Genomic DNA, 56917 nt, shown 5'->3' with positions numbered 1-56917 from the left:
AGTTCAGCGCCGCCGATCCGGCCCTGAGGGTCGGGTGTACAGGGATGCGCAGAGGCGGAGTAGGGGGCTCCAACGGCCGGGACTCGAACAGTCGTTGCATGCGGGGCCGAGGTTTGGCAGTTTCGCCCGTCTTTCGGCGGGCGCAGACTCGATTGCGCCGTCGTGGCGGGAAAACAAACGGAGACGGACGCCGCGGGGTGGAGCACTTTCACCTCCGGGTCGGCCTCCGCGCAGTCTTTGAAGGGGCGCTTCGACCATGGACTACATCATGCTGGCGATCTTGGCCGGCCTCCTTGCGGTGCTTTACGGCGTCGTCCAGACGGCCTCGCTCATGCGGGCCTCGCCTGGGAATGCACGAATGCAGGAGATCGCCGCGGCGATCCAGGAAGGCGCTCAGGCCTATCTGAACCGGCAGTATACGGCGATCGGCATCGTTGGCGCCGTGATCTTCCTGGCGCTTTTCCCGCTTCTCGGAAGCCTGGCGGCCTTCGGCTTTCTGATCGGCGCCGTCCTTTCCGGTGTGGCCGGGTTCGTGGGCATGCTGATCTCGGTCCGCGCCAACGTCCGGACCGCCCAAGCGGCCTCCGAAGGTCTGGCGCAAGGCCTGTCGATGGCTTTCCGATCGGGCGCCATCACCGGAATGCTGGTGGCGGGCTTCGCCCTGCTGGGCGTGGCGGGCTACTTCTATGCCCTGACCGGCCCGATGGGCCTGGCGCACAATGACCGCCATGTCATCGACGCCCTGGTGGCCCTGGGCTTCGGCGCCTCTCTGATCTCCATCTTCGCGCGTCTCGGCGGCGGCATCTTCACCAAGGGCGCCGACGTGGGCGGCGACATGGTGGGAAAGGTCGAGGCCGGCATCCCAGAAGATGACCCGCGCAACGCCGCCACCATCGCGGACAATGTGGGCGACAATGTCGGTGACTGTGCGGGCATGGCCGCCGACCTGTTCGAGACCTACGCCGTCACCACTGTGGCGACGATGGTGCTGGCCGCCATCTTCTTCGGGGCCGGCGCTCTGAACCTGATGCTCCTGCCGCTGGTCATCTGCGCGGTCTGCATCGTGACCTCGATCCTGGGGACCTTTGCCGTCCGCCTCGGGCGTTCGCAGAACATCATGGGCGCCCTCTACCAGGGACTGATCGTTACTGGCATCCTGTCCATCGGGGCCATTTGGTGGGCGGTCCACGCTCTGGTCCCGGCTCCGGTCACCACCAACAGCGGGTTGGTCATCGACGCCCAATCGCTGTTTCTCTGCGGCCTGGTCGGCCTCGCCGTCACCGCCCTTATCGTGGTGATCACCGAGTACTACACGGGAACGGGCTTCCGGCCGGTGAAGTCGGTGGCCAAGGCCTCGGTGTCCGGTCACGGCACCAACGTGATCCAGGGCTTGGCCATGAGCCTTGAGGCGACGGCGGCTCCGGCCATCGTCATCATCGCCGGCATCATGATCACCTATGGCCTGGCGGGTCTCTACGGCATCGCCATCGCGACGACCGCCATGCTGTCCCTCGCCGGCTTCATCGTCGCCCTGGACGCCTTCGGCCCCGTCACCGACAACGCCGGCGGCATCGCCGAGATGGCCGGTCTTCCCCCGGAAGTCCGTGTGACAACCGACGCCCTCGACGCGGTCGGCAACACCACCAAGGCGGTCACCAAGGGCTATGCGATCGGCTCGGCCGGTCTTGGCGCCCTGGTGCTTTTCGCGGCCTACACCGAGGACCTCAAGTACTTCTCGGCCGAGGCCAAGCCCGGCTCCTTCTTCGAGGGCCTGGGAACGGTCGCCTTTGACCTGTCCAACCCCTACGTCGTGGTCGGCCTGCTGTTTGGCGGACTCCTGCCCTTCCTGTTCGGCGGCATGTCCATGACCGCCGTCGGCCGGGCGGCGGAATCGGTCGTGGAGGAAGTCCGTCGCCAGTTCCGCGAGAACCCGGGCATCATGACCGGTGAGGTCAAGCCCGAGTACGGCCGTGCGGTCAGCATCCTGACCAATGCGGCCATCCGCGAGATGATCGTACCCTCGCTCCTGCCGGTGGTGTCACCGGTCGCCCTGTTCTTCGTCATCACCGCCGTGGCGGGCAAGGCCAACGGCTTCGCCTCCCTCGGCGCCATGCTGATGGGCGTGATCGTGACCGGCCTCTTCGTGGCCATCTCGATGACCTCCGGGGGCGGCGCCTGGGACAACGCCAAGAAGCTGATCGAGGAAGGTCACTACGGCGGCAAGGGTTCCGAGGCCCACAAGGCCGCTGTGACGGGTGATACCGTCGGCGATCCCTACAAGGACACGGCGGGTCCCGCCGTGAACCCGATGATCAAGATCACCAACATCGTGGCCCTGCTGCTGCTGGCCATCCTCTACTCGGCGGGTTGAGGCCCCGGCGGGTCGCAGGACCCGCCGCTCTGCCGCACAAAGGACGACGCCCCGGGATCACTCCCGGGGCGTTTTTCATTTTGGCGAAGCCTCGAGCGCCCGAAGGTGAGGCGCTGAGCAGCGCTCGTCAGCGACGGTCGCCCGGCCGGGACCCCGGGACGCCTTCTTCGTCGCGAGGCAGCACGCCTCCGGCGCCGATCGAGCCGATCAGCTGCTCCAGGACCGTGAGCTCGCGACCGCGGGTTGGGGTCTCCCGGCCGTTGAACGCGATGACCTTTCCATCCGCCAGGGTCAGATTGTCGACTGTCTTCACCGCCTCGGTCTCCTGGTCGAAGGTGATGACGGTGATGTCGCGGCGGGTGACGACCGGGCGCATGAAGGCCACAGTTTCCTTGATCTGGTTCATGTAGATCCAGACGTTGGTGTCGAAGGCGGACACGGCTGAGGGTGAGCCGAGGCGCCCGCGAACGGTGGCCTTGCTATCCTCGCCAGGCTTCACGTCCCTGGGATTGGCCTCGATGGCCTGGAATCCCGAGTAGGAGGAGATCGGCGCACAGGCGCCCGTCATGGCGGCTCCCGCGAGAAGGATGGCGAAGGCGGCGCGTTTCAGCATCGGGTTTGCGTTTCCTGTGTCCGGGCTTTGACCTAACGCTCGCCGCCCCTTACTGCAATGCCGCCATTAGCCGCGCGTCGCGGCGAAATCGAGGCCATGATGCGACTCTTCCGTAAACGACCTGCAGCTGAAGCCGGCCGCAGGCTGTACGCCGCCTGCGTCAGTCAGGCGCGGACGCCTTCGCTTTACGCGGAACTGGCGACCCCCGACACGGTCGAAGGGCGGTTCGAGCACTACAGCCTGCATGTCATCCTCGTGATGGACCGGCTTGTCCGGCAGGGTGAAGAGGCCGCTGAGGTCTCGCAGGGTCTCTTCGACGCCTATGTCCGGGCCCTGGACGATGCGCTTCGGGAAATGGGCGTTGGCGACCTCTCCGTCGGGAAGAAGATGCGCCGGATCGGCGAGGCCCTCTATGGCCGGCTCCGGAACTATGAAGCGGCCTTCACGGCGGAGGAGGGGTCGGACACTCTCGAGACCATCCTCGCCAGGACGGTCTATGACGGGGTCGAGGATCCACCCCTGGCCGAGATGGCGGCCTATGTCCTCAGACAAAGGGCCCATCTCGCCGACCTGAAACTGCAGGACCTGCTGGGCGGGACGATCACATGGGCGGCGGAATGACGGTCGATGGAACCATCCGCCTCGGCGATCTTGCTGCGGGGCCGGTCCGGCGGCGCCTCAAGCCAGACGCCCAGACCCGCGCCGCCCTCGCCGCAAGGTTGGGCCTTGAGGCCCTGCCGGAGCTGGAGGCCGACCTGGAGGTCCGGCCCTGGATGGATGGATGCGAAGTCGTCGGAGGCTTCGACGGGAAGGTCACCCAGGTCTGCGGGGTGAGCCTGGAGCCCTTCACGCAGACTGTTTCCGGAGACATCGACCTGCGTCTTGCGCCTGAGGGTAGCCCTCATCTCCCTGCGGACCTTACCGTCGGTGGAGAAATTGAGGTTTCCCTCGATACGCCGGATCCGCCGGAGCCTCTCGAGGGAGACACGATCGACCTTATGGTCATCCTCGGCGAACACCTCGCCCTTGCGATCGATCCCTTTCCAAAGCGTCCCGACGCGGTGTTTGAGTGGTCTCCTGAAACAGAGGACGCCTCGCCCTTTGCGGCGCTGCGCGCCCTGAAGAAGTCTCCGGAATGAGACTGGGCGCGCCACTCATTTGCATGCGGGGCGGCGGCCTGTATCCTTACACCTTGCGAAGGTAGGGGCGGGTTGAGTCTTTTGGCGGCTTCCAGTGTCATTGCGATCGACGCCATGGGCGGTGATCTCGGCGTTTCCGCCACGGTGCCGGGGCTGGCCCTCGCCCTGAAGCATCTGCCCGGGGGCGTTCAGTTTCTTCTTCACGGGGATCAGGCCGTAATCGGCCCGGAGCTGGCGCGGTCCCCGGAGCTGGCCCGCCGCAGCGAGGTGCGGCACACCGACAAGGTGATCGCCTCGGAGGAGAAGCCCGCTTCCGCCGTCCGGAGGGGAAAGGGCGCCTCCATGTGGAACGCCCTGGAGTCGGTGAAGTCCGGCGAGGCCGCCGCCGCAGTCTCCTGCGGCAGCACCGGGAGTCTGATGGCGATCGCCCGCCTCGTGCTGCGAATGAGCGTGCCGATGGACCGTCCGCCCCTGGTGGTGCCCTGGCCTGGCCTCAAGGGTGTGACGACCTTCCTTGACGCCGGCGCCAACATCGATTGCGACGCAGAGCGCCTCGTGGAGTTCGCCATTCTCGGCGAGGCCTATCACCGGGTGGCCTACGGAGTGGAGAAGCCGAGGGTCGGAATTCTCAATGTCGGCTCCGAGGACATGAAGGGCCACGATGCCGTCCAGCAGGCCCACGCCTTGCTGCGCAGCGGCCGGCTGGACATCGCCTATCACGGCTTCGTCGAGGGCGATGATCTGTCAACCAATCTTGTGGACGTCGTGGTCACGGACGGGTTCACCGGAAACGTGGCCCTCAAGACCGGCGAGGGCGCCGCCCGGTACATCACAGAGGAGCTCCGTGCGGCCCTGTCCTCCAGCATCGCCGCCAAGATCGCAGCCGTACTGGCCCGACCCGCCCTGCGTCGCTTCAAGGCCCGCATCACCCCGACCCCCGCCGCGCCGCTGCTGGGGCTCAACGGGCTTGTCATCAAGTGCCACGGCGGCGCGGACGCCAAGGACTTCGGTCGCTCGGTGGGTCTGGCCGTAGATCTTGCCGCGAGCGACTATATGAGCCAGATCCAGCGCAACATGTCCCGGCTCGGTGAGGCGGCGATGGGAGACCCGGCGTGATCCGCAGCGTTGTGACCGGGGTCGGCGGGTATCTCCCCGAGGAGATCCTGACCAACGCGGACCTGGCGCGTTTTGTCGACACCTCCGATGAGTGGATCCGGGAGCGGACCGGCATTCGCCAGCGACACCGCGCCGCGCCGGATCAGGCGGCATCCGACCTGGCGGTCGAGGCGGCGAGGAAGGCCCTTGAGGCGGCGGGTCGATCCGCTGCAGAGGTCGACCTGATCATCGTGGCCACCACCACGCCGGACCTCACCTTTCCGGCCGTCGCCACCATCGTGCAGCGCAAACTTGGCTGTCCTGTAGGCGTAGCCTTCGACGTGCAGGCGGTATGCTCGGGCTTCGTCTACGCCCTGTCCACGGCGGACGGGTTCGTTGCCCGGGGGCGTTCGAAGTGCGCCCTGGTGATCGGCGCCGAGACCATGACCCGGCTGATGGACTGGAGCGACCGCGGCACTTGCGTGCTGTTCGGAGACGGCGCCGGGGCCGTCGTCATAGAGCCCGGCGAGGGCAGGGGAGACGCCTCTGATCGCGGCCTGCTGGGCTTCGCCCTGCGCGCCGATGGCACAAAGCAGGACCTTCTGTATGTCGACGGCGGGGTTTCGACTAACGGCCAGATCGGGCATCTGCGCATGCAGGGCAATCAGGTGTTCAGGCATGCCGTGATCAACATTTCCGAGGCCGTCACGGCGGCGGCTGAAGACGCAGGCGTCGGAATCCCCGACGTGGACTGGTTCATTCCGCACCAGGCCAACCAGAGAATCCTTAATGGCGTCGCGAGCCGCCTGGGCCTGGACGAGTCCAAGGTCATTTCGACCGTCGCCGAGCACGCCAACACTTCTGCGGCCTCCATCCCCCTGGCTCTCGCCCAGGGCATCGCCGATGGTCGGGTTCGGCGCGGGCAGCTCCTGTTGCTGGAGGCCATGGGCGGAGGCCTGACCTGGGGCGCCTGCGCCCTCCGCCTCTGAGCGAGGCGCAACCTTCAAGATCAGGCTTGATGGGTCTGACTTTAAAGGCTTATCTGTTCATGAGCCGTATCCGTGCGGCTCGGCGGCTTATCTCTGGCAGGGACCTGGCTCATGGTTGGATTCACAGTGACCCGGGCGGATCTTGCCGAGGCTGTCCACGAAGAGGTGGGACTGACCCGTCAGGACTGTTCGGAACTGGTCGAACGGACACTCGAACTCACCGCCCAGGCCCTCGAGCGTGGGGAGCAGGTGAAGCTTTCGGGCTTTGGCGTCTTCCAGGTGCGGGCCAAGCGGGCCCGCATGGGCCGGAACCCCAAGACCGGCGAGCCGGCGGCCATCGAGCCCCGTCGGGTGATCGGCTTCAGGGCCAGCCAGGTGATGAAGGCGCGCATCGATCGCGCTCTCTCGAAGTAGGCCGTGGCCAAGGGTCCCGAAGCCTTCCGGACGATTTCCGAGGCCGCAGAAGAAGTCGGAGTGGCGCCGCACGTCCTGCGCTTCTGGGAGACGCGCTTCTCCGTTATCCGCCCCATGAAGAGGGCAGGCGGGCGCAGGTTCTACCGGCCCCAGGATGTCGCGCTGCTGCGCACCCTCAGGGTCCTGCTTCATGACCAGGGGCGGTCCATCAAGGATGTCCAGCGACTGAGCCGGTCCGAGGGTGTCCGGGCGCTTAACGACCTGGCGACCGCCTCGGTCCCGGTCTACGGGGTCGAATCCGTTTCGGGCGACCTGGCTGCGCGCCCGGCTGTTGAGCCCCGTGACAGACCAGATGAGGCTGGCCGGCGGAGGCTGGCGGCGGCCCGAGACGATCTTCTGGCGATCAAGCGACGGCTCGACGCCCTGCTTTCCGGCTGACGTCGAAATCGCTTGCCCGTCAGGCGCAAGCCGCTAGAAGAACCGCTCGCCGATGTCGGAGCGTAGCGCAGCCTGGTAGCGCACTTGACTGGGGGTCAAGGGGTCGTGGGTTCGAATCCCGCCGCTCCGACCATCGGCCTATCTGCCCCGGTTCATCCACGCGATGACCGGAAGGAGAGGTAGCCCCCAGGCCAGACCCGCCACGGCGAAAAAAACCATCTTGATTGCGTCGTTGTCCGGGAGACGGTCGGCGACGTGTGTCGCCGCGACGATATAGACGGCCATGAAGATCAGGATGGCCATGGAGCCGACAAAGCTGCGGAGACGGGGTTGCATGGGGCCAATATAGGACTCATCTCGCGTCCTGCCATCGAGAGATGGACGACGGCGTCAGACACGGCTAGCAGGACGGCATGAACGTCTCGACACCTCCAGACCGTTCCCGGCCTGTGGCGATCTGGCTCTTCTGCGTGGCCGCCCTGGTTCTGACCATGGTCATCGTCGGCGGCGCGACGCGGCTGACCGGCTCGGGCCTGTCCATCACCGAATGGCGCCCGGTCACCGGCGCCATCCCGCCCTTGAGCCAAGCTCAGTGGATGGAGGAGTTCGAGAAGTATCGGACGATCCCCCAGTACCAGCAGGTCAACCGCGGCATGTCCATGGAGGCCTTCCAGTTCATCTACTGGTGGGAGTGGGGCCACCGTTTCCTCGGTCGGCTCGTGGGGCTCGCTTTCGCCTTACCCTTCGCGGTGTTCCAGTTCCGGCGGCAGATCCCCCAGAGGCTTGTCGGGCGCTGCTGGGCCCTGTTCGCCCTGGGTGGGCTTCAGGGTCTGATCGGCTGGTGGATGGTGGCCAGCGGCCTCAGCGAACGGGTCTCGGTTGCGCCTGAGCGGCTGATGACGCACCTGGGACTGGCCTTCTTTCTTCTGGCCGCTCTTTTGTGGACGGGCCTTGAGGCCTGGAACGGACCTTCCCGAAGGCCGGCGCGCGGCCCCTGGTCTTTGGCGGCGCTGGGCCTTTCGATCATGGTCTACGTCCAGATTCTCCTCGGCGCCCTCGTGGCCGGAAACGACGCCGGCTATGTCCTCACGGACTGGCCGCTCATGGAGGGGAGGTGGTTCCCGGAGGGCTATGCATCTTCGGGGCTATGGACGACGATCGCCCATTCCATTCCTGCCGTTCAGTTCAATCACCGCTTCGGGGCCTATGTGCTGTGCGCTTGCGCCGCGGTGCTGATCGTTGCCTGCCTAAGGGACCGGGAGGCGCCGCTCGGCCTGCGTCGCATGGGCCTGGCCCTGGGCCTCGGCATCTTCAGCCAGGCGGCCTTGGGCGTTTGGACGCTGATGTCGGCGACTCCCCTGTCCCTCGGTCTTGCCCATCAGGCTGCGGCGGCGGGCGTCCTGGGTCTCGCGACGGGGTTCCTGTGGACCGCACGTCGCGCGTGAATGCGGTATTATAATACCGTCCTTTAATTCGTGCGTGTTTTCAGTAGGTTAGAGGTTTATTGGGGGCTCCCTGTTGACAGCCCTCCTGCGCCTGTCGTATCCGCGCCCCTCACCCCGGGCTACGGCCCGTGTTTAACCGAATGGACCCGTTCCCATGCTGAAGACGACGGCTTCGCTGAAGCCCGCCGACGTCGAGAAGAAGTGGATCGTGATCGACGCCGAGAACGCCGTGGTCGGCCGCCTCGCGTCCTTCATCGCCAACCGTCTCCGCGGCAAGCATCGCCCCGACTACACCCCGCACGTCGACTGCGGCGACTTCGTCGTTGTGGTCAACGCCGACAAGGTGAAGCTGACGGGGCGCAAGCTCCAGCAGAAGACCTACTACTGGCATACCGGCCACCCGGGCGGGATCAAGGAACGCACCGCGGACAAGATCCTCGGCGGCCGCTTCCCCGAGCGGGTGCTCGAGAAGGCCGTTGAACGCATGCTGCCGAAGGAAAGCCCGCTGGCCCGCAAGCAAATGACGCACCTGCGCATCTATGCGGGTGCGGATCATCCCCACGTCGCCCAGAACCCGGAGACCGTGGTCTTCGGCGACATGAACGCCAAGAACGTCCGGACCCAGTAAGCCCATGACCGACGCTCCCGCTCCCACGGGCTTCGACGCCCTGCAAAGCCTCTCCACCCAGGCCGCCGTCCAGCCGGTCGTTCATGAGCGCAAGCTCGACGCCCAGGGCCGCGCCTACGCGACCGGTAAGCGTAAGAACGCCGTCGCCCGCGTATGGATCAAGCCCGGCAAGGGCCAGATCACGATCAACGGTCGCGACCAGCAGGTCTATTTCGCCCGTCCGGTGCTGCGCATGATGATCGCCCAGCCGCTTGAGGTGTCCAACCGCGCCGGTCAGTTCGACGTGGTGGTCTCTGTGGCGGGTTCCGGCCTGTCCGGACAGGCGGGCGCCATCCGGCACGGCATCTCCAAGGCCCTGACCTACTTTGAGCCCGAGCTCCGTTCGGTTCTCAAGCCGCACGGATTCCTGACGCGTGACAGCCGCGTGGTCGAACGCAAGAAGTACGGCAAGGCCAAGGCCCGCCGCAGCTTCCAGTTCTCGAAGCGCTAGAGATCGGTTCATTCCGAAACCTGGGGCGCTTCGGTCATGCCGGAGCGCCCTTTTTCGTACCGCCAATCCAGGACAGGGCATCATGGAGTCGCAGCCTCTTCCCAGGGTCTTCATCGATGGCGAGGCCGGAACCACGGGCCTTCAGATCCGCGAGCGGCTGGAGCGCCGCAGGGACTTGTCCCTGCTGTCGATCGACCCGGAGCGGCGGAAGGATCCCGACGCCCGTCGCGAGCTTCTGAACGCCGCCGACCTGGTCGTGCTGTGCCTGCCGGATGATGCGTCCCGGGAGGCGGTGTCCATGATTGCAGCGCCTGAGGTGAAGGTGATCGACGCCTCGACAGCCTTCCGGACGGCGCCCGGCTGGACCTATGGCTTCGCGGAGATGGCGCCTGGCCAGCGGGCCGCCATCCAGCAGGCGCATCGTGTCAGCAATCCCGGCTGCTATCCCACGGGCTTTATCAGCCTGATCCGCCCGCTGGTCGACGCCGGGCTCCTGCCGGCCGCCTTTCCGGTCACCGTCAATGCGGTCTCGGGCTATTCCGGGGGCGGGAAGGGGCTGATTGCGGAGTTTGACGGGCCGGCGCCCTCCGGGACAGGGGACGTCTTCCGGGCCTATGGCCTGTCGCTCGCCCACAAGCACCTCCCGGAGATGCAGATTCACGGGCGGCTCGACCACCCTCCGGTTTTTGCGCCTTCGGTGGGCCGGTACGCCCAGGGCATGCTGGTGGAGGTTCCGCTCGCCCTTCACGCTCTGCCAGGAACGCCCTCGCCCGCCGTAATCCGGTCGATCCTTGAGGAAGCCTATGCCGGCGAGCGGTTCGTCCAGGTGGCTTCGGCGGACACCTGTGCGGAGCTCCAGAGAACCCGGGCAGGTGCGGCGGGCTATGTGGCGGATGTCGATCCGGAGTCCTTGAACGGCACCAATCAGCTCAGGCTCTTCGTCTTCGGATCGCCGGACGGTGGTCAGGCGCGGCTGATGGCGATCCTGGACAACCTGGGCAAGGGGGCCTCCGGAGCATGTGTCCAGAACCTGAACCTCATGCTCGGGCTTGAAGAAGATGCCGGTCTCTGACGCCCACTCCAATCGCCGGAGCCTCCTTCTGGGGGCAGCGGCCATCCTTGGGGCGCCTCCGGCCCTGGCCGCGTCGGATCCTTACGTCGGATCGCCCTTTCGTCGCCTCACCGAGGCGGAATGGCGCCGGCGTCTGCCACCTGTCGCCTTCGCCATCCTTCGGCAGGAGGACACCGAGAGGCCGGGATCAAGCCCGCTGCTGCACGAGAAACGGAGTGGGACCTACCACTGCCTGGGCTGTGACCTGCCGCTGTTCCGCTCGGCCTGGAAGTACGACAGCCGGACCGGCTGGCCCAGCTTCTACACGGCCATTCCCGGCGCCCTGGGGTTCAAGACCGACTGGCTGATCGGGGTTGCCCGCACCGAGTATCATTGCGCCCGCTGCCTGGGACACCACGGGCATAGATTCAACGACGGTCCCCGGCCGACTGGTCTGCGATACTGCAGCAACGGGTTCGCCCTCAGGTTCCAGCCGGCATGATCCGTCTGGTCGTCTTGCTTCTCGCCCTGCTCCTCGCAGGGTGTGCGGCCCCGAGGGCGGAGCTGGACGCCGACCGGATGGGAAGGCTCTTCATCGACGCCGTGCAGCGCGGCGACTGGCCCGCAATTGACCGCGGCCTCGCGCCCGCCCTGATGGCGTCGCCTGATTACGCTCAGCGGATCGAGGGCGTGCGCGCCGCCTTTCCAGCAGATCCGCCCTGGTCCATCCGCCTGCTGTCCTCAAGGCAGGTCCGGTCTGAAGCCGAGACGCCCGGTGAGCGCGCGGAGTTGCAGTATCTCTACACCTTTGCGGACCGCAGGGCGGTGATCGACCTGGCGGTTGTCCCTGTGGGCTGGCGTACAGTTGTCCCGGCCACGGCGCGCTCCCCCCGCAGGGAGTCGCCGATCCTGAGCGAGAAACCGGAAGCCCCCGCGCCCGGAGCCGGCGGATACGAGGTGGTCCGTGTCTACAAGGCTCTGTCCATGTCTTACACGGAGGTCACCGACGAGGACTCCGCGGCGCAGGCCTTCTGGGCGCCCGGACGGACGCCCGGACAGTGGCTGTTCCTTGCCCTGGCGGCGGCGACGCCCCTCTTCATGCTCTGGACCGCCGTGCGCGTCTTTCAGGCGCCCGCGCTTGAGGGACGGCTCTTGTGGGCGCTTCTTTGCCTTGGGGGCGTCGGGACGGCATGGATGGACTGGACCTCCGGAGTCACGGGGTTCATGCCCCTGAGCCTCAGGCTCATGGGCTTTGGCCTTGAGAAGGGACCCTCTCCGTTGGCGCCGTGGATGGTCAGCCTCACAATCCCGGCCGGCGCCCTGGCGGCCAGCCTGAGGCTGGCCCTTCTCCGGTTCAGGACTTCACCTTGACATAGCTTCCCGGCGCGTCCTCGAGCGGGGGCAGGGGACCGGCGGCGGGATCCCGCGCCGGGACCATGGGGCCGGAGCGCGTCCGGAGCCAGTCCGCCCAGTGGGGCCACCAGGATCCGGGGCTCTCCTCGGCGTCGGCCTGCCAGGCCTCAAGCGTCTCCGGCAAGGCGGGGTTGGTCCAGTGTTGGTATTTCTTCGCGACCGGCGCGTTGATCACCCCGGCGATGTGTCCGGACCCGGCGAGGGTGAAGGTCGTGGGCCCGCCAAAGAGACGTGCGCCGCGATAGACCGATCGGGCCGGGGCGATGTGATCTTCCTTCGAGGACTGGACATAGATCGGGGTCTTCACTGCGCCGAGGTTGAGCTTCACTCCGTCCAGCTCAAGCTCGCCCCTGGCGAGGGCGTTATCGCCGTAGAAGCGGCGCAGGTAGTACAGGTGCAGGGTCCGGGGCATCCGCGTCTGGTCGGAGTTCCAGAACAGCAGGTCGAAGGGCTTGGGTTCCTTTCCCAGCAGGTAGTTGCTGACGAAGAAGGACCAGATCAGGTCGTTGGAGCGCAGCATGTTGAAGGTGTCGGCCATGGTCTGGCCGGCCAGGACACCACCGCCGCTCTCCATCTGCTTCTCAAGGTCCGACAGCCACTCCTCGCTGGTGAAGAGCAGGAGGTCGCCCGCCTCGGAGAAGTCCTGCTGGGCGGCGAAGAAGGTCGCCGAGGCGATCCGCTTGTCTCCCTTCGCCGCCATGTGGGCCAGGGTCGCGGACAAAAGCGTGCCGCCGATGCAGTAGCCCACGGTGTTCACACGATCGACCCCGGCCTGTTTCATGGCCGCCGCCGTGCCCTCGTAGATCCCGAGGCGCATGTAGTCCTCGAAGGTCTTGTCAGCGAGCCGACCGTCCGGATTCACCCAGGAAGCGACGAAAACCGTGAAGCCCTGGCTAGTCAGCCAGCGGATCATCGAGTTCTCGGGTCGCAGGTCCAGAATGTAGAACTTGTTGATCCAGGGCGGGAAGATCACCAAGGGGATCTCATGCACCTGCTCGGTGCTGGGCGAGAACTGGATGAGCTGGATGATCTCGTTCTGGAAAACCACCTTTCCGGGTGCCGTGGCGACGTTCACCCCGATCTCGAACTGATCATAGTCCGTCTGGCTGATCGCCAGCTGCCCACCGCCCCGAGCCAGGTCGCCCGCGAAATTCTCCATACCGCGGACCAGGCTTTCGCCCCGGGTGGAAAGGGCCTCCTTGAGGGCCTCGGGATTGGAGGCGAGAAAGTTCGATGGCGACAGGGCGTCGGTCAGCATCCGGGTGAAGAACTCGACCCTGCGGCGGGTCATGGGGTCTATGTCCTCAGCCCGCGCCACGAGGCCATTCATCCAGTCCGAGGTGATCAGGTAGGATTGCTTGATGACGTCGAAGACCGGATTCTCCGTCCAGTCCGGCGCGTTGAAGCGCTTGTCGCCCTTGGTAGGCGTCGCCACCGGGGATCCGGTCTCGCCCATCGCCCGACGGGCGGCGAAGTGCCAAAGTTCGGCGTAGCGTCTCCAGAGGTCGCCCTGGGCTTGCATCAGCGCGTCGGGGCGGCCCGCCAGGCTGGCCATGACCTTCGCCATCGCCGGACCGACATGGAAGGGATCGGCGTCGAGGCCAGGGGCTCGGTCAGCCTGCCTCAACGCGGCCTCTGCGATGGCGCCCTGTGCAGTCATAGCGGCGCGGGCGAGGTTCCTCGACAGCGCTTCCATGATTTCCAGGGTCTCCGGACCCGCAGCCGAGAACGCTCCGGTGGAGGCGTCTTCCGGCTGAGGCCCGGGAGACGTGGCGGAAGCCGACGGCTGTGCCGCCGCTGCAGCCTGGGCTTTGGGTTGCGGCGCAGCCGCCCGGGTCTTGGCGCGACTGCGCTTGGTCGCAGCCTTCGCCGGCTTCGTAGCGGGGGTATCCTTGCTGACCATGATATGGCCTCCATCGCCCCGGATGGGGTCCTCAGGCTTTCTTAGACGTGGATCATGACATAAGACCGGGCTGATCATGAAGCGCTACCCCGTACAGCACCCGATTCCCCGCTGCGGCCTCGTCCCGGCGCCTCTGGCGCTGGCCCTGCTGATCAGTGGCTGCGCAACGTCTCAGGGCGGCCCTGCACCGGAGACAGCGGCGGCGGCTGCGGAAGTCTCGGCGATCGCTGAGGCCCCGCGGGCCTACCCTCGGTTTTCCGACATTCCGGCTCTGCCCGAGGATGCGCGCCCGCTGGCGGTCTGGGGGCAGATCGCAAGCGATGTCCTGGCCGGTGGCTCTGACCTCGTGAGAGACACTTCGGAAGAGACCTGGACGCTCCGGGACACGGAGTCCTTCGCCTCGGAAGCGCGGCTGGATGCAGGTCCCCCCGCACCCATGATCTCTGCGACAGGAGCGGCCGAGGCCTTCGCCCGGGAGGTGCGCAAGCGAGCTACACCGCCTCCGCCGCCCGTTCGCTAGGGCCCGCGGAGGCGATCTTCTCAAACCGCTTGGCGGCCTTCGGAGCGAAGGCTATGCCAAGTTTGAACAGGCTCCCCATTCGCCGTGACCTGCGCGGCCAGAGCAGACATGACACCCGAGTTTCATCGTATCCGCCGCCTCCCGCCCTACGTCTTCGAGGAGGTGAACCGCATCAAGGCCCGCCTGCGCGGGGAGGGCGTGGACATCATCGACTTCGGCATGGGCAACCCCGACATGCCGACGCCCAAGCACATCGTCGACAAGATGATCGAAACGGCCCGGGACCCGAAGGCCGGGCGATACTCCGCCTCCAAGGGCATCATCGGCCTGCGCAGGGCCATGGCCGGCTATTATGAGCGCCGCTTCGGGGTGCATCTGGACCCCGACACCGAAGTCATCGCGACTCTGGGTTCGAAAGAAGGCTTTGCGAACCTGGCGCAGGCGCTGACGGCGCCTGGCGATGTCATCATCTGCCCGAACCCGGCCTATCCGATCCATGCCTATGGCTTCATCATGGCCGGCGGTGTGATCCGGCATGTCCCGGCTCTGTCTCCGGAAGAGTACCTCTCCGGCATCAGCCGGGCGGTGAAGCACTCGGCGCCGCCGCCCTCGGTGCTCATCCTCTCCTATCCCTCGAACCCGACAGCGCAGTGGGTGGACCTCGACTTCTACAAGGAGGCCGTGGCCTTGGCGCGCCGGCATGACATGCTGGTCCTCTCGGACATTGCGTATTCCGAGATCTATTTCGACGATAATCCGCCGCCCTCCGTGCTCCAGGTCCCGGGCGCCAAGGACATCGCCGTGGAGGTGAACTCCCTGTCCAAGACCTACGCCATGGCTGGCTGGAGGGTGGGCATGGTGGTGGGTAATGCGCGCATCTGCGCGGCCCTGGCCAGGGTGAAGTCCTATCTCGACTATGGAGCCTACACGCCCATTCAGGTCGCCGCCGCCGCCGCCCTCAACGGGCCGCAGGACTGCGTCGAAGAGATCCGGGGGATCTATAAGGGACGCCGGGACACCCTGGTGGAGTCCATGAAGCGTGCGGGCTGGGACATTCCCGCGCCGCCCGCATCGATGTTCGCCTGGGCGCCCCTGCCTGAAGCCTTCCGGGAGGCCGGCTCGATGCTGTTCTCAAAGCTGCTGATCGAAGAGGCGGGTGTTGCGGTCGCCCCTGGCGTGGCCTTCGGCGAGTATGGCGAGGGCTACGTCCGCATCGGGCTGGTCGAGAACGAGAACCGAATCCGGCAGGCCGCCCGGAACGTCCGCCGCTTCTTGGCCAACGCCGAGGAGATCCTTGGCAGGGCCCACAATACGGGAACAGGCCTATGAGCATAGCCGGCAACCACATGACCTGGCGCGTCGGCGTCGCGGGTCTGGGAACGGTTGGTGGAGGCCTCCTCGGCTTTCTCGCTGAACGGCCGAACTTCGCCCCTGCCGGCGGGAAGGTCGTGGTGACCGGCGTCTCGGCCCGGTCTCGGTCGCGGCCGCGTCCCGTCGACATCTCGCAGCTGGCCTGGTTCGACGACCCGGTGGCCCTGGCGCAGTCGCCGGACATCGACATCTTCGTGGAGCTGGTCGGCGGTTCGGACGGCCCTGCGAAGGCGGCGGTTGAGGCGGCCCTCGAGGCGGGCAAGGCCGTGGTGACGGCGAACAAGGCCCTGATCGCGGAACACGGCGCAGAGCTGGCTTCCCTCGCAGAGAGCCGGGGGATCCCCCTGCTGTTCGAAGCCGCCGTGATGGGGGGCGTACCGGCGGTGAAGACCGTACGCGAGGCTCTTGTCGGCGAGGAGATCCGCAGCCTCTCCGGGATCCTCAATGGCACCTGCAACTATATCCTGACGGAGATGGAGACTTCGGGCTCAGCTTTCGCCGACGTCCTGGCCGAGGCCCAGCGACTGGGCTATGCCGAGGCGGATCCAACCATGGATGTCGGCGGCTTCGACGCGGCGCACAAGATCACAATCCTGGCGGCCCTGGCCTTCGGTGGATCACCGAATTTCGCTGCGGCGGAAGTTCACGGTATCACCGGCGTGGATCTGCTCGACATCCGCCTGGCGGGCGACCTTGGCTATCGGGTCAAGCTCATCGCCTCGGCTGAAAGGGCGGGCACAGGCGCGCGGGTCCGGGTCCGGCCCTTCCTTGTCCGCAAGACCCATCCGATCGCCCAGGCCGATGGCGCGCTGAACGCCCTGTTCATCGAGGGAAGCCGCATCGGCCGGATCTTCCTTCAGGGGCCGGGCGCCGGCGCCGGGCCCACGGCGGCTGCGGTGGCGGCCGACATCGCCGACGTCATGACTGGCGCGCGCCGGCCCGTCTTCCAGGCGCCTGCTGAGACCCTAAGCCCCTGCGCACCCTCCGAGGGCGTTGCCGCCACGGGCCGAGGATACATCCGGGTCATGGTCCGCGATGAGCCCGGTGTTCTCGCCGCCGTGTCCGAGGAACTTGCGGAAGCAGGCGTATCGATCGAGAGCTTCCTCCAGAAGCCTCCGGGCGAAGCCGCTGGCGTTCCCATCGTCATGACGACGCACACAGTGGCCGAGTCCGTCCTCGATGCGGCGGTGGCCCGGATCGCACGGCTTCCGGCGGTCCTGGAGCCGCCGCGGCTTCTGCACATCGCAGGCATCTGAGAATCGCCGATAACCCTGGCCCTAGCGCCGTCCGGAGACCCTTCATGAGCACCGAGAATCTGGACAGCGGCCTTGTCCTTGATGCTGTCCGCGTTACCGAAATCGCCGCGATTGCCGCGTCTACCCTGGTCGGCCGTGGGGATGAGAAGGCGGCGGACCAGGCCGCTGTCGACGCCATGCGTACGGCGCTCAACGGTCTGGCCATCGACGGCGAAATCGTGATTGGAGAGGGCGAGCGGGACGAGGCGCCCATGCTCTACATCGGCGAGAAGGTCGGCCGCGGAGGCGCGGCGATCGATATCGCCCTGGACCCCCTTGAGGGCACCACTCTGACGGCAAAGGCGATGGCCAACGCCCTCGCGGTGATGGCCTGGGCCCCCAAAGGTACGCTCTTGAACGCGCCCGACACCTACATGGACAAGATCGCTTGCGGTCCTGGCTACCCCCCCGGGGTCATCGACCTTGACCGCTCCCCTGCGGATAATGTGCGGGCGCTGGCGGCGGCGAAAGGCGTCGCGCCGGAGGCGATCACAGTCTGCGTTCTGGACCGGCCCCGACACGCCGAGGTCATCGCCTCTATCCGGTCCGTGGGGGCCCGGGTCAACCTGATCACCGACGGCGACGTCGCCGGCGTCATTCACACTTCTGATCCGGCCACCGGCATTGACCTCTATCTCGGCCAGGGCGGGGCGCCGGAGGGCGTCCTCGCCTGTGCGGCTCTCAAGTGCGTAGGTGGTCAGTTCCAGGGGCGCCTGGTCTTCCGGAACGTCGACGAAAAGGAGCGGGCCCGTCGGGTCGGCATCACCGACTTCGACAAGAAATACGACCTGCACGAAATGGTCCGGGCCGACGCCATCTTCGCCGCCACGGGCGTGACCAAGGGCGCTCTGCTCGATGGCATACGCCATGAAGGTGGCCATATCGTCACCCATAGCCTTGTAATGAACTCGTCCACGGGAACGGTCCGCGAAGTGCGGATGCGGCGCCCGGCCTGATCGCTGTGACTCTCGGGGAGGGTCCCTTTCTCGGAGTGGGCCGTTCCCTGACCGGGCGCGCCTGGGCGGCCCGGCCCGCTGCGGCGGACCTTGTCCGCCGGCACCAGAATATGCTGGGCCTCAGCGAGCCCCTCGCCCGCGCCCTGGCCTCAAGGGGAGTGGGGCCGGAGGAGGGCGAGGTCTATCTCAACCCCACCCTCAAGGCTCAGTTCCCCGACCCTTCCTCCTTCCGGGATATGGACCGAGCGGCGGAAGTTCTGGTCGATGCGCTCGCGAGGGGCCGACCTATGGTGGTCTTCGCCGACTACGACGTCGATGGCGCCGCCAGCGCCGCTCAGGTGGTGCGCTGGATGCGCGCCATGGGCAGCGAGGTTCCGATCTACATCCCTGACCGGGTCACCGAGGGCTATGGGCCCAGTCCCGCTGTGTTCAGGGCGCTGAAGGAGAACGGGGCTGAGCTCGTCGTCACCCTCGACTGCGGCGCCGCGGCGGTGGATGCCCTCGAGACCGCCAGGGAGATCGGCCTCGACGTCGTTGTGATCGATCACCACCTGATGCGTCCGGGAGAGGTTCCGCCCGCTGCGGCCCTGGTCAATCCTAACCGACCCGATGACAATTCAGGGCAGGGGATGCTCGCCGCAGCCGGAGTGGCCTTTGTCCTTCTCGCCGCGCTCAACCGCGAGGCGCGACGCCGGGGTCTCTTTGCAGACCGCCCGGAGCCTGACCTTCGCCAGTGGCTCGATCTCGCGGCCCTGGGCGCTGTGTGCGACGTCACCGCTCTGACCGGGTTCAACCGCGCGCTTACGGCCCAGGGGCTGAAGGTCATGTCACGGTGGGCCAATCCGGGCCTGAAGGCCCTCGCCGACATCGGCAAGGTCAGTGGACCTGCAACCACCTTCCACGCGGGTTTCATCCTTGGGCCACGCATCAACGCTGGCGGCCGGATCGGGCGGTCGGACCTGGGCGCGCGCCTGCTGGCGACCGACGACCCGCAGGAGGCGGCGGCCCTCGCGGCCCAGCTGGATGAGCTGAACGGCCAGCGCAAAGCTGTGGAGCAGGCCGTTCTGGACGAAGCCGTGGCGATCCTGGAGGCGGATCGCAGCCATGTGTCCGCACCGGTCCTGGTGGTGTCGGCGCCGGGCTGGCCCCCGGGTGTGATCGGCATCGTCGCCGGGCGGCTTCGGGAACGATACCGACGCCCTGTCGTGGTGATCGGCGTCGACCTGGCCTCCGGGGTCGGCAAGGGGTCAGGACGCTCCCAGCCCGGCGTGAACCTGGGCGCCGCGGTCCAGGCCGCCTTTGACGCGGGGATCCTGCTTTCAGGCGGCGGCCACGCCATAGCCGCAGGGCTGTCCTTGCGTCCGGACCGCATCCCGGAGCTCAGGGACTTCCTGGTCTCCGCCCTGGGGGAGGACCAGGCCCGTGCGGCCGAGGCTGACGCCCTGGAGCTCGACGCCCTCATCACCCCAAAGGGCGCCGACCGGGCCCTGCTGGACTCCTTCTCCCGGCTCGCGCCCTTTGGCCCCGGGAACCCTGAGCCCGTCTTCGCCGCAGCGGACGTCCGCATAGAGCGTCCGATCCCGATGCGGGGGGGACATGTCCGCGTGACTCTCTCTGACTCCGCCGGCGGGCGACTGAAGGCTGTGGCCTGGCGCGCCGAGGAAACACCCCTGGGACAGGCCCTGCTCGCCGGCGGCGTCCTCCACGTCGCCGGCCGCCTCCGACCCGACGACTGGCAGGGAAGGGCCTCCGTAGAACTCGAGATCGAGGACGCGGCGGATCCCCGGCGGGTCGAATCCGACTGATCGGCGAGGCTGGCGGAAGGCGTCTTGCACACCCCCGTGAAGCTGGATATAGACCCCGTCTCGCGTCTGCGGTCCCTTCGTCTATCGGTTAGGACGCCAGGTTTTCAACCTGGAGAGAGGGGTTCGACTCCCCTAGGGACTGCCACGCAAGGCTGAATCTCCTCGCATTTCTGCGTTTCCTGATCTGGGCCCCACTTAGGGTCCATGACCCTTCGCGGCTGCCCCGGGCGCTATTCAGACGGGCGGGAGGGGCCACTTGATGCCCGTGGCCTCAGGCGTCCACGAACGCCTTGGAACCTTGCCTCGCGTTGCAAACTATGGACATCCTCCGCGTAATCAGGCGGTGAAACCGCAAACAGGGAGGGAATGAGGCCATGTCAAGGTGCGCGTATCTCTATGCCGGCTCGGCGCTGGCGATCACGATTGGCCTCGGCCTGGCCACAACAGCCGCAGCACAAGGTTCGGCAAGTCCGTCCGGCAACCAGGTCGAGGAACTGGTGATTACCGGATCGCTGCTCAAGACGACCCCGGAAGACGCCGCCCTGCCCGTGGACGTGATCTCCAACGAGGCGCTCAAGGACCAGGGCAGTCCGTCTCTCGTTGACCTTGTGCGGACGATCCCATCGGTCTCCGGCGGAAACATCGGTGAATCCAACCGCTTCCTCGGAGGCGCTGCAGCCGGTGTCGCCACCATCAACCTGCGCGGCCTTGGCCTGACCCGCACCCTTTCGCTGATGAACGGCGAGCGTCTTGCGACCATCACCGCCGCCGGGGGCCAGGAGTTCGTCAACGTCAACGTCGTGCCGACCATCGCAGTCGGACAGGTCGAGGTGCTGCGGGACGGCGCCGCCGCCACCTACGGGTCAGACGCCGTGGCCGGCGTGGTGAACTTCATCACCCGAAGGGACCTCGATGGCTTCGAAGTCAGCGGCAAGTACGCCCTGATCGACGGCTCGCGGGGCGACTACGAAACCGCCGCGGCCTGGGGCGCCAGGCTGGATCGCGGCAACATCCTGCTGGCGGCTTCGTACCGGCGCCGCAGCGAGCTGACCGGCTCGGACCTTCCCTGGACCCTGCCGAACCGGGTCTTCCCTGACAGCCTCAACATCAGCGGGGTCTCGGGTGCAAGCAATCCGGGCGGCTACAACGCCATCCTCGGGACTCCGGTGATCGGGCCGAACGGCGGCTTCGTGCAGGATCCCGCCCGACCGGGCGTTCCGCTGGGCGCGACCCTGTCGCCGACCTTCTCCGACGCCGGCTGCACCCAGCTGGGCGGCCTGTCCTTCGTGCCAAACGGACAGTGCTTTTTCCCGTTCACCTATCACGACAACCGCGTCGCCAACGAGGACCACTATCACCTCTACGGGGAAGCGAACTTCGATGTGAGCGATAACCTGCGGTTCCATGGCGAGGTGCTCTGGACCCGGACGTCCATTCCGGATGATCGCGTCTCCGCGTCCCAGAGCACCGTGCAGTTCCCGACGCCTATCGAGGCCAGCGGCGGGTCTCCCGGCGGCGGCACCTCGCTGATGCCGGCGGCGCCGGGGGCCATTCAGTCACGCTATTATGTGCCCGCCAGCAACCCCGGCCTGCAGGCCCTGTTCAACCCCTGTCCGACGGCCACCCAGCCCCAGATCACTGCGGCCATCTGCGCTGCGGCCCTGACCAACGGCGTGACCATGAACCAGACCCAGTGGCGGCCTGCGGCCCTGGGCGGCAACCCCTTGTACGGCTTTGACGCCGACCGTCAGAGCAACCAGATCACCTCGTTCCGCGTGGTGGGCGGCTTCATCGGCGAGCTCTCGAACGGCTGGGAGTGGCGGGCGAACCTCAACTACATGCGCACGGAACAGGTCAACAAGACCCCGGACCGGTACGTGAACCGCATCCAGCTCGCCCTGCGCGGCCTGGGCGGAGCGAGCTGCAACCCTGCCACGGGGACGCCGGGCGTCGGGGCCTGCCAATATCTCAACCCCTTCGCCAACTCGATCCAGCGCTCCAGCATCAACGGAGCCAACTATGCCCAGGCCACCGGCCTGAAGCAGGGGCCGGCCGTCGACAAGGCGCTCTGGGACTGGCTGCAGGACGATGCGACCAGCACCACGACCCAGCAGCTTGCCACGGCTCAGGCCCAACTCGCCGGGGACTTCGGCGGGTTCAGGCTCTGGACCGACGAGCCCATTAGCTGGGCTGTGGGCGCCCAATGGCGCTACACCCAACGGACCATCGCCCTGTCGACCAACTTTGACGGCGATGCGACCCCCTGCGTCGACAGCCAACCCTACGGGGACGGCACGCCCACCTGCGCCGTGCCTGGAGGGGGTCCGTTCACCTTCATCGGCTCGGGCCAGGAGAGCGATGTCGACCGCACGGTGGCTGCGTTCTTCGGCGAAATCCAGGCGCCGGTTTTGGAGAACGTCGTCGCAAGCCTCGCCATCCGCAATGAGCGGTATGGCGGGAATGTCGGCGACACCACCAACCCCCGTCTGTCGGTCCGCTGGCAGATCACACCCTGGTTCGCAGTCCGCGGTTCCGCCGGCACCACCTTCCGCGCGCCTCCCGTGGCGGCCCTGGACCCCGGCTTCGGCTTCATCCAGGCCCAGTTCACGAACCCGACCACCGGCGCGCCGCTCTACCGTCCGGTACAGACCTACGGAAACCCGAACCTGGATCCGGAGACGGCGAACACCTACAACGTCGGCTTCCTTTTCGACTCCGGCCCGTTCAAGGGTCAGATCGACTTCTTCAGGTTCAACTTCAAGAACGAGATCACGACGGAAACGGCGGCGCGGATCTATGGCACCATGTTCCCTGGCGCCAGCCCGGCGACCTGGCAGTGCGGCAACACCGCCCTGTTTGACCGGTTCCGCTTCGGGACCGAGACGGTCAACTCCACCGTGTACGGCGCCGCGACGGTTCCGACCTGCCATCCAAACAACTTCCTGTCGGTCCGCAACAACGTCATCAATGGCCCGGACACCGACATCAGCGGCATCGATCTGAACGGCTCCTACCGGTGGGATGACTTCGCCAACGGGGCCCTGACCCTCGGCGGCGACGCGAGCATTCTCACCGACTACAAGCGCGGGGCCTCCTACCTGCTGGGGACTAACCTCGTTTATGAGACGGCCCTCAACCGGGCGGGCAAGTCCGAGCTTCTTTCGGCCTTCTATTCCTATCCGAAGCTGCGCGGGAACCTCTTCGCCAACTGGGAGATCGGCGGCAACAATCTCCGCTGGACCACCCGGTACTGGTCGGGCACGGATGATGTGAACGTCGTTGTGGCCGGGACCCGCGCCCAGCGGAAGGACCGGTGGGTTCACGACCTCACCTACCGCCTGACCTATCAGGAAAGGTGGACGGCCACGCTTTCGGTCAAGAACGTGCTGGATAACCAGCCGCCCTTCTACAAGAGCCAGTACAACTACGATTACATGACGCAGAACCCGCTGGGCCGCGTCTTCGAGCTCGGCCTCCAGGCCAAGTTCTGATCCTGCGGGTCGGGCGGGTAGCCCCCGCCGCCCCTCTCATGTTTGCGTTCCCAAGCTGCGACCTGTCCCCCGGGCAGGTCGCAGTGAACGTTTGGGACCCAAGAAAATCTCGCCTGCGCGCCCCGGCGGGTCGTCTCGTCTCCCCGGAAGCCCGACCTGACCAGACCTGACGGCGGCGCCCGGAAGGGCCATTCCGGGGATCCAACTGGACGCCGCAGAAAGGAGCGCATGAAAATCGGCCATTGACGCCGGGTAACAGACAAGAAAAGACTTTCTGTTGCGGGGTTTCGTAAAGGAACCTGGGCTAGTCGGACGAGAGGGGGCCATGTCCGGTTTCGGTTTTGAGGATGATCGGGAGGTGACGGTCCGGATCAGCGGGCGGGTGAAGTGGTTCGATGAGGGCAAGGGCTATGGCTTCATTGTCCCCGACCAGCCCGAACTTACGGATCGCAAGGATGTCCTGATCCACGTGACCTCCCTTCGCGGCGTCGGGCGCGAGGTTGCGCCTGAGGGTGCGTCTCTTTCCTGTTCGGTCGTGCGCCGGCCCAAGGGCTGGCAGGTGTCGGAGATCCACGACTTCGACGACAGCACGGCCCAACCCTCGCAGGAGCGGCGCTTCGACCGGGATGGGGGCTTGCGGCGAGAGCGCGATGGCGGAGGCTATGGCTATTCCCGAGACCGCGACGGCCATGACCGGGGAGGGCGGGGTGGTTTCCAGCCGCGATCCGGCGGCGGCGGGGGTGGCGCGCGTCCGCCCGTGGCTGAGGGTCCCTTCGAGCGCGCCAAGGTGAAATGGTTCAACCGTACCAAGGGATATGGCTTCGTCGTGCGCGAGCAGGAGCCTGGCGACATCTTCGTCCACATCGAAACCCTGCGTCGCGCGGGTGTCGAGGATCTGCAGCCGGGCGAGGATCTGATGGTCCGCTTCGGGAACGGCCCCAAGGGGCTGGTGGTGGCCGAGGTCCAGCTGATCTGACTGGCGCCCCAGTCGGGCCGGGTTTATGGGCAGGGGATGCATTCCCGACTCTTGCGCCTTCTGCTGACGGGGCTCGTCCTGCTGGCCGCCCCTCTGGCCCTTCCGGCCGGTTCCGCCGCCGCCGCGCCGGCGTGCACCGGAAATCCCGAGTTGAAACCCTTACGATCGTTGACTGTGCGGACGGCCAAAGGGGAGTTCCGCTTCCTCGTCGAGGTCGCCGACACCGACCGGGAGCGTGAACTCGGCTTGATGTGCCGCCGCAGCCTGGCGCCAGACCGCGGGATGTTGTTCGATTTTGTCCGGGAGCGACCAGACGCCGCCTTCTGGATGCGCAATACCCTGATCCCCCTCGATATCATCTACATCCGCCGGGACGGCGTGGTGCGCTCCATCATCCGCAACGCCCGACCTCTCGACGAGACGCCAAGGCCTGCGGGCGGCCCGATCCTGGGCGTGCTGGAACTGGCCGGCGGCCGGGCGGCCCAGATCGGCCTTCAGCCCGGCGACCGCATTGACTTTCCCATCTTCCGGAGCCGACCGTGACCCGACGTTTCGCCGCTGAGCCGACGCCTCGCGAGGAGGACATCCTGCCTCCGCCGGGTTTCGTCCAGTCCGCGACCCGCGGACCGTATTCGACGCACAATGGACCCTACTTCCACCGGGAGCCACAGGGAGAGTTGACGGAGCACGCCTTCTTCGCCCTGCCGCGCCACGCCAACGGTCTGGGCCTCGTGCACGGGGGAATGCTGACCTCGTTCATGGACGGCCTCCTGGCCGCCGCCGTCTGGCGGGCTTCTCGACGGTCAAGCGTGACGATCCACCTTGGCGTCGATTTCCTCCACATGGCCCGGGTCGGCGAGTGGATCTTCGGCGAGAGCCGAGTGACCCGGCTGACCCGCGACGTGGCCTTCGTGGAGGGCCGGGCCCATATCGCCGGGACGGACGTCGTCCGGGCCAGCGGGGTCTTCAAGCTGATGCGCAAGGCTGCGGACTGATTGCGAATTTCCGCGAAGACGGCTATCGCGAGCACATGCCGGCGCTCTTTCGGGGCGTAGCGCAGCCTGGTAGCGCATCTGCTTTGGGAGCAGAGGGTCGCGTGTTCGAATCACGCCGCCCCGACCAGAGCCGGCGGGAAGAACGGGGACAGTCATGATCGCGCGTATTTTCCGTCCGTCGAAGACCGCCATGCAGTCCGGCAACGCGCGCGCGCGGGAGTGGATGCTGGAGTTTGCCCCGGCCTCGGCCCGGACGCCGGATCCGCTTATGGGCTGGACCTTGACCGATGACACAAGCGCCCAGGTCCGCTTAACCTTCGAGAGCCGCGATGACGCCGTGGCTTACGCCCAGAAGCACGGTCTGGCCTTTCAGGTGACCGAGCCCAAATCGCCGAAGCGTATCCTGAAAGCCTACGCTGACAACTTTTCCGCTGACCGGAAGCAGCCCTGGACTCACTGAGCCGGTGACCGTTTCCAGAGCGCCCGTAGCTCAACCGGATAGAGCATCCGCCTTCTAAGCGGACGGTTGCAGGTTCGAGTCCTGCCGGGCGCGCCACGATGGCGCCTACTTGGGCGCCGGGACGTCCCCCGGAAATTCGGGGAAGGGCTTGGCGTTGGCCGGGGGTCCGATCACGTACTTCTCGTGGCAGGCGATGCAGGTCTCGTGGAGCCTCCCGCCTTTCGGGCGTCGAGGGTGCGAGCGGTCCTATCCCGCGCCTAGCGGTTCCACTCCGCTTCCGGTCCCGGCCACAGTGGAGGCGGCGTTGACGAGGTCCTCCCGGCTCTCCTCGTCTGTCGGGCAGAGATCCTGCTCGCCGGCCGGCGTCAGCTCGGTCCCCGCGCCGCGCCAGAGGGCCTGGCCGGCGGGATCGACCGCGTGCAGCATGAAGGCGTTCATCGGCAGCGAGGGGTCGAACTTCGCGTCTTGCTCAGCCGGACCGCCGGTTCGTTGGGTTCAGGCCTTCGCCATGTTGATGACGTGCTGTTGGGTGAACTCGGCGAGACCCTCTTCCCCCAGCTCGTTTCCGACGCCCGAGAACTTGGCTCCGCCGAACGGGATATTGGGGGCTAGTTCCGCGTGCTTGTTGATCCATACCGTGCCGGTGTCCATTCGGCCGGCGAGGTCGAGGGCGCGGTCGAGATCCTTGGACCAGATGGAGCCGCCGAGGCCGTACTCCGAGGCGTTGGCCCGGCGTACGGCGTCTTCACCGTCCTTGATCTTGATGACGGGCAGGACCGGACCGAACTGTTCCTCGTCGACCAGGCGGGCCCCATCCTCGATGTCACGGACAATCGTGGGGCGGATGAAGTAACCCTTGCCTTCGGCCCGACCCCCGCCGGCGATCACCTTGCCCTGGGTTCTCGCATCCTCGATCAGGCCCAGCACCTTCTCGAACTGGCTCTTGTTCTGAAGCGGGCCGAGGGTCACGCCCTGCTGCAGGCCGTCTCCGACGACGGCCGCATCGGCCAGCCGCGCCAGTTCGTCGCACATGGCGTCATAAATGCTCTCGTGGACATAGGCGCGCTTTACGGCGATGCAGACCTGGCCGGAGTTCTGGAAGGCGGCGCCGAAGATCTTGGGAGCCGCCTCCTTGGGATCCACGCCGTCGAGCACGATGGCGGCGTCATTGCCGCCCAGCTCCAGCGTCACGCGCTTCAGCGCCTCGGCGGCTCCGGCCATGACCTTCTTGCCGGTCTCGGTAGACCCGGTGAACGACACCTTGCGAATGTCCGGGTGGGAGGTGATCGCCCCGCCCAGGTCGTTGGCGTCGGAGATGATGTTGAGCACGCCCGGCGGCAGGAGGTCCTTCACCAGCTCGCCGATCCGCAGGGTGGTCAGCGGGGTGGTCGCCGCGGGCTTCAGAATGACGGTGTTGCCCGCCAGCAGGGCGGCGGGAACCTTGAAGGCCATCAGGATGATGGGGAAGTTCCAGGGAACGATGGCGCCGACCACGCCGAGGGGGCGACGGCGGGAGATCACCTTGCGGGCGTCCGAGTCCTCGATGACCTTTTCGGGCAGGTCGAGGCTGGCGAAGTAGCGGAAGAAGGCCGCCGCGCCGAAGACTTCGCCCATGGCGTCCTGCAAGGGCTTGCCCTGCTCCTGGACGAGGGTGCGCGCCAGGGTCTCAAGGTCGCCCTGGATGGCGTCAGCCATGGCGAGAAGAGCCTTGCGGCGCTCTTCGATAGGCGTGGCGGCCCAGGCCGGGAAGGCCCGCTTGGCGGCGGCTACGGCCTGGTCCAGCTGGGCCTTCGAGGCGCGCGGACATTCGACCAGGACGTCCTCGGTGGCCGGGTTGATCACCGGCATGACGGCGTCGCCATCCACCAGCTGGCCGTCGATCAGAAGCTTGTAGGGTCCCATGTCGTCCTCCCGCGAAATGACGGCGGCACAATGGGGGGATGACGCCGCGCCAATCAAGCCCGGGCTTGCGCCGGAGGGAGCCTGCGGGTCAATCTCCGATCATCCGGCAAAGGAGAAGTCCATGCTCTCGCGTCTCGCCTGCGGGCTGGCCTGTGTTCTCGTACTCGCGTTCCCGGCCTCGGCGGCCGGCCTGTCCGCTGCAGAGCGGAAGATGGTGTCGCGGATCGACGCCGGACAGGAGGCCCAGCTGGCCCTCCTGGAGGAGCTGGTCGCGATCAACTCGGGCACGATGAATCTGCCGGGTGTCGAGGCCGTGGGCCGGAGGGTGGCCAGGGAATTCCAGGAGCTTGGCTTTGAGGTCCGCTGGAGCCCCATGGCCGAGACGGGTCGGGCCGGTCATCTGATCGCCGTCCACCGGGGCGGCGGAGGGGGACGGCGCATGCTGCTCATCGGGCATCTGGACACCGTCTTCGAGCCGGACAGTCCCTTTAAGGGCTATGTCCGCAACGGCGACACCGTCATCGGACCGGGGGTCAACGACATGAAGGGAGGCATCGTCATCATGATCGGAGCGCTTCGCGCCATGAAGGCCGCCGGAACCCTCAAGAGCGCCGACATTACAGTTGTCCTCACCGGGGACGAAGAGCGGGTCGGCAAGCCGGTCGAGATCGCCAGGCGCGACCTGATCGCCGCAGCCCGGGAGTCCGATGTCGCCCTCGACTTCGAGGGACTCGCCCGGGAGAACGGCGCCGATATGGGTTCCATCGCCCGCCGCTCCTCCAACACATGGACATTGCGGATCAAGGCCAAGCCGGGCCACTCTTCCGGGATCTTTTCCGAGAGCGCCGGATATGGCGCGATATATGAACTCGCCCGCATCCTCGACGCCTTCCGGGAGCAGCTCCGGGAGCCGAACGCGACCTACAGCGTCGGTCTCGTGCTCGGGGGCGCCGACGCCGCCTTCAACCGGGACGGGACGGGCGGAAAGGCCTCCGGTAAGGGGAATGTCATCCCGGGAGAGGCGCTGGCCATCGGTGACCTTAGGACCCTTTCCAATGACCAGACGGAGAGGCTCAAGGCCCGGATGGAGGCCATTGTCGGGGACAGCCTTCCCGGCGCCAAGGCAACCCTGGAGTTCACAGAAGGCTATCCTGCCATGCCCCCGACCGAGGGCGCGCGCCGCCTTCTGGGAGAGCTGAACCTCGTGAACCGCGACCTGGGCTATCCGGTGATGCGCGAGCTTGACCCCCTGCGCCGAGGCGCCGGAGACATCGCTTTCGTCTCGCACCTGGTCGATGGGCTCGTGGGACTGGGCGCGGGCGGGGAGGGGGCCCACGCTCCTGGCGAGACCATGGACATTCCCGCCATGCAGCGGCAGACCCGGCGGGCGGCCCTCTTCATGAGCCGGCTGGCGGCGCGCTAGCCACCCGCCGCCGCCTGGAAGGCGGCGAGGCCCCGTTCCAGGTCGGCGATGAGGTCTGCTGGATCCTCGAGGCCGATGTGCAGCCGGACCAAGCCTCCGCCATACTCCCTGCGGAATTTGCGCACCTTGAGCTGGGGATCGCAGTTGATGGCCAGACTCTCGAACCCGCCCCAGGAGAAGCCCAGGCCGAAGACTTCCAGGGCGTCCAGGAAGGCCGCAGTCGCCGCCTCCGGGGCGGGCTTCAGGATAAGGGCGAAAAGTCCGCAGGCGCCCGAGTAGTCCCGCTTCCAGATTTCGTATCCCGGCGCGCCGGGCAGGGCGGGGTGGAGGACGGCGGCGACCTCCTCCCGGCCCAGCAGCCATTCAGCGATGGCCCGGCCGCTCTCTTCATGCCGCCGGAGACGGACATCCAGGGTGCGCAATCCCCTCAGCATGGCGTAGGCGTCCTCGGCGGCGACAGACCAGCCGATGTCCACCACGCCGGCCTGCAGGCGGCTGGCGATTCCGGTCTCCCGGGCTGCCGCCGAGCCCATGAAGGCGTCGGAATGTCCGCCCACATACTTGGTCAGAGACTGGATAGAGACATCCACGCCATGATTCAGAGGCTTGAAGAGATGTCCTGCGCCCCAGGTGTTGTCGATGAGACTGAGGACGCCCCGGGATCGGGCGGCTGCGGCGAGGCCGGGCACATCCTGCATCTCAAAGCTCAGAGAGCCTGGACTTTCCAGGAAGAGAACCCGGGTCCTCGACCCCATGAGGCCGGCGATAGCGTCTGTCGGGAGCGTCGGGTCATAGTATTGTGTCTGGACGCCGAGCCGCGCCAGGGTTCGGTCGCAGAACCGGCGAGTGGGCTTGTAGGCCGTGTCGACCATCAGCAACTCGTCTCCGGCCTGAAGCACGGCGAGAAGTGCCCCGGCCGTAGCGGCGACGCCGCTGGGGTAGAGCTCAACCGAGGTCGCCTGCTCCAGGTCGCAGAGAGCGGCCTTGAGGGCCTCATGGGCTGCAAGACCGGCCCGACCGTAGGTGACGAAGGCGTCATCGTCATACAGAGCCGCCGTATCCGGAAGCAGGACGGTGGAGCCTTTCTGGATAGCCGGATTGACGGTCTGCGCCCCGCTTGCCGATGCGGCTGGCGGATGCACGAGGCGGGTCGGCGGCCTCATGCGCCGCCTGTCGCGATGTCTCCGCCGCCATCGCGGCCCCATTCGGCCCAGGAGCCGTCATAGACGGCCGCGGGCGCCCCGAGAACCTCCAGGGCGAGGGCGAGCACCGAGGCGGTGACCCCTGATCCACAGGTGGCGATGATGGGGCGCGCCAGGTCCACTCCCGCCTCACGGAAGGCTTCCGATAACGCAGCGACTGATTTCAGCTGGCCCTCACGGGTCAGGAGCTGGTCGAAGGGCAGGTTCCTGGCCCCGGGCATGTGGCCGGACCTGAGGCCGGGCCGGGGTTCCGGCGCCTCCCCCCGGAAGCGGAGCGCGCTGCGGGCGTCGACGACCTGAGCGGAGCCCTTCGCGAGGGCCGTGGCGACATCCTTCCGGTCCCGCAGTCGCGCGGGATCGAAGTTCACCGCGGCAATGCCTTGGCGAGGCGGTGTCGGGGCTCCGGTCTCCAGCGGAAGACCGGCGGCCTTCCAGGCCCTCAGACCCCCGTCGAGCACCCTGACCCGCTCCATGCCCATGACTCTCAAGGTCCACCAGACCCTGGCGGCGGAGCGGATCCCGAAGCTGTCGTAGACCACAATGTCGACGTCCGGGGTCAGCCCGAGCGTCTTTGCCGAGTCTGCAAAGGCGGCGGGCGACGGCAGCATATGCGGAAGGTCCACCGAGGTGTCGGAAATCGCGTCGATGTCGAAGAAGACTGCCCGGCGGATCCGCTCGCGGTTGAACTCCTCGCGACCTGAGCGCCCTTCAGCCGGCAGGAACCAGCTGGCGTCAATAATCCGGAGATCCGGGTCCTCCAGGCGAGACGCCAGTTCGGCGACGGTGATCAGTGGCGAGGGGCTCACGCCAGCCACCCCGGCACGGGAAGCCCCCGCTCGGCAAGAAAGGCGGGATTGTAGATCTTGCTCTGGTACCGGGCGCCCTGGTCGCAGAGGATGGTCACAATGGTATGACCGGGCCCGAGGTCCCGCGCCATTCGAATGGCGCCCGCCACGTTGATCCCGGTCGATCCGCCCATGATCAGGCCCTCGTGGGTGGCCAGGTCGAAGATCACATCGAGCATTTCGTCATCAGGGACCTGGTAGGGCATGTCCACGACCAGTCCTTCAAGGTTCGCCGTGATGCGGCCTTGGCCAATGCCCTCCGAAATTGAGGTCCCCTCGGACTTCAGCTCACCGTGGGCGTACCAGTTGTAAAGGGCTGCCCCCATCGGGTCCGCCAGGCCGATCCGCACCGAGGGGTTGCGCGCCTTCAGCGCCTCGGCGACCCCGGCCAGAGTACCGCCGGAGCCCACGGCGCAGATGAAGCCGTCGACCCGCCCGCCAGTCTGTTCCCAGATCTCGGGGCCGGTCGTCTCGACGTGGGCCTGCCGGTTGGCGACATTGTCGAACTGGTTGGCCCAGATGGCCCCGTTGGGCTCCGTCCGGTTCAGTTCCTCGGCCAGACGACCGGAGTAACGCACGTAGTTGTCGGGGTTGGAGTAAGGGACGGCGTCCACCTCCACCAGTTGGGCGCCCAGAAGGCGGATAGCGTCCTTCTTCTCCTGGCTCTGGGTGCGCGGGATGACGATGGTGGTGCGGTAGCCCAAGGCCTGGCCGACCATGGCCAGCCCGATGCCGGTGTTGCCCGCCGTCCCCTCGACAATGCGCCCGCCGGGACGCAGAAGGCCCCGGCGCTCGGCGTCCCGGATGATATAGAGGGCGGCGCGGTCCTTTACGGACTGCCCCGGATTCATGAACTCAGCCTTGCCCAGGATCTCGCAGCCCGTAGCGTCGCTGGCCCGGTTCAGGCGGATAAGGGGGGTCCGCCCAATGGCTTCGAGGACATTCCGCGCAATGGTCATGGAGGCTATCTAGGGCGTCCCGGGAGATGTCGCCATGCCAGGTCAGGCTCTGGAGAGGCCAATCTGGATGACATCGGTGCGGCCGGTGCGGAACCCGGCTTCGCAGTAGCTGAGGTAGAATTCCCAGATGCTCCGGAACCGTTCGTCGAAGCCCAGGCGGCGGATTTCGTCCCAGGCGGCGCCGAATCGCTGCTTCCAGATCGCGAGGGTCGCGGCGTAATCCAGCCCGAACCGGTCCGGCTCGCTCCAGGCCAGTCCTGCCCGCCCGGTCTCCTGCCTGAGCCGAGATTCCGAAATCAGCATGCCGCCCGGAAAGATGTAGCGCTGGATGAAGTCCGCCCGGCGGCGGTAGCCCTCAAAAAGTTCGTCCTGGATCGTGATGATCTGCAGGCCGGCGCGCCCATCAGGCTTCAGCCGGTCGTGGACGGTCTGGAAGTAAGTAGGCCAGTACTTCTCGCCGACGGCTTCAAACATCTCGATCGAGGCCACCCGGTCGAACACGCCCGTGACGTCCCGGTAATCGATCAGCTGGATGTCCGCCCGCTCCGACAGCCCCGCCTCGAACATCCGCCGACGGGCGAAGTCGTGCTGCTCCCTGGAGATGGTGATGCCGGTGACCTGGGCGCCAATCTCCCCTGCCGCGAACTCCGCAAACCCGCCCCATCCGCAGCCGATTTCCAGCACGTGATGGTCCGCCGAAAGCGACATCGTGCGGGCCAGGGCCCCGTACTTCTCCTTCTGCGCGGCCTCCAGGCTATCCGCCCCGTTCTGGTAGCGCGCGGAGGAGTAGGTCATCGAAGGATCGAGCCAGCGGGAGTAGAAGGCGTTCCCGAGATCGTAGTGGGCGTGGATGTTGCGGCGCGATCCTCTGCGGGAATTGGCGTTCAGCACATGGCCCAGGAAGTTGAGGACGCCCACGAGCGGATTGCCTTCCGTTACGTGGGTCAGGTTCTGGAAGTTCAGGCTGAACACCGAGAGCACCGCCGTGAGGTCCGGGGTCTCCCACTCCCCGGCGGCGTAGGCTTCAGCGAACCCGATATCGCCCGCCATCAGCGCCCGTCGGATGAACCGGAAGTTGCGGATTCGGATGATCGCCGAGGGGCCGCCGGCGTCGGAACGGAGTCGCAGGGCCCGACCGTCAGGCGTTACGAACGTCACATCGCCGGCCATCCAGCCCCGGGTCATCGTGTCGAGGGCCGAGCGGAAGATTCCCGGAAGCCCCTTGAGCGCAGGCGCCCGCCTCACGGCCCCGGGATGAACGGCGAGGGTGTTCAGACAGATTTCCTGGGCAGACGACACGTCCTGCGACTCCTGAGCGATTCCGGCGACTGACCGGCATAGGCAGGCGCATTTCCGGCTTGTACAGCGCTTCGCCGCACGTCACTTAACGCCCTTGAGTTCACACTCGTCTCGCAGGAGCGCCGAATTGTCCAGTCTGAACGCCGTCGTCGAGCTTTCGCCGCCGTCTGGCCGTTCGGTGCGGATCGGCAACCGCGAGCGGCTGGCGATCATCGCTGGTCCCTGCCAGCTTGAGAGCCGGCAGCACGCCCTGGAGACGGCTTCCGCGCTGCGTGAAATCGCCCAGCGCCTCGACATAGGACTGATCTACAAGACGTCGTTCGACAAGGCCAACCGCACCTCCGCACGCGCCGCCAGGGGGATCGGGCTGCGCTCAGCCCTGCCCATCTTCGCCGAGATCCGCGAGAGCCTCGGCCTCCCGGTCCTCACCGACGTCCACGAACGGGAACAATGCGCGCCGGTCGCCGAAGCGGTGGACGTCCTGCAGATACCGGCCTTTCTCTGCCGCCAGACGGACTTGCTGGTCGCCGCCGCCGAGACCGGGCGGGCGGTCAACGTCAAGAAGGGGCAGTTCCTCGCGCCCGGCGACATGGCGAACGTGATCGCCAAGATCAGCGGCGCCGGCAACCCGAACGCCCTGGCTACGGAGCGGGGCGTCACCTTCGGCTACAACACCCTGGTGAGCGACATGCGCGCCCTGCCGGTTATGGCCGCGATCGGCTGCCCGGTCGTCTTCGATGCGACCCACTCGGTCATGCAGCCGGGGGGGCAGGGTGACCGGTCCGGAGGCCAGAGGGAATTCGTCCCTGTCCTGGCCCGGGCAGCGGTGGCGGTGGGGGTGGCGGCGGTCTTCATGGAGACCCATCCGGATCCCGACAACGCCCCCTCCGACGGACCCAACATGGTCCCGCTCGCGCAGTTCGAGGGTCTGGTTCGGGATCTCCTCGCTTTTGACGCCCTGTCCAAGAGGCTTGAGGACTGAAGGCCATGGAGTTCACCGCCCTCCAGGACCTGATCCGCGGCATACCGGGTGTGCGTGTTATCTGCGTCGGCGACGTCATGGTGGACCGCTTTGTCTACGGCGAGGTGACCCGGCTTTCCGCCGAAGCGCCGATCCCTGTCCTGGCGCGACGGCGCGAGATGGTCATGCTGGGCGCCGCCGGCAATGTCGCGCGCAATGTGTCGGCCCTGGGCGGGCAGGTCGCCCTGGTGGGCGTCATCGGCTCCGATATCGAGGGCCGGGAGGCCCTGCGCCTTGTGGGTGATGACGGGAGGATCGAGGGCGCCTTGGTCACCGACACGGCGCGTCCGACCACCCTGAAGACCCGCTTCATTTCCGGCGGGCATCAACTGCTTCGCGTGGATGTAGAAGAGACGGACGCCGTCTCGGCGGAGACATCGGTCCGCCTCGCACGCGCTGTGCGCGACGTAGCTCCCGGCTCCGGGGTGATCATCCTGTCCGACTACGGCAAGGGCGTCGTGACGGATGAGGTCATCGCCGCTTGCCGAAATTCGGGTCTGCCCGTCCTGGTAGACTCCAAGGCCCGCTCCTTCCAGCGCTACGGCGCCGTGGACGTCATCAAGCCCAACGCTTCGGAACTGGCCCGCGCCTCTGGCCTGCCTACAGGAACAGACGCCGAGGTCGAGGCCGCCCTGGCCCGGGCCCTCGAGCTCTGCGAGGCCCGGGCCATCCTTGTGACGCGGGCGGCCCAGGGCATGTCACTTGCGGTGCGAGGCCAGTCGATCCGTCACTTTCCGGGAACACCTCGGGAAGTCTTCGACGCGTCCGGCGCCGGCGACACCGCCATCGCCGCCCTGGGGACCGGCCTGGCGGCGGGGAAGTCGATCGAAGACGCCATTGCCTTCGCACTGCTGGCATCGGGGGTCGCGGTCGGTAAGGTCGGCACCGCTACGGTCACGCCTGACGAGCTTGTCGAGGCGGCCCTTTCGGCCCACATGGCCGCCGCCGAGGCCAAGGTCGCCACGGTCGCCCGGATGGTCGAGGAGATCGCCCGATGGCGAGCCAGGGGTCTTCGGGTCGGCTTCACCAACGGGTGCTTCGATATCCTGCATCGGGGGCATGTGGCCTACCTGGCTCAGGCCCGTAGCTGGTGCGACAGGCTTATCGTCGGCGTGAACTCCGACCGCTCGGTCCGCGCCCTCAAAGGCGAGGGCCGGCCCGTAAACGACCTCGAAAGTCGCGCCCTGGTCCTCGCCGGCCTCGCCAGCGTCGACCTCGTCGCGCCGTTTGATGAGGATACACCCCTCGAACTGATCCGCTCGGCCCGGCCCGACGTCCTGATCAAGGGCGCCGACTATGCAGAGTCGGAGGTGGTGGGGGGCGATCTGGTCCGGGGCTGGGGCGGAGAGGTCCGCCTGGCTCCCCTGGTCGAGGGGTATTCAACAACCGCCGCCATCCGTCGGATGGCCGGGGAGGGGCGAGAGTGAGCCGCAGGATCATCTTTGTCACCGGCGGCGCCGGCTTCATTGGATCGAACATTGTCGCCAGACTGGCCGAGGACCGTAGCCTTGACGTTGTGGTGTGCGACCGCCTTCGGGAGGCCGACCTCGGCAAGTGGCGCAACCTGTCCAAGCACGCCATCGGCGACTTCGTGGCGCCGGGGGACATGTTCGACTGGCTTGAGAAGCGCTGGCGGGACGTCGAGGCCGTCGTCCACATGGGCGCCATCTCCTCGACCATGGAGACGGACGCGGACCAGATCATCCAGACGAATTTCGGCCTGAGCCGGGATCTATACCGCTGGTGCGCCGACCGCCAGCGCCGCTTCGTCTACGCCTCGTCGGCGGCCACCTACGGCCACGGCGCCCAGGGCTTCGAGGACCAGGACGACTTTGAGAGCCTCGCCGCACTCCGACCCCTGAACGCCTACGGATGGTCGAAGGCCCTGTTCGATGTCTTCGCCGCGCGCCAGGCCGCACGGGAGTACGCCCCGCCCCAGTGGGCGGGGCTGAAGTTCTTCAACGTTTACGGACCCAATGAGGGGCACAAGGGTCCTATGAGGTCCGTCGCCACACAGATTTGGCCGTCCATCCGGGACGGACAGTCCGTCCAGCTCTTCAAATCTTACCGGGAAGGGGTGCCGGACGGGGGGCAGAAGCGGGATTTCGTCTATGTGCGCGATGTCGCCGACGTGGTCGCCTGGCTGCTCGCGTCGCCCGAGGTGAACGGCGTCTTCAATCTGGGCTCCGGAAAGGCGCGGACCTTCGAGGACCTTGCCAGGGCCGTCTTCGCCGCCGCCGGAAAGCCGGAGCGGATCGACTACATTCCGATGCCGGCGGCTCTGCGGGATCGCTATCAGTATTTCACCGAGGCGCGCATGCAACGGCTCGCGGAGGCGGGCTATTCGGGGGGCTTCACGACCCTTGAGGCCGGGATCGAGGACTATGTCCGGGGATTCCTGGCGACCGATGATCCTTACCGATAGGCGAGGTCCATGACCGGCGAAACCGGGTCCGAAGCCGTCGTCCCGCCTCTCCGCCGGCGTCCGCGTCTTGGACTTTGGCTGGGTCTTGGCGTCCTGGTTCTTCTGGCGGCCTTTGCCTTCATTCGCCGTGACGACATCCGGCTCGCCGCCATGGACCCGGGCAAGCCGTTCCAGATCTACACGCCACCGCCTGCGCCGGACTATGACCGGCCAGAGGCCTGGCACCTGCTCCCCCAAGGCCCGGGCAAGGCCGGCGAGGCGGACGTCTTCTTCCTTGGGCCGACCACCTACTCCGGCCCGGATCACTGGAACGGCCCGATCGACGACCCCGTCTCGGCGGATGTGTTTCGGCGCGTGATGGCGCCAAATCTTGTGGGACCCTTCGCCGGGACCGGCCGGGTGTTCGCCCCCAGGTACCGGCAGGCCGGCCTGTACTCCTTTACAACGCTCCGCGAGGACGCGCGCGAGGCGCGGCGTTTCGCTTATGTCGATGCGGAGGCGTCCTTCCTGAACTTCCTGGCCAGATCCGGGCCGGACCGACCCATCCTCATCGTTGGAGTCGAACAGGGCGGGGCCCTTGCGGCTCGACTGCTCACCGAGGTGGGGTCCCTCCCTTCCGTAAGGAACCGGATTGCCGGCGCGTGGCTGATCGACACGGTGGCCCCGGCGGATAATCCGCCTCTCCCGCCCTGCACATCTCCGGAGCAGTCGGGATGCCTGGCCGCCTGGGCCTGGGCCTATGATGATGATGCGACCCATGCCCGCGACCTTCAGGACCGCTCGCTCGTCTGGTCGGGACCGGACCTCGTCAACCTGGGTGAGCGTCTTCCGCTCTGTTACAATCCGCTGCTGCAGGCGACGACGAACGAGGCGGCGCCTGCGCGCCTGGCCCGGGGGGCGACGAACGCCACCGGCCTGGAATGGGGAGCGCGCCCGCCCTTCGTCACCCGGCAGGTCAGCGCGCGTTGCGTTGACGGCGTGCTCCGCGTCTCCCGGCCCGAGGCGCGGATGCTCCGGCCCTTCGGCTCCTGGGAGGATCGTCTGCGGACCCCGGGTTTCAATCTCTTCTACGCTGATATCGAGGCCGATGCCCGGACCCGACTGGCCGCGTTCAAGGCTCTCAGGCGGCCTTCATCCCCGTCTCCGGCCGCCAGTCAAACAGGGCCTGGAGCACCTTGAGCGCCTCGCCCCTCGGCGTTGTGAAACCAGGGTCCCGGGCCAGGATCAGCCGGGCGTCGTCGCCAGCCGCGAGGATCAGGTCCCGGTGGACGAAGGGATCCACAAAGACGTAGTCCGGAAACCCGGACTGGCGCAGTCCAAGGGCGTCTCCTCCGCCGCGGAGCTCAAGGTCGGTCTCGGCGATGGCGAACCCGTCGTCCGATCGGCGAAGGATGTCCAGCCGCCTCTGGGCGGTTTCAGAGAGCGGCGGATCATAGAGAAGGACACAGGCGCTTTCCGCCCTTCCGCGTCCGACCCGGCCCCGCAGCTGGTGAAGCTGGGCGAGCCCGAACCGCTCCGCCTGCTCGATGACCATGATGGTGGCGTTGGGCACGTTGACGCCGACCTCCACCACCGTCGTCGCCACCAGGACCCGCACCTTGCCGGAGGCGAAGTCGGCCATGACCGCGTCCTTCTCCGTCGGCGCCAGCTTGCCGTGGACAAGGCCGACCTTGCCGCCCAGGCGGACCCGGAGGTCCTGAGCCCGCCTCTCGGCAGCCTTGAGGTCCACGAGTTCGGACTCGCTGACGAGGGGACAGATCCAGAAGGCCTGGGCGCCGCCAAGCACCGCCGCCACCAGCCGGTCCTCCACCTCGATCAGCCGGGTCATCGGCGCCGCCCGCGTCGCCACCGGGGTCCGTCCCGGCGGCTTGCCGATGATCCGGCTGACATCCAGGTCGCCGTAGGCGGCGAGTTCGAGGGTTCGGGGAATGGGCGTGGCGGACATGGAGAGCAGGTGGACCCCGACGCCTTTCTCCAGGAGCCGCTGTCGCTCGCCAACGCCGAAGCGGTGCTGTTCGTCGATGACCGCGAGGGCGAGGTCGGCGAAGCGCACCTCATCCTGGAAGAGGGCGTGGGTGCCGACCGCCACCGCCGCGACGCCGCAGGCGAGACGTTCGAGCTTTTCCCGGCGGGCGGGACCCCTGTCCCTTCCGGTCAGCAGGACCACCCCTATCCCGTGCGCCTCGAGGGGGCCAGCGAGGGTCTCGAAGTGCTGCCGGGCGAGAATCTCGGTGGGGGCCATGAGGGCGCCCTGCGCGCCGGCCGCGGCCGCGTCGGCGAGGGCCAGCATGGCGACCACGGTTTTTCCCGACCCCACATCGCCCTGGAGCAGGCGGCTCATCCGTTGACCCGAGGCCAGGTCGTCCCGGATCTCCTTCAGGGAGGTCTGCTGGTCCGGCGTCAGTCGGAAGGGCAGGCCGCCTTCGACCCTGCCGGCGAGGTCCGAGGCGGGCAGCGGGCGACCGGCCCCGGCGCGTCGATGGGCCCTTCGCTGGGCCATCGCCAGCTGGTGGGCGAGGAGCTCATCATAGGCGAGGCGGCTCCTCGCCGGCGCGGCGGGAGACAGGTCCGCCTCCCCGGCGGGAGCGTGCAGGTTTCGGATCGCCTCGCGCCAGGAGGGAAAGCCGCGCCCCTGGCGCCAGGCGGGATCCTGCCACTCGGGAAGGTCCGGTGCGCGCTCCAGGGCGGCCAGGACAAAGCGGCGGACCAACCGCGGGGCGAGGCCGCCGCCGGCCGGATAAACGGTCTCGACCTCGGGGATGTCCCCCACCCGGGACTCCTCCACCACATAGTCCGGATGCACCATCTGCAGATCGAGGCCGAAGCGCTCCAGACGCCCGGAGACCCATCGTCGGGCGCCGACAGGCAAGCGGCCATCCATCCCCCGCGCCGAGTTGCCGAAGTAGACCAGGTCCAACTGGCCGGTTTCGTCGCTGGCGCGGATCCGCAGCGGCTGCTGCGGCGAGCGCGGCTTCAGGTGATCCGTCACAGTGACCAGGACGGTTGCGGTCTCCTCGGGGCGGGCCTCGGCGACGGTTCGACGCGGTCGACGCACAAGGTTGTGGGGCGCCAGGAAGAGAAGATCCCTGATCAAGGGGCCGGCGATCTTCTCAAGGGCGGGCGCGATGCGGGGTCCGACGCCCTTGAGGCTGGCGATCGGCGCGAAGAGGGGAAAGAGAATCTCGGGCCGCATGGGTCCTTTTCCGACCGCCGCTGGCCAAGTCGGCCGTCGCGCACTATACCCGCGCCGTCACATGTCTATCCACGATGAAACGCGCCTGAAGAGGCTCTCATTCCGCGCCTGGCGGCGCGGGTTCCGCGAGGCGGACCTCATCCTGGGTCCGTTCGTGGATGAGCACGCCCGCGACCTCACACTGGAGGCCCTTGACGCCCTCGAGGATCTCCTCGCCCACCCGGACCAGGACCTCTACGCCTGGATCGTCGAGCGTGAGGCGCCGCCGGAGGGTGTCGACCTCGCCATCCTGACGGCCATCCGCCAGTTCCGTGACACCGTCCACAAGCTTCCCGGGGCTGTGCGTGGCGGCTGACGGCGGGGCGTCGCCCGGCCCGGCGGAACTTCGGCGTCTCGCGGAGGACCCCGGGCGGCTGGAGGTGTCCGGCGCGCCGGAGGGGTTCGACGCCCTTGTCCTGGCTGACCTCATACGCCGCCGGAAGGGGCCAGCCCTCTTCATCGCCCGGGACGGCGCCCGGCTCTCCGCCTTCGTCGAGTCCTTTCGCTTCTTCGGCCAGGGGGTCGAGGTGCTGGAGCTGCCGTCTTGGGATTGTCTGCCCTATGACCGCTCCGGTCCGTCCTCCGGCGTCTCCGCCAGGCGCATGGCCGCCCTGGCGCGGCTTGCCGCGCAGACGACCTGGGATCGGCCATTCCTCGTCGCGACAACCATCGCCGCCGCGAGCCAGAGGCTGCCGCCCCGAAGCGCCGTGGCGGGTGCAGGCTACGCCGCGCGGGTCGGGCGCGTGGTCGACGTGGCGGACCTGGAGCGCTACTTCGCCGTCAACGGCTACCACCGGGCCTCGACCGTCTCGGAAAAGGGTGAGTTCGCCATTCGCGGAGGCGTCATCGACGTCTTCCCGACGGCCTCGGTCGAGCCTGTTCGCCTCGACCTCTTCGGAGACACCCTGGAGTCGATCCGGGCCTTCGATCCGGAAACCCAGAGATCGACCCGGCAACTGACGGAAGTCTCCCTGCCGCCCGCCAGCGAGGTGCTGCTGGACGAGGCCGCCATTTCCCGGTTCCGGCGGGGATATGCAGAGGCCTTCGGCGCGCCCGGGGGGGATCCGCTCTACGAAACCGTCAGCGAAGGCGGTCGTCGCGCGGGCATGGAGCACTGGCTGCCCCTCTTCTACGGTGGCCTGGAGACCCTCTTCGACTACCTGCCGGACGGAATCCTGGTGGCCCTGGACGCCCTCGCCGAACCGGCCCTCGAAGATCGGTTCGCCCAGGTCGCGGACGCCTTCGAGGCGCGGGACCAGGCCGATCGCCGAAGCCAGTATCGCCCCCTGCCGCCCGAGACCCTCTATCTCTCGCCCGAGGGTCTGGCGGCCGAACTCTCCGGCCGGAGCGTCCGGTGTTTCAGCAGCCTGTCCGGCGAGCCCGGCGTTCTGGCTGTGGACATGGGCGCCCGGATCGGCCGGTCCTTCGCCGCGGAACGTCGCCAGGACTCGGTCAACCTCTTCGAGGCCGCCGTGGAGCACGCCAAGGCTCTCTCGGCTTCGGGCAAGCGAGTCCTCTTCGCCTCCTGGACGGAGGGATCGTCCGCGCGCCTGGCCCTGATGCTCGCCGATCATGGCCTCGCCCCGCCGCCGCTCGCGCCCTACTGGGATGCGGCCCGGGCGGCGGACCCCAGGCAGCCCCAGAGGGTGGTGCTGCCGCTGGAAGCCGGCTTCGAGACGCCAGAGCTTGCGGTCATCGCCGAGACCGACATCCTGGGGGATCGTCTGGCCCGTCCCGGTCGACGGCGCCGGGCGTCGAACTTCCTGGCGGAAGCCTCCGCCCTGACCCCCGGGGACCTCGTCGTTCACATCGACCACGGTATTGGCAGGTATGAAGGCTTGCGCACTCTGGATGTCCAGGGCGCACCCCACGACTGCCTTGAGCTCCAGTATGGCGGCGAGGCCAAGCTCTATCTGCCGGTCGAGAATATCGACCTGTTGACCCGCTATGGCTCGGAAGGCGAGGGGGTCCAGCTGGATCGCTTGGGCGGCGCCGCCTGGCAGTCCCGAAAGGCTCGGGCCAAGGCTCGCCTTCGCGACATGGCGGAGGGCCTGATCCGGATCGCCGCCGAGCGTTCGATGCGGGTCACGGACGCCGTCACACCTCCGCAGGGCGTCTTCGAGGAATTCTGCGCCCGCTTCCCCTTCGAGGAGACCGACGACCAGCTGGCGGCGATCGAGGATGTTCTGGAGGATTTCGCCTCGGGTCACCCCATGGACCGGCTGATCTGTGGAGACGTGGGCTTCGGCAAGACCGAGGTGGCCCTGCGCGCCGCCTTCGTGGCGGCGATGAGCGGCCTTCAGGTGGCGGTCATCGCGCCGACCACCCTTCTGGCCAGACAGCACTTCAAGACCTTCAGCGAGCGGTTCCAGGGTTGGCCTGTCCGGGTGGCGCGGCTCTCCCGCCTGACTCCGCTCCGCGAGGCCGCCGAGACCCGGGAGGGCCTGAAGAAGGGCGAGATCGAGGTGGTGATCGGCACCCACGCCGTCCTGTCCAAGCAGGTGGAATTCTCGCACCTGGGCCTCGTCATCGTCGACGAGGAGCAGCACTTCGGCGTCAAGCACAAGGAGAAGCTCAAGGAGCTGCGGGCCGACGTCCACATGCTGACCCTGACGGCCACACCGATCCCGCGGACCCTGCAGATGGCGCTCTCCGGCATCCGCGAGATGTCGATCATCGCCACGCCGCCGGTGGACCGCCTTGCGGTGCGCACCTACGTCACGCCCTTCGATCCCGTGACGCTCCGGGAGGCCCTGCTCCGTGAGAAGTTCCGTGGCGGCCAGGCCTACTACGTCGTGCCGCGAATCTCGGACCTGCCGGACATTGAGCGGTTCTTGCGCGAACAGGTTCCGGAGGTCCGGTTCGTGGTTGGCCATGGCCAGATGGCGCCCACCCAGATCGAGGCTGTCATGAGCGCCTTCTACGACGGCGAGTACGACGTCCTGCTGTCCACGACGATCGTAGAGAGCGGTCTCGACATTCCGACCGCCAACACCCTTGTGATCCACCGTGCCGACATGTTCGGTCTCGCCCAGCTCTACCAGCTACGGGGCCGGGTCGGCCGGGCCAAGGCGCGCGCCTACGCCTATCTCACGACGCCCTCGGAAAAGCAGATCACCCTGGCGGCCGAGCGACGCCTGAAAGTGCTGCAGTCCCTCGACAGCCTGGGCGCGGGCTTCCAGCTGGCCAGTCACGACCTCGACCAGAGGGGCGGCGGCAACCTGCTAGGCGAGGAGCAGTCAGGCCACATCCGCGAGGTCGGGGTCGAGCTCTACCAGCAGATGCTCGAGGACGCGGTCGCGGAGTTGAAGGCGCGCGGGGATTCCGGTCCTGCTCCCGATCGCGGATGGAGTCCGCAGATCAACACCGGCGCCGCCGTCCTGATCCCGGAGGCCTACGTCCCGGACCTCAACGTCAGGCTCGCCCTGTATCGAAGGTTGTCAGACGCCGAGCAGGCCTCGGACCGCGAGGCCCTGGCCGCCGAACTGATCGACCGCTTTGGGCCCCTGCCGCACGAGGCGGCGCAACTCCTGAAGGTCGTCGGCATCAAGGGCATGTGCCGGCAGGCCAATGTCTCCAAGATCGACGTAGGACCCAAGGGCGCCGTGGTCAGCTTCCGGAACGATACCTTCGAAAACCCCGTGGGCCTGGTTCAGCATGTGCAGAAGAACGCAGTCTCCTGGCGGATCCGGCCGGACAACAAGGTGGTGATCAAGGGAGAGTGGGAGACGCCCGCCCAGCGGCTGAGCGCTGCAGACATGATCCTGAAGGCTCTGACCGATCTCGCGGCCTGAATCCGGTTCGGTCAGACCCCGCCGCGAGACATCTCCGACGCCAGCTCCAGCGCCCTTTCGACCTGGGAGGGATCCTGGACTTCCACTGTCCCGATGTCGAACTCCAGTCCGAACGGTGGTCGCCCTTCCCCGCCGTCGAAAGCCGTGCGGCTGATCACGGCGGCGATCCGCTCGGCGACAGTCTTGGCGACGTCTTCCGGCGTCGCCGGAAGGGCTACGGCGAAACGGTCCGGACCCAGACGCGCCCCGGAGTCCTCCACACGGATGAGCCGCGAGACCATGGAGCCCAGTTGAGGAAAGGCCTTTTCAAGCCAGCCGGTCTGCCGGGCTTCTGCGATGCCTTCCGTCTCCCGGACCCGAAGAACGCACAGGCTGAGCGGGCGGTTACGGATCGGGGCCGAGCAGGCGAGCCGGCTCAGATGGCGGGAAAACAGCTCGGGCGTGAAGAGCCCGGTCTCGGGGTCCATCACCCGCAGGGACCGTGCGGCCTCGAGGGCCGAACGGATCCGGGCCTGGCGGCGAAAGCTACGGGCCAACTCAAGGGCTCTCCAGGCCGTCTCCGGCTCTGGCGTCTCCGGGGAAGCCACGTCCGATACGCCGCGCCCATAGGCTTCGGCCGCCGTAATGCCGTCCAAGGACTTCAGGTAAAGCAGGGTGGGAATGTGGAAGAGGCGGCTGTTCCTGCGCATCCCGCCGGCGATCGCCATGGCGCTGTCTGCCGCGTCTCCGCCCCAGAGGACAACCGTGTCGAATTCCGTCTCATGAAGGAAGTCGAAGGCGGAGTAACTTGTCGGGGCGCCGACCACATGCGCGCCCAGGGCCTCAAGGGAGTTGGAGAGCCCGAGGAACTGCGGCGTTGGTTCTCCGACGGCAAGCAGCCGGAGGGGCGAATCCATGATCTCGACATCGCCCGGCGTGACGCCAGCCTGCCTGAAAGTCTCCTGCCGCAGCCGGTACTCCTCTTCCGCCGCTGCCGTCCGCAAAAGGCTGTCGAGCCGATTGGCGACCTGGGCGGGATGGACCGGACTGGCGAGGCGCAGGTCGAAGTCCTCTGAGGGCGCAGCGGCCCTGTCGCCTCCCACGGCGATGATCGGAATCCTCCGCGGGGCGGCCAAGGCGCGAAGGCGACGGGCCAGTGTCTCTGCTTCTTCCCAGCCGTCGATAAGGTCAATGATCGCCGCCTCGACACCCAGATCCGAAAGGGCGGCCTCTGCTGCGTAGGGACCCCGGGCGGTGACAGTGCGCCAGCCGGCCTCGTCCAGTCCTTCGGACAACGGGCCGGCCATATCATCCTTCTGGGCCGCAATCAGGACACGAGCCTGCAGATCCATGAAATCCTGACCCGAAAAATGAGGGGCGACACGCACTCGCGCGTGGCGATAGATAGTGGTGAATCGGGGGCGTTGGACAGCCCGTTTTCAAGGAGACGGCCGTGGCGGGAGTGCTTGCAGGTCAGACCGCCATAATCACCGGAGCTTCCGGTGGCCTGGGAGGTCACTTCGCGCGGCTGCTGGCGTCTGAGGGCGCGGCTGTGGCCCTGACGGCCCGCCGGATTGACATGGTCGAGACGCTGGCGGGGGAGATTGCGGGCGTCGGCGGAAAGGCCATGGCGCTGCGACTTGATGTGGCCCAGGCGGAGACGATCGCGCCTGTGTTCGGAGAGATCGAGGCCGCCCTGGGACCGGTGTCCATCCTGATAAACAATGCCGGTGTGGGAGGTGAGGGCCTGGCGATAGACCTCTCCATCGATGAATGGGACCGGACCTTCGCCGTGAATACCCGAGGCGTCTTCTTCGCCGCCCAGGCCGCCGCCAGGCTGATGATGGCCAATGGCGCTGCGGACCGGGCGGAGGCGAGGATCGTCAACATCGCCTCCGTCGCCAGCCACACCGTCCTGCCCGGCCTCTCCGCCTACAACGCCTCCAAGGCCGCGACAGCAATGCTCACCCGGAGCCTGGCCCGCGAGTGGTCCCGCCGTGGGATCGCGGTGAACGCCCTTTGCCCGGGCTATATCGAGACTGACATCAACAGTTTCTGGTGGGGAACCGAAGGCGGCCAGAAGCAGCTCAAGCGCTTCCCGCGGCGCCGGTTGATGGAGGCCGCTGACCTGGACGCGGCCTTCCTGATGCTGTGCGGTCCCGCCGCCCGGGCCATCGCAGGTAGCCTCATCACCATCGACGACGGCCAGTCGCTCCCCGGCGGCGGGTGAACTTGCCTGACCCGGCGTCACAGGGACAAAGTCGAAACACAAAACTGAGGGAGACAGACATGCGCCAGGGACCTCTGACGGGCCTGAAGATCATCGAGTTCGCCGGGATCGGGCCCGGTCCCTTCTGCGGAATGCTTCTTTCCGACCTTGGCGCCGACGTGGTGCGGATCGACCGGAAGGGGCAGGGGCGCGGCAGTCCTGCCGACATCACCGCCCGCGGTCGGCGGTCTGTGGGACTGGATCTCAAGAACCCCGCCGCTATCGAGACCTGCCTCAGGCTCTTCGAGACCGCAGACGTCGTCTTCGAGGGCTTCCGGCCGGGCGTCATGGAACGCCTTGGCCTGGGTCCGGACGTGGCGCTCAAGCGGAACCCGAAGCTGGTCTATGGCCGGATGACCGGATGGGGTCAGTTTGGACCTTACGCCCAGGCGGCCGGCCACGACATGAACTACATCGCCATCACCGGGGCGCTGCACGCCATCGGCACAGAGGACAAGCCCGTCCCGCCGCTGAACCTGGTGGGCGACTTCGGGGGCGGCGCCCTCTACCTGGCCTTCGGCATCCTGGCCGGGGTGATCAAGGCGCGGGAGACCGGCGAGGGGCAAGTCATTGACTGCGCCATGAGCGATGGCGCCGCATCGCTGATGGCCATGTTCTACGGCTTCAAGGCCTCGGGCGCCTGGACGGAAAGCCGGCGGTCGAACCTGCTGGACGGCGGCGCGCACTTCTATGACACCTACCAGTGTTCTGATGGAAAGTGGGTTTCGATTGGCTCCATCGAGCCTCAGTTCTACGCGCTTCTCCTTGAAAAGACGGGGATTTCAGACCCTGCCTTCAAGTCTCAGATGGATCGCAGCGCCTGGCCGGATCTGAAGGCCAAACTCGCCGCCGTGATCGCCACCAAGACCCAGTCCGAATGGTGCGCCCTGATGGAAGCCACGGACGTCTGCTTCGCCCCGGTCCTGGACCTCGATGAAGCGCCGAAGCATGCGCACAACGTGGCGCGCCAGACCTTCGTTGAGGTGGCGGGCGTGACACAGCCTGCGCCGGCGCCGAGGTTTTCAAAGACGCCGGGAGCCATTCAGGGTCCGCCGCCGTCGATCGGGGCGCATGACCAGCAGGCGCTGAAGGACTGGGGCTTCTCGGATGCGGACCTCGCCGCCTTGCGGGGGAACGGGGCCCTGAACGGTTAGGCTGTCGCCCTTGCCAGGCCCTCCACGCCGCCTTCGGCTCGGTCACAGCAGGGGTGCTCCTCCTGCTCTGACTCTCCTGGTCCGCGCCGGGGATGTGGTCGGCAGGACCGTCGCCACTGCGGGTGAAGCCTGGCTGGAGTGCGCCTCGGCTCAGACCTGAGCGTGTCGCACGCGGAAGGTCAGGACACCGGCGGTCTCGGTCGCCTCGATCAGCTCCGCGCCGGCTTCTCGGACAAAATGCGGCACATCGATCCGCGCCATGGGATCATTCGCGACCAGCCGGACCACACGCCCCTGGGCGACCTCGAGGGCGCGGCGTAATCTCAGGGTGGGCACCGGACAGTGATGCCCCCTGGCGTCCACCAGTAGATCTTCGCCAGCGTCAGTCACGGTCGCGGCGCTAGGATGTCCCCGAGGCGATCCGGCGTTCCCGCAATCCGTTCCAGCCGCGGGTAACGCAGTCCGCCGCTCCAGGGGATCGATACGGTTCGGAAACGATCGCCCGTGCGAAGCAGGAGATCGACCTTCCCGGTCGTGCGGGCCTCCGTTACGGCGGTGCGGAGGCGGTCCGCGGACCAGGCCCGGCCATTGACCGCCACGAGCCTGTTGCCCGTAGCCAGTCCGGCCTTGAAGGCGGGTCCATCCCACATGACGCTCGTCAGGTCTCCGTCGCGGTTCACGACGAGGCCAAGCGAATAGGTCAGGTCGGTGATCTTCCGGTCGGCCTCATCGGCGCTGAAAAAGGCTGTGGGCGTCTCGGAGTAGACCAGCTTCCACCCGCCCCGTTCAAGTCCGTCCAGGGGCGGGCGCGCGGCGACTTCGTCGACACGCGTCCGGAGGTACCCGGTCCAGTCCATCGGCACGAGCTGGTTCAGGGTTTCGATCACATCGTCGAAGCGATAGGTCAGGACGCCCCAGTCCCCATCGTTCATTCCGAAGAAGGCTCGGGCGAAGTCGTCCAGCGACGTCCTTCCCCCGCTCTTCTCGCGGAGCAGGGTGTCCACCTCGAGCCAGATCAGCTGTCCCTCGGAGTAATAATCCTCGCTGCGCTGCCAGCTGACCCAGGGCAGGGGGCGTCGATTGGCGATGATCGGGTCGTTGGTGGTGTCCGCAAGGGGCCGCCAGGTCCGGCCGATCCGGTTCTGATAGGCGGCGGCGGTCATGGCCAGTGCGTCCAGGGAGTCCTGGCGGCTGACCAGTCCGGAACGGGCCGCGAGGACATGCCCCCAATACTGGGTCTGACCCTCATAGACCCAGAGCAGGCTGTCGCGCATCGGCGTGTTGAAGGTCGGAGTCCAGAGCTCGGCGGGACGGCGATACTTGCCGTTCCAGGAGTGAGTGTACTCATGGGGCAAGAGGTCGCGCTCGGGGGCGGTCCGCTCCCAGGCGGTGAAGTAGTCAGGAGACACTGAATTCTCGCTGGAGCGATGATGTTCGAGGCCGATGCCGCCCAGTTCATCCGTGAGGGCGAGGAGAAAGTCGTAGCGATCGAAGTGCCGGGCCCCGAAGAGGCGGTCAGCCTGGATCACGAGGTTCCGGTGGGCCTGCAGCTGCTCGGGAGTCATCTCCAGGCTGGCGGGCTCGTCTGCGACCATGTTGAGGACGACCGGCGACCGGTCGCCGGGGTCGAGGTCCACTCGCTTGAACCAGCGGCCCGCAAACATGGGTGAGTCGACCAGGGTCTCGAAACTCACGGGCTTGAAGGTGACGAGGTCGTCCCGGTTCGAAGCGGTGTCCAGTGCGACCCCGTAGCCCCAGCCCTCGGGCAACCGGATGCTGGCCTCGATGGGGATCCGCCGTGTGAACCAGCCCGCCGGATAGAGGGCGACGCTGTTCCACTGAACGTTCATCATGGCGGGTGTCATGACGGTGCGCCCCTGGCCACTGGTGAGGGCGGAAACGAACTGGAATTCCAGCTCCAGGGAGCGGGCGCCCGGGGGCGGATCCACGTGGAAGGCCGCGATCTCGACAGTGTCCCGTCGCCAGGGAACCTGGCGACCTCCGGAGGTAATCTTCAGGCCCGTCAGGTGCTCCACCTGTGCGAACGGCCGGTGTCGCCCTGGCAGCCACTGGGGATAAAGCAGGGTGACCGGCCCGGGTCCGGCCAGGGGCACGCTCTGGCGGACCCGGAAGATCCGACGTTCCAGGTCGGTGGCGTCCACCTGGAGCCTCAGGATCCCGGGATAGGTCTCGTCCTTCGCCGCAACAATCGGTGGCGGGAGGGGTTCGGGCCGGGGCAGGGAGCGCTGTCCCGGCGCCGCCAGAGCTCCCCCCGCACCCAGGACCAGAGCAAGGAGCGCAGCGACGCCTGGAACACGCCAGATCATGGGGTCAGCCTGCGTCTTCGAGCTTCAGCGTATCCCTCAGCTCGCGCTTCAGGAACTTCCCGCTGGCGTTTCGGGGCAGGGCCTCTTCGCGGATCCAGATGTACCGTGGCGCCTTGTGTTTGGCGGCGATGGAGGTGCAGTGCGCGCGGAGCTCGTCGGGCGTGACCGAGTGCCCGGGCCGGAGTACGACGGCCACCCCGACTTCCTCGCCCAGCCGCTCGTCCGGTACGCCGAAGACAGAGCACTCCGCCACGGCTTGATGCCTGTACAGGTTGGCCTCCACCTCGGCGCAGTAGATGTTCTCGCCGCCTCGCAGCACCATGTCCTTCTTGCGGTCGACGATATAGATGAAGCCGTCCTCGTCCATCCGGGCGATGTCGCCGGTGTGCAGCCAGCCGTCGGTGATGGTCTCGGCGGTGGCCTCGGGCCGGTTGATGTAGCCCTTGATCACCGGGGAGCCTCGGACCCAGAGTTCGCCCACCTGCCCGAGCGGGACGGTGTTGCCCTCGTCATCAACGCAGCGCGCCTCGAAGGCGGGCATGGCCGGGCCGGCGCTGTCCGGGCGATCGACGAAGAAGTCGGCAGCGATGGCGGTGATGATGCCGCAGGTCTCGGTCATGCCGTATCCGGTGTTCGGGCGGGCGGTCTTCACCTGGGAATCGATCTTATGGACGAGGTCCGGCGGCACCTGGGCCCCGCCACCCCCGAGGCTGAGCAGGCTGGAGGTATCGCGCCTGGCGAAATCGGGATGGGTCAGGACCTCCCGCGCCATGGTCGGCACGCCGCTCATTGAGGTGACCTTCTCGGCCTCGATGATCCGCAGGGCCTCGCCGGCATCCCACTTGTACATCAGGACTATGGTTCCGCCCGCCGCCGTCGTCGCGTAGGCGCCGCAGTTGTTGGCCGTGACGTGGAAGAGAGGGGTGGTCAGGAGGGCGACCGGGACGGGGATCGGGGCATTGGGATCCGGCGCCACGCCTGTGGCGCGTTGGGTGGCCAGGGTCTGGGCCTGGCCCGAGAACATCATGTTGAAGAGATTGGCCACGCACCCCCGGTGGGTCAGCTGTGCGCCCTTGGGGAAGCCCGTCGTACCCGAGGTGTAGAAGATGCACGCGTCATCGTCCGGGTCGATTTCGGCGGCGGGCATATCGCCGCCCTTCGCAATGACCTCCGACCAGGGCGTGTAGCCCTTTGTCGTCGGCGCCCGCACCGAGACAAGCGTCACGCCGGCCACCATGTCGGGCTTCTCTGCGATCCGCGCCATTCGCTCGGGATCGACGAAGGCGACCTTCGGCTGGGCGTCCTTGAAGCCGTAAGACATCTCTTCGGCCGTCCACCAGGCGTTCATGCCGACGACGGTTACGCCGATTGAGACGCAGGCCCAGTAGATCAGCATCCATTCCGGGAAGTTCCGCATGGCGATGGCGACGCGGTCGCCCCGCTTTACGCCATGCGCGACGAGCCAGTTGGCGATGCTGGCGACCAGACGGTGCGCCTCGCCGTAGGTGATGCGTTCATCCTCGTAAACAAGGTAGGTGCGGTCGGCGAACGCGGCCGTGGAGAGCCAGACGGCGCGGATATTGGGCGGCGCATTCTTGTAGACGCGCAAGGGGGCCCCACGGACCTCCTGAACGACGATTTCGAAAGGGGCGCCCGGCGCGGTCAGTTCGTCCCAGGTTTTCTTCAGTTCCTGATAATGCAACTCGTCTCTCCTCCCAGGGGGCGTGGCGCGATCCCGGCCTTCGACCCGTCACGACCCATATGGCGCCCCGACCGCGAAAAGGGAACCGTCGCGCGGAGCCGTAAATCAGAGGCGTGGCGGTTTCTCGCGCCGGGTTGAGGCGAGGCCGATTGTCCAGGGAAGGAGACGCCCCGCCGCAGGACCGAAGGGTCGTGCAAGGCTTGGCCTTGGGCGATGCGGGGGCTAAGGGGCGGACCAGGAGAACCGACCATGACCAGCCTCGATCGCAAGGACGCCAGCCCCGCAACCCGCGCTGCTCTCGCGGCCGCCCGGGCGAGCCTTCCCCCGGACGATGGCGGGGATTTCCGCCTCGCCGACCGGGGCTTCATCGCCTCCATTCCCGACGCCGACATCCCGGGCGCCTGGAGCCTCAAGCCCTACGACTTCCTGGGAGGGGAGGCCACGCCGACCGTCCATCCCGCCCTCTGGCGGCAGGCCCAGCTCAACATGCGGCATGGCCTCTTCGAGGTGACCCCCGGCGTCTATCAGGTGCGCGGCTTTGACATCTCCACCGTCACCTTCGTGGAGGGCGAGCGGGGCTATATCGTCATCGACCCCCTGACCTCCGCCGCGCCGGCCCGCACGGCCCTGGAGCTGATGCGCACCCACCGCGGCGACCGGCCGGTGACGGCGGTCATCTACACCCACAGCCACGTCGACCATTACGGCGGCATTCTCGGCGTGGTCTCGCCGGAGGAGATCGCTGCGGGCATGCCCATCATCGCGCCCGAGGGCTTCCTGAAGGAGGCGGTGAGCGAGAACGTCCTCGCCGGCAACGCCATGAGCCGGCGGGCGACCTACATGTACGGCGCCCTCCTGCCCAAGGACGCCCGAGGCCACGTGGACTCCGGACTTGGCAAGGGCGTTTCCGGGGGCAAGGTCGCCCTTGTCCCGCCCACCGTCTCGATTGCGCGCACGGGCGAGCGGCTGGTGGTCGACGGGGTTGAGATCGTCTTCCAGGTCACGCCGGACGCCGAGGCGCCGGCCGAGATGAACTTCTTCTTCCCGAAGTTCCGCGCCCTCTGCATGGCCGAGAACTGCACCTGCCACCTGCACAACATCTACACCCCTCGGGGCGCCCAGGTACGGGATTCCAAGTCCTGGAGCCGTTACATCGACGAGGCGCGGGACCTGTTCGGCGCGGACTCCGACGTGATGTTCGCCAGCCATCACTGGCCGCGCTGGGGCGGAGCCGAGATCGACGTCTTCCTGCGCAAGCAGCGCGACCTCTACAAGTTCATCCACGACCAGACCCTGCGCTTGGCCAATCACGGCCTGAACGCGCCCGAGATCGCCGAGGTCCTGCGCCTGCCGCCGACCCTGGCCTCGGAGTGGTACACGCGCGGCTTCTACGGAACGGTCAGCCACAACGCCAAGGCGGTCTACCAGCGCTACCTGGGCTGGTTCGACGGCAACCCGGCGCACCTGAACCCGCATCCGCCGGTCGAGGCGGGGAGGCGCTACGTGAAGGCGATCGGCGGGCCCGACGCCGTTCTCGCCGAGGCCCGTCGGGCCCAGGCCGAGGGGGACTACCGCTGGGGCGCGGAGGTCCTGAACCACCTGGTCTTCGCAGACCCGGGCAACGCCGAGGCGCGGAACCTCCAGGCCGACCTCCTCGAGCAGATGGGCTACCAGTCGGAGTCCGGTCCCTGGCGGGACTTCTACCTGACCGGCGCCCAGGAGCTGCGGACCCCCATCCCGGCGTCGGACAAGCCCCGGCAGGCGACGGGGACCCAGCTGCGCAACCTGCCCGCCGAAAGCCTGCTCGACAGCCTTTCCGTGCGCCTGAACGGCGAGGCCGCCGGCGACATGGAGCTGGACCTCACCCTGTGCTTCCCGGACGGGGAGGGGACCTTCACCCTGCGCGTCGAGAACGCGGTCCTGCACCACAGGGACGGGGAGGGCGCGCCGGAGGTCTCGCTGAGCCGGGACCAGCTGATCGACCTGGTGCTGGGCGCCGGCGAGCTCGGGGACGTGGCGTCCGGCCAACCGGGCGAGGCCGCCCTGGGCCGTCTCCTGTCGGTGCTGGACCGGTTCGACCTCTGGTTCGGGATCGTGACCCCCTGAGGCTCAGATCCGGCGCTCGCGGCCTTCCCACCAGGGCTCGCGCAGCTTGCGTTTGAAGATCTTGCCGGAGTCCTCGCGGGGCAGGGCGGCGCTGAATTGCACCTCGCGGGGGACCTTGAAGCCGGCCAGCTGGCCCCGGATCCACAGTTTGACATCCTGCGGGTCGATCTCCTGTCCCTCCTGGGGCTGGACCACGGCGCAGAGGGCCTCGCCGAACTCCTCGTCCGGAATGCCGAAGACCGCGCAGTCGGCCACGCCGGGCATCTTCAGGAGGATGGCCTCGATCTCGGCGGGATAGATGTTGACCCCGCCGCTGATCACCATGTCGGAGCTGCGGTCGCACAGGTGCAGGAAGCCGTCGGCGTCGAAATAGCCGATGTCGCCTGGCGAGATCAGGCCGAACTTCTCCGCCCGCCGGCGCTTGGCGTCGTCGCCATGATAGGTGAAGTCGACGGATCCGAGATTGCGCCCCAGAACCTCGCCGGGAACCCCCACGGGGCAGTCGTTCCCCTCCTCGTCCACCACCCGGACGATGGTGTTGGGCATTGGCCGGCCCACCGTCCCGGGATGGGCAAGCCACTCCTCGGCGGTGCAGAAGGTCACGTTCCCCATCTCCGTGGAGCCGTAGTACTCGTTGATGACCGGGCCCCACCACTCGATCATCTCGCGCTTGACGGACGGCGAGACGGGCGCAGCGGCGTGGGCTACGAAGCGCAGGGACGACAGGTCGTAGCGGTCCCGCACCGACTGGGGCAGCTTGACCAGCCGGTTGAACATGACCGGCGCCATGTTCAGGTGGGTGATGCGCTTGTCCTGGATCAGGGCCAGCAGGGCCTCGGGGTCGAACCGCGGCATGACCGAGACATTGGCGCCGATATTCACCGAGACATTGGCGTGGGCGTTGGGCGCCGAATGGTAGATGGGCCCGACCACCGCCGTCACGATCTCCCCGGGTCGGTCGATCCAGTCGGCGTAGCCGTAGGAACGCAGGAGCATGGACATGGAGGCCTGGGCCTGTTCCTCGGTGGCGGCCCCGCGCTTGACCCCCTTGGGCCGGCCCGTTGTTCCCGAAGTGTAGATGATGACGCTCGGCGCCCGCCGCGCCTCTCCGGACCAGGGCGGGAAGCCCTCCAGCCAGGCGCCCCACTCGAGATCGCCTGGCGCGACTTCGCCCGCCGAGGGCGCCAGGCCGTAGGCGGCGCAGACCTCGGGGGGCGTGCGGACGCTGACGATCCTCACGCCTTCCGGAATGGCCGGGCGGAGATTGGCGAGAAGGTCAGCGTGGATCACCAGGACCCCGGCCCCGCAGTCGCGCAGGACATAGTCCGCCTCGTCGAGGGTGCAGTGCCAATTCACCGCCACCGGGAAGGCCCCAAGAATGCCGGCCCCCTGCACGACCTCGAAGAAGGCGAATTCATTGCGCAGGCAGAAGGCGACGGCGTCGCCTTCCCGGACGCCCAGGCTTTCCAATCCGGACGCGGCGCGCTGGGCGCGCTCCCGGATGGCCTCAGCGGTCGTCTCGCGCGCACCGCACCACAGCTTTCCCATGGCTCGTCCTCCCTTTTGCGAGATGCAACCACGCGCCGGACGCGGTGAAAAGGCCATGACGAAGCGATCATGCCGGGACGGGACGGGATGGACCCCGGGCAACCGCCGTGCGAAGTTCCACTGCGCTGTTGTTAGGGCGGACCTGTCATGTCGAACCGCATCACCTCCTCTTTCGGAACCTTTTCCACCGCCCGGGAGGTGGTCGCAGGGCGGGATCTGACCGGTCGCACCGCCCTCGTCACGGGCGCCGCGACGGGCATAGGGATCGAAACCGCCCGGGCCCTGGCGGAGGCCGGCGCCGACGTGGTCATCGCTGCGCGCAAGCCCGATCTCGCCGCTGCGGCCGCCGCCGACATCAACCGGACCGCCCGGGGCCCGGGCGCCCGGTTCGAGATGCTCGACCTCTCCAGCCTCGCATCCATCCGCGCCCTGGCCGCACGCTGGGGCGAGACGCCTCTCGATCTCCTGATCAACAATGCCGGGGTCATGGCCTGCCCCCTGTCCCGGACCGAAGACGGGCTGGAGATGCAGATCGGGACCAATCACTTCGGGCACTTCCTGCTGGGAGTCCTTCTGGCCCCCGCCCTTGAAGCCGGGGCTCGGGCGTCCGGCAGCTTCTCCAGGCTGGTGAGCCTGTCGTCCATAGGCCACCGGCGTTCCGGCATTAACTGGGACGACCCCAACTACCTGACCCGTCCCTACGAGAAGTGGGAAGGCTACGGCCAGGCCAAGACCGCGAATAGCCTGTTCGCCGTCGGCTTCCACAAGCGGTTCGCCAACCGCGGCGTGACCGCCAACGCCGTGATGCCGGGCGGGATCATGACCCCCCTCCAGCGGCACATGGCGCGCGAGGAAATGGTCGCCATGGGCTGGATCGACGCCGAGACCGGCGCGATCCGCCAAGGATTCAAGACCCCGGAACAAGGCGCTTCCACCAGCATATGGGCCGCCGTCGGCCCGGAGCTCGAGGGGGTCGGTGGGCTTTACCTCGAGAACTGCGCCCAGGCTGAACCCTGGACGGCCGAGGCGCCCTATGTCGGCGTCATGCCCTACGCCCTGGACCCCGAGGACGCCGACAGGCTCTGGGACCTGTCCCGCGAGATCACGGGCGCCTGGTGAGGAGTCTTCATCGAGCCGGGCGATCATGTTTATGAAAACAATCGATTTGCCCGATAGGGCGCCGCTCCCTACCTAGGTCACATGACGCCCCGGTCCCCCGCGGCGCGAGCAAAGGGAAGCGACATGTCCTCTTCTGAAGGCAAGTGCCCGTTCGGCCATGGCGGCCGGACCACAGCGAAGATCCAGTCCAACGCGGACTGGTGGCCCAACCGGCTCAACCTGAAGATCCTCAGCCAGCAGTCGGCGAAGACCGACCCGATGGATCCGGACTTCGACTACGCCAAGGCGTTCCAGAAGCTCGACCTGGCGGCGGTCAAAAAGGACCTCCACGCCCTGATGACCGACTCCAAGGACTGGTGGCCCGCAGACTGGGGTCACTACGGCCCGCTTTTCATCCGGATGACCTGGCACAGCGCCGGCACCTACCGGATCTCCGACGGCCGTGGCGGCGGCGGTACGGGCAATCAGCGGTTCGCACCGATCAACTCCTGGCCGGACAACGGCAACCTCGACAAGGCCCGTCGCCTGCTGTGGCCCATCAAGAAGAAGTACGGGAACAGCCTGTCCTGGGCCGACCTGATGATCCTGGCCGGCAATGTCGCCCTGGAGTCCATGGGCTTCAAGACCTTCGGCTTCGCCGGCGGCCGGGCCGACATCTGGGAGCCCGAGGAGGACATCAACTGGGGCCCGGAGGCCGAGTGGCTGGGCGACAACCGCTATTCTGGCGACCGTGAGCTGGCCCAGCCCCTGGGG

51 protein-coding genes and 4 tRNA genes (1 of these 55 cut by a window edge) are annotated in these 56917 nt (G+C 67.3%); 40 read left to right on the top strand and 15 right to left on the bottom strand.

Going from position 1 to position 56917, the window contains the following annotated elements:
• Positions 1 to 27, top strand: partial view of a hypothetical protein gene (locus tag IM632_RS09100; RefSeq protein WP_296479752.1) — the final stretch only. Its footprint begins 444 nt before the window's first position; only the last 27 of its 471 coding nucleotides appear in the window; the start codon falls outside the window, past its left edge; the stop codon is at positions 25 to 27.
• 229 nt (positions 28 to 256) lie between these two features.
• Positions 257 to 2371 carry a sodium-translocating pyrophosphatase gene (locus IM632_RS09095; RefSeq protein WP_296479753.1) on the top strand — a complete coding sequence of 705 codons (2115 nt, stop codon included), beginning with the start codon at positions 257 to 259 and terminating at the stop codon, positions 2369 to 2371.
• A gap of 127 nt (positions 2372 to 2498) precedes the next feature.
• Here the strand turns inward: IM632_RS09095 and bamE are convergent, their stop codons facing one another.
• The gene (bamE, locus tag IM632_RS09090) at positions 2499 to 2984 is read right to left on the bottom strand and encodes an outer membrane protein assembly factor BamE (protein WP_293517365.1); all 486 of its coding nucleotides are present in this window, start codon (positions 2982 to 2984) and stop codon (positions 2499 to 2501) included.
• A gap of 96 nt (positions 2985 to 3080) precedes the next feature.
• On the opposite strand from bamE, the gene IM632_RS09085 reads away from it, so the two are divergent.
• The 7 genes from IM632_RS09085 (at position 3081) to IM632_RS09055 (ending at position 7192) form a co-directional block, all read left to right on the top strand.
• Positions 3081 to 3605 (top strand): ubiquinol-cytochrome C chaperone family protein, encoded by a 525-nt coding sequence (locus tag IM632_RS09085; RefSeq protein WP_296479754.1) that lies wholly within the window; start codon positions 3081 to 3083, stop codon positions 3603 to 3605.
• Positions 3602 to 4123, top strand: coding sequence for a DUF177 domain-containing protein (locus IM632_RS09080; RefSeq protein WP_293511494.1), 522 nt, complete (start codon positions 3602 to 3604; stop codon positions 4121 to 4123). The genes IM632_RS09085 and IM632_RS09080 overlap by 4 nt, the downstream gene beginning before the upstream one ends.
• A gap of 81 nt (positions 4124 to 4204) precedes the next feature.
• Positions 4205 to 5239: a phosphate acyltransferase PlsX gene (gene plsX / locus IM632_RS09075; RefSeq protein WP_296479755.1), complete on the top strand. Its 1035-nt coding sequence runs from the start codon at positions 4205 to 4207 to the stop codon at positions 5237 to 5239.
• A complete protein-coding gene (locus IM632_RS09070; RefSeq protein WP_296479756.1) occupies positions 5236 to 6207 on the top strand; it encodes a beta-ketoacyl-ACP synthase III in 972 nt (323 codons plus the stop codon). Before plsX ends, IM632_RS09070 begins: the two co-directional genes overlap by 4 nt.
• Positions 6208 to 6318: 111 nt before the next feature.
• Positions 6319 to 6621: an integration host factor subunit alpha gene (locus IM632_RS09065; RefSeq protein WP_296479757.1), complete on the top strand. Its 303-nt coding sequence runs from the start codon at positions 6319 to 6321 to the stop codon at positions 6619 to 6621.
• Between the two features lie 3 nt (positions 6622 to 6624).
• Positions 6625 to 7059, top strand: a complete 435-nt coding sequence (locus IM632_RS09060) for a MerR family transcriptional regulator (RefSeq protein ID WP_296479758.1) — start codon at positions 6625 to 6627, stop codon at positions 7057 to 7059.
• 56 nt (positions 7060 to 7115) lie between these two features.
• Positions 7116 to 7192: transfer RNA gene (locus IM632_RS09055), tRNA-Pro, on the top strand.
• Positions 7193 to 7197: 5 nt separating this feature from the next.
• On the opposite strand, the gene IM632_RS09050 is transcribed toward IM632_RS09055, so the two are convergent.
• Positions 7198 to 7395, bottom strand: a complete 198-nt coding sequence (locus IM632_RS09050; RefSeq protein ID WP_296479759.1) for a DUF2842 domain-containing protein — start codon at positions 7393 to 7395, stop codon at positions 7198 to 7200.
• 77 nt (positions 7396 to 7472) lie between these two features.
• Here IM632_RS09050 and IM632_RS09045 point away from each other — a divergent pair, with 77 nt between their 5' ends.
• The 6 genes from IM632_RS09045 (at position 7473) to IM632_RS09020 (ending at position 12044) form a co-directional block, all read left to right on the top strand.
• On the top strand, positions 7473 to 8504 hold the full coding sequence (locus IM632_RS09045) for a COX15/CtaA family protein (protein WP_296479760.1): 1032 nt from the start codon (positions 7473 to 7475) through the stop codon (positions 8502 to 8504).
• 154 nt (positions 8505 to 8658) lie between these two features.
• Positions 8659 to 9132 (top strand): 50S ribosomal protein L13, encoded by a 474-nt coding sequence (gene rplM / locus IM632_RS09040; RefSeq protein WP_296479761.1) that lies wholly within the window; start codon positions 8659 to 8661, stop codon positions 9130 to 9132.
• A gap of 4 nt (positions 9133 to 9136) precedes the next feature.
• A complete protein-coding gene (gene rpsI / locus IM632_RS09035) occupies positions 9137 to 9622 on the top strand; it encodes a 30S ribosomal protein S9 (RefSeq protein WP_296479762.1) in 486 nt (161 codons plus the stop codon).
• An 82-nt stretch (positions 9623 to 9704) separates the two neighbouring features.
• The gene (argC, locus tag IM632_RS09030; RefSeq protein ID WP_296479763.1) at positions 9705 to 10694 is read left to right on the top strand and encodes an N-acetyl-gamma-glutamyl-phosphate reductase; all 990 of its coding nucleotides are present in this window, start codon (positions 9705 to 9707) and stop codon (positions 10692 to 10694) included.
• Entirely contained in the window at positions 10681 to 11175 is a 495-nt protein-coding gene (gene msrB, locus IM632_RS09025) for a peptide-methionine (R)-S-oxide reductase MsrB (RefSeq protein ID WP_296479764.1), read from the top strand. The genes argC and msrB overlap by 14 nt, the downstream gene beginning before the upstream one ends.
• Positions 11172 to 12044, top strand: a complete 873-nt coding sequence (locus tag IM632_RS09020) for a hypothetical protein (protein WP_296479765.1) — start codon at positions 11172 to 11174, stop codon at positions 12042 to 12044. The genes msrB and IM632_RS09020 overlap by 4 nt, the downstream gene beginning before the upstream one ends.
• Here IM632_RS09020 and phaC read toward each other — a convergent pair.
• On the bottom strand, positions 12028 to 13989 hold the full coding sequence (gene phaC, locus IM632_RS09015) for a class I poly(R)-hydroxyalkanoic acid synthase (protein WP_296497542.1): 1962 nt from the start codon (positions 13987 to 13989) through the stop codon (positions 12028 to 12030). The two genes, IM632_RS09020 and phaC, sit on opposite strands and share 17 nt — an antisense overlap.
• A 76-nt stretch (positions 13990 to 14065) precedes the next feature.
• Here phaC and IM632_RS09010 point away from each other — a divergent pair, with 76 nt between their 5' ends.
• The 13 genes from IM632_RS09010 to IM632_RS08950 all read left to right on the top strand — a co-directional run bounded on the left by IM632_RS09010 (position 14066) and on the right by IM632_RS08950 (position 25954).
• Positions 14066 to 14509: a hypothetical protein gene (locus tag IM632_RS09010; RefSeq protein ID WP_296479767.1), complete on the top strand. Its 444-nt coding sequence runs from the start codon at positions 14066 to 14068 to the stop codon at positions 14507 to 14509.
• Positions 14510 to 14617: 108 nt separating this feature from the next.
• The gene (locus IM632_RS09005; protein WP_296479768.1) at positions 14618 to 15838 is read left to right on the top strand and encodes an LL-diaminopimelate aminotransferase; all 1221 of its coding nucleotides are present in this window, start codon (positions 14618 to 14620) and stop codon (positions 15836 to 15838) included.
• Positions 15835 to 17136, top strand: a complete 1302-nt coding sequence (locus tag IM632_RS09000) for a homoserine dehydrogenase (RefSeq protein ID WP_296497544.1) — start codon at positions 15835 to 15837, stop codon at positions 17134 to 17136. The genes IM632_RS09005 and IM632_RS09000 overlap by 4 nt, the downstream gene beginning before the upstream one ends.
• A gap of 44 nt (positions 17137 to 17180) precedes the next feature.
• Positions 17181 to 18131 (top strand): class II fructose-bisphosphatase, encoded by a 951-nt coding sequence (gene glpX / locus IM632_RS08995; protein ID WP_296483250.1) that lies wholly within the window; start codon positions 17181 to 17183, stop codon positions 18129 to 18131.
• 35 nt (positions 18132 to 18166) lie between these two features.
• The gene (recJ, locus tag IM632_RS08990; RefSeq protein ID WP_296483252.1) at positions 18167 to 19936 is read left to right on the top strand and encodes a single-stranded-DNA-specific exonuclease RecJ; all 1770 of its coding nucleotides are present in this window, start codon (positions 18167 to 18169) and stop codon (positions 19934 to 19936) included.
• A 70-nt stretch (positions 19937 to 20006) separates the two neighbouring features.
• Positions 20007 to 20081: transfer RNA gene (locus IM632_RS08985), tRNA-Glu, on the top strand.
• Positions 20082 to 20310: 229 nt separating this feature from the next.
• Positions 20311 to 23427: a TonB-dependent receptor gene (locus IM632_RS08980; RefSeq protein ID WP_296483255.1), complete on the top strand. Its 3117-nt coding sequence runs from the start codon at positions 20311 to 20313 to the stop codon at positions 23425 to 23427.
• A gap of 325 nt (positions 23428 to 23752) precedes the next feature.
• Positions 23753 to 24403: a cold-shock protein gene (locus IM632_RS08975; RefSeq protein WP_296483256.1), complete on the top strand. Its 651-nt coding sequence runs from the start codon at positions 23753 to 23755 to the stop codon at positions 24401 to 24403.
• A 51-nt stretch (positions 24404 to 24454) separates the two neighbouring features.
• Entirely contained in the window at positions 24455 to 24946 is a 492-nt protein-coding gene (locus tag IM632_RS08970) for a DUF192 domain-containing protein (protein ID WP_293519528.1), read from the top strand.
• Positions 24943 to 25398 (top strand): PaaI family thioesterase, encoded by a 456-nt coding sequence (locus IM632_RS08965; RefSeq protein WP_293518799.1) that lies wholly within the window; start codon positions 24943 to 24945, stop codon positions 25396 to 25398. Before IM632_RS08970 ends, IM632_RS08965 begins: the two co-directional genes overlap by 4 nt.
• Positions 25399 to 25448: 50 nt before the next feature.
• A tRNA-Pro gene (locus IM632_RS08960) sits at positions 25449 to 25525 on the top strand.
• Between the two features lie 27 nt (positions 25526 to 25552).
• On the top strand, positions 25553 to 25858 hold the full coding sequence (locus IM632_RS08955; RefSeq protein WP_296483260.1) for an ETC complex I subunit: 306 nt from the start codon (positions 25553 to 25555) through the stop codon (positions 25856 to 25858).
• Between the two features lie 19 nt (positions 25859 to 25877).
• Positions 25878 to 25954, top strand: a tRNA-Arg gene (locus IM632_RS08950).
• Between the two features lie 150 nt (positions 25955 to 26104).
• On the opposite strand, the gene IM632_RS08945 is transcribed toward IM632_RS08950, so the two are convergent.
• The gene (locus tag IM632_RS08945) at positions 26105 to 26284 is read right to left on the bottom strand and encodes a hypothetical protein (RefSeq protein WP_296483263.1); all 180 of its coding nucleotides are present in this window, start codon (positions 26282 to 26284) and stop codon (positions 26105 to 26107) included.
• A 69-nt stretch (positions 26285 to 26353) separates the two neighbouring features.
• On the bottom strand, positions 26354 to 27760 hold the full coding sequence (locus IM632_RS08940) for an aldehyde dehydrogenase family protein (RefSeq protein ID WP_296483266.1): 1407 nt from the start codon (positions 27758 to 27760) through the stop codon (positions 26354 to 26356).
• 121 nt (positions 27761 to 27881) lie between these two features.
• On the opposite strand from IM632_RS08940, the gene IM632_RS08935 reads away from it, so the two are divergent.
• The gene (locus tag IM632_RS08935) at positions 27882 to 29183 is read left to right on the top strand and encodes a M20/M25/M40 family metallo-hydrolase (protein ID WP_296552247.1); all 1302 of its coding nucleotides are present in this window, start codon (positions 27882 to 27884) and stop codon (positions 29181 to 29183) included.
• On the opposite strand, the gene metC is transcribed toward IM632_RS08935, so the two are convergent.
• The 4 genes from metC to IM632_RS08915 are packed head-to-tail and all read right to left on the bottom strand — an operon-like array spanning position 29180 to position 33398.
• A complete protein-coding gene (metC, locus tag IM632_RS08930; protein WP_296497545.1) occupies positions 29180 to 30346 on the bottom strand; it encodes a cystathionine beta-lyase in 1167 nt (388 codons plus the stop codon). The genes IM632_RS08935 and metC overlap by 4 nt on opposite strands.
• A complete protein-coding gene (gene sseA / locus IM632_RS08925; protein WP_296483277.1) occupies positions 30343 to 31191 on the bottom strand; it encodes a 3-mercaptopyruvate sulfurtransferase in 849 nt (282 codons plus the stop codon). Before sseA ends, metC begins: the two co-directional genes overlap by 4 nt.
• Complete coding sequence (locus IM632_RS08920) at positions 31188 to 32189, bottom strand: cysteine synthase A (protein ID WP_296483280.1); 1002 nt, start codon at positions 32187 to 32189, stop codon at positions 31188 to 31190. Before IM632_RS08920 ends, sseA begins: the two co-directional genes overlap by 4 nt.
• A 42-nt stretch (positions 32190 to 32231) precedes the next feature.
• Positions 32232 to 33398, bottom strand: coding sequence for a cyclopropane-fatty-acyl-phospholipid synthase family protein (locus IM632_RS08915; RefSeq protein ID WP_296483296.1), 1167 nt, complete (start codon positions 33396 to 33398; stop codon positions 32232 to 32234).
• A gap of 217 nt (positions 33399 to 33615) precedes the next feature.
• On the opposite strand from IM632_RS08915, the gene kdsA reads away from it, so the two are divergent.
• Genes kdsA through IM632_RS08895 form a run of 4 tightly spaced genes read left to right on the top strand, consistent with a single transcriptional unit; the run spans position 33616 to position 38113 of the window.
• Positions 33616 to 34470: a 3-deoxy-8-phosphooctulonate synthase gene (gene kdsA, locus IM632_RS08910; protein ID WP_296483282.1), complete on the top strand. Its 855-nt coding sequence runs from the start codon at positions 33616 to 33618 to the stop codon at positions 34468 to 34470.
• A gap of 5 nt (positions 34471 to 34475) precedes the next feature.
• Positions 34476 to 35936, top strand: coding sequence for a D-glycero-beta-D-manno-heptose 1-phosphate adenylyltransferase (gene rfaE2, locus IM632_RS08905; RefSeq protein WP_296483284.1), 1461 nt, complete (start codon positions 34476 to 34478; stop codon positions 35934 to 35936).
• On the top strand, positions 35933 to 36934 hold the full coding sequence (gene rfaD, locus IM632_RS08900) for an ADP-glyceromanno-heptose 6-epimerase (RefSeq protein WP_296483286.1): 1002 nt from the start codon (positions 35933 to 35935) through the stop codon (positions 36932 to 36934). Before rfaE2 ends, rfaD begins: the two co-directional genes overlap by 4 nt.
• A gap of 9 nt (positions 36935 to 36943) precedes the next feature.
• Positions 36944 to 38113: a DUF3089 domain-containing protein gene (locus tag IM632_RS08895; protein ID WP_296497547.1), complete on the top strand. Its 1170-nt coding sequence runs from the start codon at positions 36944 to 36946 to the stop codon at positions 38111 to 38113.
• On the opposite strand, the gene recG is transcribed toward IM632_RS08895, so the two are convergent.
• Positions 38055 to 40127 carry an ATP-dependent DNA helicase RecG gene (gene recG / locus IM632_RS08890; protein WP_296483290.1) on the bottom strand — a complete coding sequence of 691 codons (2073 nt, stop codon included), beginning with the start codon at positions 40125 to 40127 and terminating at the stop codon, positions 38055 to 38057. The genes IM632_RS08895 and recG overlap by 59 nt on opposite strands.
• Before the next feature lie 61 nt (positions 40128 to 40188).
• Here recG and IM632_RS08885 point away from each other — a divergent pair, with 61 nt between their 5' ends.
• Complete coding sequence (locus IM632_RS08885) at positions 40189 to 40482, top strand: succinate dehydrogenase assembly factor 2 (RefSeq protein WP_296483292.1); 294 nt, start codon at positions 40189 to 40191, stop codon at positions 40480 to 40482.
• Positions 40472 to 43960 carry a transcription-repair coupling factor gene (gene mfd / locus IM632_RS08880; RefSeq protein WP_296483294.1) on the top strand — a complete coding sequence of 1163 codons (3489 nt, stop codon included), beginning with the start codon at positions 40472 to 40474 and terminating at the stop codon, positions 43958 to 43960. The genes IM632_RS08885 and mfd overlap by 11 nt, the downstream gene beginning before the upstream one ends.
• An 11-nt stretch (positions 43961 to 43971) precedes the next feature.
• Here the strand turns inward: mfd and IM632_RS08875 are convergent, their stop codons facing one another.
• Positions 43972 to 45291, bottom strand: coding sequence for a diguanylate cyclase (locus IM632_RS08875; RefSeq protein WP_296480278.1), 1320 nt, complete (start codon positions 45289 to 45291; stop codon positions 43972 to 43974).
• 101 nt (positions 45292 to 45392) lie between these two features.
• Between IM632_RS08875 and IM632_RS08870 the strand changes: the two genes are divergently transcribed.
• Together IM632_RS08870 and IM632_RS08865 are read left to right on the top strand one after the other, a co-directional pair.
• Positions 45393 to 46169 carry an SDR family NAD(P)-dependent oxidoreductase gene (locus IM632_RS08870; RefSeq protein WP_296497549.1) on the top strand — a complete coding sequence of 259 codons (777 nt, stop codon included), beginning with the start codon at positions 45393 to 45395 and terminating at the stop codon, positions 46167 to 46169.
• Between the two features lie 59 nt (positions 46170 to 46228).
• Positions 46229 to 47362, top strand: a complete 1134-nt coding sequence (locus IM632_RS08865; protein ID WP_296518244.1) for a CaiB/BaiF CoA-transferase family protein — start codon at positions 46229 to 46231, stop codon at positions 47360 to 47362.
• Positions 47363 to 47512: 150 nt separating this feature from the next.
• On the opposite strand, the gene IM632_RS08860 is transcribed toward IM632_RS08865, so the two are convergent.
• The 3 genes from IM632_RS08860 to IM632_RS08850 are packed head-to-tail and all read right to left on the bottom strand — an operon-like array spanning position 47513 to position 51298.
• Positions 47513 to 47752 (bottom strand): sulfurtransferase TusA family protein, encoded by a 240-nt coding sequence (locus IM632_RS08860; RefSeq protein WP_296552245.1) that lies wholly within the window; start codon positions 47750 to 47752, stop codon positions 47513 to 47515.
• Positions 47749 to 49689 (bottom strand): peptidase M61, encoded by a 1941-nt coding sequence (locus tag IM632_RS08855; RefSeq protein ID WP_296482725.1) that lies wholly within the window; start codon positions 49687 to 49689, stop codon positions 47749 to 47751. The genes IM632_RS08860 and IM632_RS08855 overlap by 4 nt, the downstream gene beginning before the upstream one ends.
• A gap of 4 nt (positions 49690 to 49693) precedes the next feature.
• Positions 49694 to 51298, bottom strand: coding sequence for a class I adenylate-forming enzyme family protein (locus IM632_RS08850; protein ID WP_296518242.1), 1605 nt, complete (start codon positions 51296 to 51298; stop codon positions 49694 to 49696).
• Positions 51299 to 51640: 342 nt separating this feature from the next.
• Here IM632_RS08850 and IM632_RS08845 point away from each other — a divergent pair, with 342 nt between their 5' ends.
• Positions 51641 to 53497 (top strand): alkyl sulfatase dimerization domain-containing protein, encoded by a 1857-nt coding sequence (locus IM632_RS08845; protein ID WP_296552242.1) that lies wholly within the window; start codon positions 51641 to 51643, stop codon positions 53495 to 53497.
• A 3-nt stretch (positions 53498 to 53500) separates the two neighbouring features.
• On the opposite strand, the gene IM632_RS08840 is transcribed toward IM632_RS08845, so the two are convergent.
• A complete protein-coding gene (locus IM632_RS08840; RefSeq protein ID WP_296497560.1) occupies positions 53501 to 55045 on the bottom strand; it encodes an acyl-CoA synthetase in 1545 nt (514 codons plus the stop codon).
• A 147-nt stretch (positions 55046 to 55192) separates the two neighbouring features.
• Between IM632_RS08840 and IM632_RS08835 the strand changes: the two genes are divergently transcribed.
• Both IM632_RS08835 and IM632_RS08830 read left to right on the top strand, forming a co-directional pair.
• The gene (locus IM632_RS08835; protein WP_296479773.1) at positions 55193 to 56164 is read left to right on the top strand and encodes an oxidoreductase; all 972 of its coding nucleotides are present in this window, start codon (positions 55193 to 55195) and stop codon (positions 56162 to 56164) included.
• 123 nt (positions 56165 to 56287) lie between these two features.
• Positions 56288 to 56917, top strand: a 630-nt coding sequence (locus tag IM632_RS08830) for a peroxidase family protein (RefSeq protein ID WP_366817485.1), incomplete at its 3' end; no start/stop codon positions are given.

This window comes from Phenylobacterium sp., assembly GCF_020402505.1.
Taxonomy (GTDB): domain Bacteria; phylum Pseudomonadota; class Alphaproteobacteria; order Caulobacterales; family Caulobacteraceae; genus Phenylobacterium.
The sequence above is the reverse complement of the archived record's forward strand: the minus strand, read 5'-3'. Positions and strand labels throughout refer to the sequence as shown.

Coding starts and splice junctions, on each gene's coding strand:
- IM632_RS08875 (WP_296480278.1), bottom strand. CDS start 45,291: ATGGATCTGCAGGCTCGTGTCCTGATTGCGGCCCAGAAGGATGATATG.
- bamE (WP_293517365.1), bottom strand. CDS start 2,984: ATGCTGAAACGCGCCGCCTTCGCCATCCTTCTCGCGGGAGCCGCCATG.
- IM632_RS09005 (WP_296479768.1), top strand. CDS start 14,618: ATGACACCCGAGTTTCATCGTATCCGCCGCCTCCCGCCCTACGTCTTC.
- IM632_RS09065 (WP_296479757.1), top strand. CDS start 6,319: ATGGTTGGATTCACAGTGACCCGGGCGGATCTTGCCGAGGCTGTCCAC.
- IM632_RS08955 (WP_296483260.1), top strand. CDS start 25,553: ATGATCGCGCGTATTTTCCGTCCGTCGAAGACCGCCATGCAGTCCGGC.
- recG (WP_296483290.1), bottom strand. CDS start 40,127: ATGCGGCCCGAGATTCTCTTTCCCCTCTTCGCGCCGATCGCCAGCCTC.
- IM632_RS09020 (WP_296479765.1), top strand. CDS start 11,172: ATGATCCGTCTGGTCGTCTTGCTTCTCGCCCTGCTCCTCGCAGGGTGT.
- IM632_RS09010 (WP_296479767.1), top strand. CDS start 14,066: ATGAAGCGCTACCCCGTACAGCACCCGATTCCCCGCTGCGGCCTCGTC.
- IM632_RS08885 (WP_296483292.1), top strand. CDS start 40,189: ATGTCTATCCACGATGAAACGCGCCTGAAGAGGCTCTCATTCCGCGCC.
- IM632_RS09095 (WP_296479753.1), top strand. CDS start 257: ATGGACTACATCATGCTGGCGATCTTGGCCGGCCTCCTTGCGGTGCTT.
- IM632_RS08945 (WP_296483263.1), bottom strand. CDS start 26,284: ATGCTGCACGCGGTCGATCCCGCCGGCCAGGCCCTCTGGCGCGGCGCG.
- phaC (WP_296497542.1), bottom strand. CDS start 13,989: ATGGTCAGCAAGGATACCCCCGCTACGAAGCCGGCGAAGGCTGCGACC.
- IM632_RS08865 (WP_296518244.1), top strand. CDS start 46,229: ATGCGCCAGGGACCTCTGACGGGCCTGAAGATCATCGAGTTCGCCGGG.
- IM632_RS08835 (WP_296479773.1), top strand. CDS start 55,193: ATGTCGAACCGCATCACCTCCTCTTTCGGAACCTTTTCCACCGCCCGG.
- IM632_RS08940 (WP_296483266.1), bottom strand. CDS start 27,760: ATGGGACCCTACAAGCTTCTGATCGACGGCCAGCTGGTGGATGGCGAC.
- rplM (WP_296479761.1), top strand. CDS start 8,659: ATGCTGAAGACGACGGCTTCGCTGAAGCCCGCCGACGTCGAGAAGAAG.
- metC (WP_296497545.1), bottom strand. CDS start 30,346: ATGAGGCCGCCGACCCGCCTCGTGCATCCGCCAGCCGCATCGGCAAGC.
- rpsI (WP_296479762.1), top strand. CDS start 9,137: ATGACCGACGCTCCCGCTCCCACGGGCTTCGACGCCCTGCAAAGCCTC.
- IM632_RS08980 (WP_296483255.1), top strand. CDS start 20,311: ATGTCAAGGTGCGCGTATCTCTATGCCGGCTCGGCGCTGGCGATCACG.
- argC (WP_296479763.1), top strand. CDS start 9,705: ATGGAGTCGCAGCCTCTTCCCAGGGTCTTCATCGATGGCGAGGCCGGA.
- IM632_RS08840 (WP_296497560.1), bottom strand. CDS start 55,045: ATGGGAAAGCTGTGGTGCGGTGCGCGCGAGACGACCGCTGAGGCCATC.
- rfaE2 (WP_296483284.1), top strand. CDS start 34,476: ATGGAGTTCACCGCCCTCCAGGACCTGATCCGCGGCATACCGGGTGTG.
- glpX (WP_296483250.1), top strand. CDS start 17,181: ATGAGCACCGAGAATCTGGACAGCGGCCTTGTCCTTGATGCTGTCCGC.
- msrB (WP_296479764.1), top strand. CDS start 10,681: ATGCCGGTCTCTGACGCCCACTCCAATCGCCGGAGCCTCCTTCTGGGG.
- IM632_RS08895 (WP_296497547.1), top strand. CDS start 36,944: ATGACCGGCGAAACCGGGTCCGAAGCCGTCGTCCCGCCTCTCCGCCGG.
- IM632_RS09045 (WP_296479760.1), top strand. CDS start 7,473: ATGAACGTCTCGACACCTCCAGACCGTTCCCGGCCTGTGGCGATCTGG.
- IM632_RS09085 (WP_296479754.1), top strand. CDS start 3,081: ATGATGCGACTCTTCCGTAAACGACCTGCAGCTGAAGCCGGCCGCAGG.
- IM632_RS08855 (WP_296482725.1), bottom strand. CDS start 49,689: ATGATCTGGCGTGTTCCAGGCGTCGCTGCGCTCCTTGCTCTGGTCCTG.
- IM632_RS08935 (WP_296552247.1), top strand. CDS start 27,882: ATGCTCTCGCGTCTCGCCTGCGGGCTGGCCTGTGTTCTCGTACTCGCG.
- IM632_RS08975 (WP_296483256.1), top strand. CDS start 23,753: ATGTCCGGTTTCGGTTTTGAGGATGATCGGGAGGTGACGGTCCGGATC.
- IM632_RS09000 (WP_296497544.1), top strand. CDS start 15,835: ATGAGCATAGCCGGCAACCACATGACCTGGCGCGTCGGCGTCGCGGGT.
- IM632_RS09050 (WP_296479759.1), bottom strand. CDS start 7,395: ATGCAACCCCGTCTCCGCAGCTTTGTCGGCTCCATGGCCATCCTGATC.
- IM632_RS08845 (WP_296552242.1), top strand. CDS start 51,641: ATGACCAGCCTCGATCGCAAGGACGCCAGCCCCGCAACCCGCGCTGCT.
- IM632_RS09080 (WP_293511494.1), top strand. CDS start 3,602: ATGACGGTCGATGGAACCATCCGCCTCGGCGATCTTGCTGCGGGGCCG.
- IM632_RS08920 (WP_296483280.1), bottom strand. CDS start 32,189: ATGACCATTGCGCGGAATGTCCTCGAAGCCATTGGGCGGACCCCCCTT.